This window comes from Rhizobium phaseoli, from assembly GCF_010668805.1.
Taxonomy (GTDB): Bacteria; Pseudomonadota; Alphaproteobacteria; order Rhizobiales; family Rhizobiaceae; genus Rhizobium; species Rhizobium phaseoli_A.
Genome location: NZ_WUFT01000019.1, coordinates 54,294 through 109,511 on the forward strand (window position 1 = coordinate 54,294; position 55,218 = coordinate 109,511).

The 55,218-nt window shown below is 61.6% G+C and carries 58 protein-coding genes; 24 read left to right on the top strand and 34 right to left on the bottom strand.

The features are described from left to right. Window positions 1–653 precede the first annotated feature (653 nt). Complete coding sequence (locus GR197_RS32880) at window positions 654–959, top strand: type II toxin-antitoxin system PemK/MazF family toxin (RefSeq protein ID WP_432444206.1); 306 nt, start codon at window positions 654–656, stop codon at window positions 957–959. A 409-nt stretch (window positions 960–1,368) separates the two neighbouring features. On the opposite strand, the gene GR197_RS25205 is transcribed toward GR197_RS32880, so the two are convergent. The 7 genes from GR197_RS25205 to GR197_RS25230 all read right to left on the bottom strand — a co-directional run bounded on the left by GR197_RS25205 (window position 1,369) and on the right by GR197_RS25230 (window position 8,125). Next, on the bottom strand, window positions 1,369–2,529 hold the full coding sequence (locus GR197_RS25205; RefSeq protein WP_164014505.1) for a hypothetical protein: 1,161 nt from the start codon (window positions 2,527–2,529) through the stop codon (window positions 1,369–1,371). After that, window positions 2,529–2,930 carry a hypothetical protein gene (locus tag GR197_RS25210; protein ID WP_164014507.1) on the bottom strand — a complete coding sequence of 134 codons (402 nt, stop codon included), beginning with the start codon at window positions 2,928–2,930 and terminating at the stop codon, window positions 2,529–2,531. Before GR197_RS25210 ends, GR197_RS25205 begins: the two co-directional genes overlap by 1 nt. Next, a complete protein-coding gene (locus GR197_RS25215) occupies window positions 2,927–3,241 on the bottom strand; it encodes a hypothetical protein (RefSeq protein ID WP_164014508.1) in 315 nt (104 codons plus the stop codon). The genes GR197_RS25210 and GR197_RS25215 overlap by 4 nt, the downstream gene beginning before the upstream one ends. Before the next feature lie 2 nt (window positions 3,242–3,243). Then, on the bottom strand, window positions 3,244–3,420 hold the full coding sequence (locus GR197_RS32105) for a hypothetical protein (protein WP_204330381.1): 177 nt from the start codon (window positions 3,418–3,420) through the stop codon (window positions 3,244–3,246). A 256-nt stretch (window positions 3,421–3,676) separates the two neighbouring features. After that, on the bottom strand, window positions 3,677–6,061 hold the full coding sequence (locus tag GR197_RS25220; RefSeq protein ID WP_164014510.1) for a bifunctional DNA primase/polymerase: 2,385 nt from the start codon (window positions 6,059–6,061) through the stop codon (window positions 3,677–3,679). A gap of 347 nt (window positions 6,062–6,408) precedes the next feature. Beyond that, window positions 6,409–6,618 carry a helix-turn-helix transcriptional regulator gene (locus tag GR197_RS25225; protein WP_164014512.1) on the bottom strand — a complete coding sequence of 70 codons (210 nt, stop codon included), beginning with the start codon at window positions 6,616–6,618 and terminating at the stop codon, window positions 6,409–6,411. A gap of 340 nt (window positions 6,619–6,958) precedes the next feature. Then, the gene (locus GR197_RS25230; RefSeq protein ID WP_164014514.1) at window positions 6,959–8,125 is read right to left on the bottom strand and encodes a tyrosine-type recombinase/integrase; all 1,167 of its coding nucleotides are present in this window, start codon (window positions 8,123–8,125) and stop codon (window positions 6,959–6,961) included. Between the two features lie 537 nt (window positions 8,126–8,662). On the opposite strand from GR197_RS25230, the gene GR197_RS25235 reads away from it, so the two are divergent. Beyond that, window positions 8,663–8,944: a hypothetical protein gene (locus GR197_RS25235; protein ID WP_164014516.1), complete on the top strand. Its 282-nt coding sequence runs from the start codon at window positions 8,663–8,665 to the stop codon at window positions 8,942–8,944. Between the two features lie 23 nt (window positions 8,945–8,967). Here the strand turns inward: GR197_RS25235 and GR197_RS32505 are convergent, their stop codons facing one another. Next, a complete protein-coding gene (locus GR197_RS32505; RefSeq protein WP_348643297.1) occupies window positions 8,968–9,159 on the bottom strand; it encodes a hypothetical protein in 192 nt (63 codons plus the stop codon). Window positions 9,160–9,236: 77 nt separating this feature from the next. On the opposite strand from GR197_RS32505, the gene GR197_RS32790 reads away from it, so the two are divergent. Next, on the top strand, window positions 9,237–9,350 hold the full coding sequence (locus GR197_RS32790; protein WP_348643298.1) for a recombinase family protein: 114 nt from the start codon (window positions 9,237–9,239) through the stop codon (window positions 9,348–9,350). 322 nt (window positions 9,351–9,672) lie between these two features. Here GR197_RS32790 and GR197_RS25245 read toward each other — a convergent pair whose 3' ends face one another. Beyond that, window positions 9,673–11,103 (bottom strand): MFS transporter, encoded by a 1,431-nt coding sequence (locus tag GR197_RS25245; protein ID WP_164014518.1) that lies wholly within the window; start codon window positions 11,101–11,103, stop codon window positions 9,673–9,675. A gap of 134 nt (window positions 11,104–11,237) precedes the next feature. Here GR197_RS25245 and GR197_RS25250 point away from each other — a divergent pair, with 134 nt between their 5' ends. Further along, a complete protein-coding gene (locus GR197_RS25250) occupies window positions 11,238–12,131 on the top strand; it encodes a LysR family transcriptional regulator (RefSeq protein WP_164014520.1) in 894 nt (297 codons plus the stop codon). Window positions 12,132–12,249: 118 nt separating this feature from the next. Continuing rightward, on the top strand, window positions 12,250–12,471 hold the full coding sequence (locus GR197_RS25255; RefSeq protein WP_164014522.1) for an alkylphosphonate utilization protein: 222 nt from the start codon (window positions 12,250–12,252) through the stop codon (window positions 12,469–12,471). On the opposite strand, the gene GR197_RS25260 is transcribed toward GR197_RS25255, so the two are convergent. The 3 genes from GR197_RS25260 to GR197_RS25270 form a co-directional block, all read right to left on the bottom strand. Then, the gene (locus GR197_RS25260; protein WP_164014524.1) at window positions 12,458–13,300 is read right to left on the bottom strand and encodes a transglutaminase-like domain-containing protein; all 843 of its coding nucleotides are present in this window, start codon (window positions 13,298–13,300) and stop codon (window positions 12,458–12,460) included. The genes GR197_RS25255 and GR197_RS25260 overlap by 14 nt on opposite strands. 101 nt (window positions 13,301–13,401) lie before the next feature. Further along, the gene (locus GR197_RS25265) at window positions 13,402–14,274 is read right to left on the bottom strand and encodes a transglutaminase family protein (protein WP_164014525.1); all 873 of its coding nucleotides are present in this window, start codon (window positions 14,272–14,274) and stop codon (window positions 13,402–13,404) included. A 501-nt stretch (window positions 14,275–14,775) separates the two neighbouring features. Continuing rightward, a complete protein-coding gene (locus GR197_RS25270; protein WP_018495827.1) occupies window positions 14,776–14,931 on the bottom strand; it encodes a hypothetical protein in 156 nt (51 codons plus the stop codon). Window positions 14,932–15,017: 86 nt separating this feature from the next. On the opposite strand from GR197_RS25270, the gene GR197_RS32110 reads away from it, so the two are divergent. Beyond that, complete coding sequence (locus GR197_RS32110; RefSeq protein ID WP_204330383.1) at window positions 15,018–15,155, top strand: hypothetical protein; 138 nt, start codon at window positions 15,018–15,020, stop codon at window positions 15,153–15,155. A 563-nt stretch (window positions 15,156–15,718) separates the two neighbouring features. Further along, window positions 15,719–15,973, top strand: a complete 255-nt coding sequence (locus GR197_RS25275; RefSeq protein ID WP_164014527.1) for a GlsB/YeaQ/YmgE family stress response membrane protein — start codon at window positions 15,719–15,721, stop codon at window positions 15,971–15,973. A 74-nt stretch (window positions 15,974–16,047) separates the two neighbouring features. On the opposite strand, the gene GR197_RS25280 is transcribed toward GR197_RS25275, so the two are convergent. Beyond that, complete coding sequence (locus GR197_RS25280) at window positions 16,048–16,329, bottom strand: hypothetical protein (RefSeq protein ID WP_026188395.1); 282 nt, start codon at window positions 16,327–16,329, stop codon at window positions 16,048–16,050. A 219-nt stretch (window positions 16,330–16,548) separates the two neighbouring features. On the opposite strand from GR197_RS25280, the gene GR197_RS25285 reads away from it, so the two are divergent. From GR197_RS25285 to GR197_RS25305, 5 genes are read left to right on the top strand one after another with little or no spacing between them, the layout of a single operon-like run. After that, window positions 16,549–18,441, top strand: coding sequence for a peptidylprolyl isomerase (locus GR197_RS25285; protein ID WP_164014529.1), 1,893 nt, complete (start codon window positions 16,549–16,551; stop codon window positions 18,439–18,441). A gap of 8 nt (window positions 18,442–18,449) precedes the next feature. Continuing rightward, on the top strand, window positions 18,450–19,466 hold the full coding sequence (trpD, locus tag GR197_RS25290; protein ID WP_164014531.1) for an anthranilate phosphoribosyltransferase: 1,017 nt from the start codon (window positions 18,450–18,452) through the stop codon (window positions 19,464–19,466). Between the two features lie 9 nt (window positions 19,467–19,475). After that, window positions 19,476–20,288, top strand: coding sequence for an indole-3-glycerol phosphate synthase TrpC (gene trpC, locus GR197_RS25295; protein WP_164014533.1), 813 nt, complete (start codon window positions 19,476–19,478; stop codon window positions 20,286–20,288). Between the two features lies 1 nt (window position 20,289). Continuing rightward, window positions 20,290–20,787 (top strand): cyclic pyranopterin monophosphate synthase MoaC, encoded by a 498-nt coding sequence (gene moaC, locus GR197_RS25300; RefSeq protein WP_164014535.1) that lies wholly within the window; start codon window positions 20,290–20,292, stop codon window positions 20,785–20,787. Then, on the top strand, window positions 20,784–22,007 hold the full coding sequence (locus GR197_RS25305; RefSeq protein WP_164014537.1) for a molybdopterin molybdotransferase MoeA: 1,224 nt from the start codon (window positions 20,784–20,786) through the stop codon (window positions 22,005–22,007). Before moaC ends, GR197_RS25305 begins: the two co-directional genes overlap by 4 nt. A gap of 10 nt (window positions 22,008–22,017) precedes the next feature. On the opposite strand, the gene GR197_RS25310 is transcribed toward GR197_RS25305, so the two are convergent. The 5 genes from GR197_RS25310 to GR197_RS25330 form a co-directional block, all read right to left on the bottom strand. Continuing rightward, on the bottom strand, window positions 22,018–22,686 hold the full coding sequence (locus tag GR197_RS25310; protein WP_164014540.1) for a class I SAM-dependent methyltransferase: 669 nt from the start codon (window positions 22,684–22,686) through the stop codon (window positions 22,018–22,020). Window positions 22,687–22,834: 148 nt separating this feature from the next. Continuing rightward, complete coding sequence (locus tag GR197_RS25315) at window positions 22,835–24,850, bottom strand: DEAD/DEAH box helicase (RefSeq protein WP_164014544.1); 2,016 nt, start codon at window positions 24,848–24,850, stop codon at window positions 22,835–22,837. A 97-nt stretch (window positions 24,851–24,947) separates the two neighbouring features. Next, window positions 24,948–26,804, bottom strand: coding sequence for a CHASE2 domain-containing protein (locus tag GR197_RS25320; protein WP_164014546.1), 1,857 nt, complete (start codon window positions 26,802–26,804; stop codon window positions 24,948–24,950). A gap of 3 nt (window positions 26,805–26,807) precedes the next feature. Further along, on the bottom strand, window positions 26,808–27,326 hold the full coding sequence (locus GR197_RS25325; protein WP_164014548.1) for a FecR domain-containing protein: 519 nt from the start codon (window positions 27,324–27,326) through the stop codon (window positions 26,808–26,810). Between the two features lie 135 nt (window positions 27,327–27,461). After that, window positions 27,462–28,607: a citrate synthase gene (locus GR197_RS25330; protein WP_204330384.1), complete on the bottom strand. Its 1,146-nt coding sequence runs from the start codon at window positions 28,605–28,607 to the stop codon at window positions 27,462–27,464. Window positions 28,608–28,691: 84 nt separating this feature from the next. Here GR197_RS25330 and GR197_RS25335 point away from each other — a divergent pair, with 84 nt between their 5' ends. Beyond that, a complete protein-coding gene (locus GR197_RS25335; RefSeq protein ID WP_164014552.1) occupies window positions 28,692–29,780 on the top strand; it encodes a citrate synthase/methylcitrate synthase in 1,089 nt (362 codons plus the stop codon). A 71-nt stretch (window positions 29,781–29,851) separates the two neighbouring features. Here the strand turns inward: GR197_RS25335 and GR197_RS25340 are convergent, their stop codons facing one another. From GR197_RS25340 to GR197_RS25355, 4 genes are all read right to left on the bottom strand, one after another. Continuing rightward, complete coding sequence (locus tag GR197_RS25340; protein WP_164014554.1) at window positions 29,852–31,480, bottom strand: CTP synthase; 1,629 nt, start codon at window positions 31,478–31,480, stop codon at window positions 29,852–29,854. A 144-nt stretch (window positions 31,481–31,624) separates the two neighbouring features. Continuing rightward, on the bottom strand, window positions 31,625–32,134 hold the full coding sequence (secG, locus tag GR197_RS25345) for a preprotein translocase subunit SecG (protein WP_164014556.1): 510 nt from the start codon (window positions 32,132–32,134) through the stop codon (window positions 31,625–31,627). A 119-nt stretch (window positions 32,135–32,253) separates the two neighbouring features. Then, window positions 32,254–33,024: a triose-phosphate isomerase gene (tpiA, locus tag GR197_RS25350; protein ID WP_164014558.1), complete on the bottom strand. Its 771-nt coding sequence runs from the start codon at window positions 33,022–33,024 to the stop codon at window positions 32,254–32,256. 136 nt (window positions 33,025–33,160) lie between these two features. Next, on the bottom strand, window positions 33,161–34,060 hold the full coding sequence (locus GR197_RS25355) for an alpha/beta hydrolase (protein WP_164014560.1): 900 nt from the start codon (window positions 34,058–34,060) through the stop codon (window positions 33,161–33,163). Window positions 34,061–34,280: 220 nt separating this feature from the next. Between GR197_RS25355 and parE the strand changes: the two genes are divergently transcribed. From parE to GR197_RS25370, 3 genes are all read left to right on the top strand, one after another. Then, complete coding sequence (gene parE, locus GR197_RS25360) at window positions 34,281–36,395, top strand: DNA topoisomerase IV subunit B (RefSeq protein WP_164014562.1); 2,115 nt, start codon at window positions 34,281–34,283, stop codon at window positions 36,393–36,395. 188 nt (window positions 36,396–36,583) lie between these two features. Further along, window positions 36,584–37,738 carry an esterase-like activity of phytase family protein gene (locus GR197_RS25365; RefSeq protein WP_164014564.1) on the top strand — a complete coding sequence of 385 codons (1,155 nt, stop codon included), beginning with the start codon at window positions 36,584–36,586 and terminating at the stop codon, window positions 37,736–37,738. A gap of 115 nt (window positions 37,739–37,853) precedes the next feature. Next, entirely contained in the window at window positions 37,854–39,071 is a 1,218-nt protein-coding gene (locus tag GR197_RS25370) for an AI-2E family transporter (RefSeq protein ID WP_164014566.1), read from the top strand. A gap of 66 nt (window positions 39,072–39,137) precedes the next feature. Here the strand turns inward: GR197_RS25370 and GR197_RS25375 are convergent, their stop codons facing one another. Further along, the gene (locus tag GR197_RS25375) at window positions 39,138–39,596 is read right to left on the bottom strand and encodes a GNAT family N-acetyltransferase (RefSeq protein ID WP_164014568.1); all 459 of its coding nucleotides are present in this window, start codon (window positions 39,594–39,596) and stop codon (window positions 39,138–39,140) included. 127 nt (window positions 39,597–39,723) lie between these two features. On the opposite strand from GR197_RS25375, the gene GR197_RS25380 reads away from it, so the two are divergent. Beyond that, window positions 39,724–40,134, top strand: a complete 411-nt coding sequence (locus tag GR197_RS25380; RefSeq protein WP_164014570.1) for a hypothetical protein — start codon at window positions 39,724–39,726, stop codon at window positions 40,132–40,134. Window positions 40,135–40,154: 20 nt separating this feature from the next. Here the strand turns inward: GR197_RS25380 and GR197_RS25385 are convergent, their stop codons facing one another. The 5 genes from GR197_RS25385 to GR197_RS25405 form a co-directional block, all read right to left on the bottom strand. Continuing rightward, entirely contained in the window at window positions 40,155–40,451 is a 297-nt protein-coding gene (locus GR197_RS25385) for a type II toxin-antitoxin system RelE/ParE family toxin (RefSeq protein WP_204330389.1), read from the bottom strand. Between the two features lie 94 nt (window positions 40,452–40,545). After that, complete coding sequence (locus GR197_RS25390; RefSeq protein ID WP_164014572.1) at window positions 40,546–40,854, bottom strand: type II toxin-antitoxin system RelB/DinJ family antitoxin; 309 nt, start codon at window positions 40,852–40,854, stop codon at window positions 40,546–40,548. Window positions 40,855–40,974: 120 nt separating this feature from the next. After that, on the bottom strand, window positions 40,975–42,117 hold the full coding sequence (locus tag GR197_RS25395) for a DUF2336 domain-containing protein (protein ID WP_164014573.1): 1,143 nt from the start codon (window positions 42,115–42,117) through the stop codon (window positions 40,975–40,977). A gap of 108 nt (window positions 42,118–42,225) precedes the next feature. Then, window positions 42,226–42,837: a flavin reductase family protein gene (locus GR197_RS25400; RefSeq protein ID WP_164014576.1), complete on the bottom strand. Its 612-nt coding sequence runs from the start codon at window positions 42,835–42,837 to the stop codon at window positions 42,226–42,228. After that, window positions 42,837–43,421 (bottom strand): nitroreductase family protein, encoded by a 585-nt coding sequence (locus GR197_RS25405; RefSeq protein ID WP_164014578.1) that lies wholly within the window; start codon window positions 43,419–43,421, stop codon window positions 42,837–42,839. Before GR197_RS25405 ends, GR197_RS25400 begins: the two co-directional genes overlap by 1 nt. A 113-nt stretch (window positions 43,422–43,534) precedes the next feature. Here GR197_RS25405 and GR197_RS25410 point away from each other — a divergent pair, with 113 nt between their 5' ends. After that, window positions 43,535–44,635: a hypothetical protein gene (locus GR197_RS25410; protein ID WP_164014580.1), complete on the top strand. Its 1,101-nt coding sequence runs from the start codon at window positions 43,535–43,537 to the stop codon at window positions 44,633–44,635. 235 nt (window positions 44,636–44,870) lie between these two features. Here the strand turns inward: GR197_RS25410 and thrS are convergent, their stop codons facing one another. The 4 genes from thrS to GR197_RS25430 form a co-directional block, all read right to left on the bottom strand. Further along, entirely contained in the window at window positions 44,871–46,856 is a 1,986-nt protein-coding gene (gene thrS, locus GR197_RS25415; protein WP_164014582.1) for a threonine--tRNA ligase, read from the bottom strand. Window positions 46,857–46,977: 121 nt separating this feature from the next. After that, complete coding sequence (locus GR197_RS25420) at window positions 46,978–47,505, bottom strand: DUF1697 domain-containing protein (RefSeq protein ID WP_164014584.1); 528 nt, start codon at window positions 47,503–47,505, stop codon at window positions 46,978–46,980. Continuing rightward, complete coding sequence (yidD, locus tag GR197_RS25425) at window positions 47,502–47,915, bottom strand: membrane protein insertion efficiency factor YidD (RefSeq protein ID WP_164014586.1); 414 nt, start codon at window positions 47,913–47,915, stop codon at window positions 47,502–47,504. Before yidD ends, GR197_RS25420 begins: the two co-directional genes overlap by 4 nt. Window positions 47,916–47,920: 5 nt before the next feature. Then, window positions 47,921–48,367: an iron-sulfur cluster assembly scaffold protein gene (locus GR197_RS25430; protein ID WP_164014588.1), complete on the bottom strand. Its 447-nt coding sequence runs from the start codon at window positions 48,365–48,367 to the stop codon at window positions 47,921–47,923. A 311-nt stretch (window positions 48,368–48,678) separates the two neighbouring features. Here GR197_RS25430 and folE point away from each other — a divergent pair, with 311 nt between their 5' ends. The 3 genes from folE (at window position 48,679) to GR197_RS25445 (ending at window position 50,850) form a co-directional block, all read left to right on the top strand. Beyond that, window positions 48,679–49,293 carry a GTP cyclohydrolase I FolE gene (folE, locus tag GR197_RS25435; RefSeq protein WP_164014590.1) on the top strand — a complete coding sequence of 205 codons (615 nt, stop codon included), beginning with the start codon at window positions 48,679–48,681 and terminating at the stop codon, window positions 49,291–49,293. 25 nt (window positions 49,294–49,318) lie between these two features. After that, window positions 49,319–49,771 (top strand): phosphoribosyl-AMP cyclohydrolase, encoded by a 453-nt coding sequence (hisI, locus tag GR197_RS25440; RefSeq protein WP_007629155.1) that lies wholly within the window; start codon window positions 49,319–49,321, stop codon window positions 49,769–49,771. A gap of 116 nt (window positions 49,772–49,887) precedes the next feature. Continuing rightward, complete coding sequence (locus tag GR197_RS25445; protein ID WP_164014592.1) at window positions 49,888–50,850, top strand: patatin-like phospholipase family protein; 963 nt, start codon at window positions 49,888–49,890, stop codon at window positions 50,848–50,850. Window positions 50,851–50,896: 46 nt separating this feature from the next. Here GR197_RS25445 and GR197_RS25450 read toward each other — a convergent pair whose 3' ends face one another. Both GR197_RS25450 and GR197_RS25455 read right to left on the bottom strand, forming a co-directional pair. Then, window positions 50,897–51,331, bottom strand: a complete 435-nt coding sequence (locus GR197_RS25450; protein WP_164014594.1) for a CBS domain-containing protein — start codon at window positions 51,329–51,331, stop codon at window positions 50,897–50,899. 94 nt (window positions 51,332–51,425) lie between these two features. After that, complete coding sequence (locus tag GR197_RS25455) at window positions 51,426–52,217, bottom strand: rhomboid family intramembrane serine protease (RefSeq protein WP_164014596.1); 792 nt, start codon at window positions 52,215–52,217, stop codon at window positions 51,426–51,428. Window positions 52,218–52,479: 262 nt separating this feature from the next. Here GR197_RS25455 and GR197_RS25460 point away from each other — a divergent pair, with 262 nt between their 5' ends. The 3 genes from GR197_RS25460 (at window position 52,480) to pip (ending at window position 55,082) form a co-directional block, all read left to right on the top strand. Further along, the gene (locus tag GR197_RS25460) at window positions 52,480–53,124 is read left to right on the top strand and encodes a PAS domain-containing protein (RefSeq protein WP_204330386.1); all 645 of its coding nucleotides are present in this window, start codon (window positions 52,480–52,482) and stop codon (window positions 53,122–53,124) included. Window positions 53,125–53,248: 124 nt separating this feature from the next. Continuing rightward, window positions 53,249–53,860, top strand: a complete 612-nt coding sequence (locus GR197_RS25465) for a PilZ domain-containing protein (protein WP_007629160.1) — start codon at window positions 53,249–53,251, stop codon at window positions 53,858–53,860. Between the two features lie 247 nt (window positions 53,861–54,107). After that, the gene (gene pip / locus GR197_RS25470) at window positions 54,108–55,082 is read left to right on the top strand and encodes a prolyl aminopeptidase (protein WP_164014600.1); all 975 of its coding nucleotides are present in this window, start codon (window positions 54,108–54,110) and stop codon (window positions 55,080–55,082) included. Window positions 55,083–55,218 lie beyond the last annotated feature (136 nt).

Here is a 55,218-nt window from a genome sequence, read left to right on the forward strand (position 1 = left end):
GTGGCCTCGGTGATCGTCTCCGATTCCAAACACCATTCGCAAAGCGGTTGGGCGGCTAGCTGGTGGTGACGCAGAGTGCGCCAGCGCGCTGATTGGTAGAGCCGGCGATAGATCGTGGCTTCTTCTGAGCGCCTGTCTGCCTTAGCCATGCATCACCGTAAAGCGAACGCGGAAAGCCCACTCAGGATCGCATTTATGGATCCACAACATGTTGTGGTTAGCAATCAATTAAAAGCCAGCACTTGACGGAACCAGCTGTTTCAAACTTACTGTCCCTGATGTTGCGGCGGCGACAGGACCGGAGGTAACGAGACCGGTTCCCTTTTGAAAAATTGGACGCAGAATCAGGGTGATGTGCCGGGAACGGAAACAGGCCTGACGGGATTTCTGCGCGATTTTCAGCCTCCAAAGAAAGTGACATCGGGGCCGGCGATAACAAGCTGTTAATACTATATTTAGCGTTTGCGTGAATTACTAACGCAAATTAACGATTGCGTCTGTTTTGTGAACAGGCGAGCTCTTAAGGTCGGAGTTACAAGGTGGCTATAGCATTCGTACCAACGCCAGGCATGGTTCTCATGTGCAACTTCGGACCTGTACTTGCCGACCTTAAAGAGTCAGTCACCGCGGGGCCGCTTTCGGTCCCCCCCGAAATGACGAAAAATCGATTCGTCGTAATAATGACACCAGGAAAGTCCAGGTATGGAACCTGTGTCGTGGTCCCCTTAAGCACAAAAGAGCCGAAACCTGTCCAAAAGCATCATCACTGTATTTTAGTAGGAAGCTATTCGTTCTTGGGCGGCGAAGAGCACTCGTGGGTTAAGGGAGACATGGTGACCACCGTCAGTTATAGTCGGCTAGACCGCGTACGAGTTGACGGGACATTTGCGTCTCCGTCTCTAACAGACAAGGATTTCGAGATTGTCCGGAGTTGCGTTAAGCACGCACTAATGCTCTGAAACAAAACCCCCGCGCAGTTTCCTGCCGGGGGTGCGGTAGTCTCAAGCCCCGCTAGGGGGAACGACTTGAATATGGGTAATGTACGAGTGTTTGTCAACCGCTTGTTGACCTCTCGGCTACCAGGGACCAAGCGCGGGCCTTGGTATATAGGAAGCCACACCATTCAGATACTGGCGGCAAACGAAAGCGGCCGCTCGACCCCGCAATCGCAGGGGAGCAGCCGCAGGATTACCGCGTCGCGAGAGGAGGCGCGCTGCGGTAATGGGGTATGAGGCAGACCCGGCATCGACAGCGAGTTTAGAACGTCCGCTCGAATTCAGCGCCTCAAATCAGAACGGCCGCACATGGCGGCCGCTGGGAAATTATCCCTTCATTTAAATACGCTGCGAACGAGCGGTTAACCGGACATCAGGCTGCTATTTTTTCCTTGATGGGCACGAATTCCCCGCGTACCGTCTCGTCAGCATCGATCAGAGCATCGATCGCCGCATCTATGAGAGCAGGTCCGCGTTTCTCAGCGTAAGCGGGTGCCAATCCCATTGCGATGCCGATCTCCTTTGCTGAAGTATCGGCGATAGCCATGTCGAGCACAGTCGCGTGCTCTCGAAGGCGTCGGCGGAGATGATCCACATGAGAAATGATCTCGACATGACGAACGAATTCAGGCTCGCGGCCGGCCGAGGACGAGATCTCACCGAGCGGCTTTGGCTGTTTCACACCGCCGATCCATTGTGGCCCAGCAACGAGGCAGTCGTCGCAGCGGGTGGCAGGGACTGGCAATCGATCGAAAGGCACGCTTCCGTCAACTCCCAGACGCCGAAGAACCTCGCGCGCTTCCTCCGCACCGAACCGGCCGCAACGATCTTTCGCGTTGGGCTCCATGCGCGGCAATGGATCATAGCAGCCATGGATCGCAGGTTCTGCCGATATAGGCTTTCCATATGGGCGCGCGGTAAACGGTGAGACAGCCCCGCTGAGTTCCAGGTAGGCCCAGATCGCACTTTCAGACCGCGATTGGTCAGCCCCACCCTTGACTCCGCGAGTGCGTTCAACTGGCTTAAGAGCTGCGCCTTTTCTTGTCTCGCCCCATTGAATGAGCTTGCCGTCACGGAAGAGCAGCGCACCTATCGAGGTGTCCGTGCCGCCGTTTCTGTTCTTTTCGTGGGTTTCGACCGATGGATTGGCCTCGTAAACGTTGACCATCTCATTTGTGAAATACCAGCGCTCGCGGTCGATGACTTTCCAGCCGACGGCAGTGAGTAGCTCTCCTTCAGACGGCCTTGTTTCGATCGCTATCTCCGGATCGTAATTTCCCTCTTCGGGCACATCAATTTCGGAGCCCGGGAAGTTCATATTCTTCCAGTGGCGGAGAGCAAAGGCGCGGGCGTAATCGCCCCGATGTGCGAGACGCTCGAATGCCGGCCAGGCGAGTGACGGGCGCGCCGGCTTGTTGTCGTTGGCCGGAGCTACGATGCGCGCTGTCTTCGGCTTGGCGGTCACTGGGGCGGTCTGCCCCGCTAGCAGTGCGGACAGTTGCGAAAGGTCGCGGTGCTTTTCGGGTGCTGACATCATTTGGTCCACTTCGGCTTGGGGTCGGGGATGTTGTCGATCGCATTTGACATGCTGGTTGGAACGCCGGGCGGCCACTCGGCCAGGATCGAAGCCTTACCTCTGGCAAGTCGAAAAGCGGCAAGCCTTTCTTCCTCGGCCGCCGTCCGAGTGACGCAGAGCGACAGGTCATACTCAGCCAACCGTTTGATCTTATCTCGCTCCGCCTCCAGGTCTTTGACCTTCGTCTGGAGGACCTCGATGATCCTGTGCGCATCGGCCAAGTGCGAACGATAATGATCGCCGCGCATCCGAGGATCACGGGGCGCGGTGCTGTCGGCCAGCAGCGTGCGCATCGCCTCCTTGGTCAACGCGCTTTCGCGGCGGGCGGATTCCTCTGCAGTCTTGACGCGTTTGCTCATGAGTTGATGACTTCCTCAAGTAATGGTGAAAGATGGTAGGCTACGCTGGCGCGATACTTCGGCGGCCACTCTGATGGCATCTCGGCGAGCGCGATGGCCACGCCGTGGCCCTGCCCCGACACCGGATTATGCTTGAGGAAGGCACTGCGGATGGCTTCTCCGGCGTGAAGTTGGATGTAGGCGTCACTAACAAGCTCGATGGCTTCGACTGCGGCATAGAGGCGGGCAAGACCGCGGCGGATTCTGGCGACGTCGTCTGCGGTCGCCGCGATGTCGTGCTTAGCTGCGAATGCTTCTGCTGCTCTGCTCATTATCAATACCCTCCAAGTTCGCTGCGCTCGATCCAGTGCCATTCCCATTGCCGGTGCGTTTCGCACCAAACCAACGCGTATTGTTCGTCGCCGGAAATCTCATCAAGTTGATCGACCTGTGACGGATCGACGAGGTGGACGATCTTCTTTCCATTTTTCGTTTCGATGCATTCGATCATTGTCTCTCCTTCGCGCGCGTGAGTGCGTTATGTTTTCGTGCGGCTAAAACCTCTGCGGCGGTATATCCCCACCTCTATTGTACCCACTCTCATATATATTATTGTTTTTATTATATTTTTTACATGTAAGGGTGGGTGCAAGACTGGGGTAAAGGGTGGGGTAAGACTGGGGGAGAAAAGCGCAGCGTTTTTGAATTTCGGTGATTTTGCCCCCACCCTTTACCCCAGTCCTTTTCCCGGTCTTTACCCCATGCTTTTACCCACCCTCGATCGGGATGATGATCGCGTTTTCGGGCATAGATTCAGCAGCCCAGTAACGCACTTTTGTCTGGCCGCTCTCGCTTGACATCTTTGCAAGATGAACCTCCCTCGCCTGCCGAAGCATGCCGATGATGTCTTCCAAGCGCCTCTTATCGATCGCGCCTCTGAGGTTCTTGACGATATCCCGCATCGTAATTCCGGATGAACCTCGCCTGACAACTTGCTGCCGGACGCGCAGGTATTCGGCTGCGCGGTCATTATCGGCGATATTCTGATCAGCTCCACGAAGGATGACATGAAGCGAATGCTCGGCGACTGCGTTTGCCCATCCCTGGATTTCGGCAGTAATGACCGGCTCTTTGGGGTCGCATCCTACGGCCACGATCAGTGCGAGCCTCGCGGCGTTTTCACCAACCCTGTTCAGAATCGGTCGATATTGTGGATCCACCGTCTTCTTCATCGCGCGGATCCGATCGTCGAATTCCTCGAAAAGATCGTCCACACCAGCCGCCCAAGAGGCAGTCATGATCGGGTGCGGCTTCTCATCCGACTTCGCGTTCAGAGCGAAGAATGGACCGGTGAAGCGACCCGCCGATAGTCCCAAGAGCTCCGAGACGCGTTCGGAAAGAGCCGACGGAATGTTGTCGATGCTGTTGGGCGGGTTGCGAACCTTCACCGGGTCGGCGCTGCCGACATCGATGAGAACAAGCCGGCCGAGCAAACCCTCGGCGATGTTGCCGGACGAAAGCGCACTCCAGAACGTCGATGGGGTTGATACTCCGTGCAGTGTGAAGCAAGGCGCGACGATGCGCGCAATGTTACCAGCCGCCTTCTCCTGGCCGCCCCAGAACCCTTGCGGCGCGCCGGTGAGCTCCATCAACGCGCTGGCGATCTCGGCGCGATGGGTCGCGACATTCCTGCCTGTGTGGTCTGCCAGCCAGCGCCCAAACTCGTCTTGGATGCAAACCGACGTCGGAGATTTGCGCAGCTTGTTCGTCAGTCCGGGCAAACTCCGGATCTGGTCCATGAACAGCCATTCACTGACCTTAGATCCCCAGCTGGTGCTATCGGCCAGAGCAGCGGAGGCGCGGATGGTGACGTCCTTGCCGAATCCTGATTCAGCGAGGCCGACGAGGTAAATGTTTGACCGAAGACCGGTCGGCCCTTTGAAGCGGCGTCCGATCATGCCAGCGGTGAATGCAAGGCTGGCCACCAAGGCAAGGTGCGGCGATGGAAATCGCGCGCAGCCAACGATAAATCTCGCGAACTCCCCGACCGCGCCAGGAGGGTAACAGAGATGCTCTGGCAGGCCTCCCGACGCTGGCGCGTTTGCCTGCGGCTCATCGCTGTCATCTTCTGCGGTGTTGTCATTAGCTGCGACTGGCGCACTACGTCTCGAAAGACTGCCGAGCGTCATTCTGGCTCCGACGTCCCGCTGCTCCCACCCAAGTTCGATCGGATCGCGGCCGAGCCGCTCGCATAGCCAGAAAGCCGCCTCCTTCGCCGTCGGTGCCCCACCGTACTCAATTACCAGCTCGATCGCGGTGCTGGTCTTCTCGGTGCCAAAGTCGCGGATACCGTCTAAGTGGATGGAGAGATCCTCTTCAAGAGACCTGCCCAAATCTGCCGAAGTGACGCGCCATGCGCCTGTGCCCACCTCTTGCCTGGCCGATGAGAACAGATCCTTCACCCACCTATCTGTATCGGCCAGAGCGGATGTGTTGACCTGCTGCCAAAACGTTCCGCCCAGGGATTGTGAAACGCGAGGTTCTGCCTTCTTGCTAGCTGCGGTGCCGATGGAGGCTAGATACGCGTCTGCCTCGACGAGGAAGGCGTCAATAGTCTCACCGTCGATTTCCGGAAGATCGAAGAACGGGACATCGAGAGGCGATGCGCCGATCCATTCGTAGGCTTTTCCGGTATCCGGATGGATGCCGAAGGCTACAAACTGCTGCCCCTGCCCTAAGATTTCGATCTGGCAGTCATGGCCGTTGACGCTGTATTTGCCGGTGATCTTCTTCCGTCGAGCGTCCGATGCCCGGAATATAAAGGTTACCTTGGGCGCGCGGCCGATGCGCTGAAGGGCGCGATCAGCGCCGGGAAGGGCGAGAGCCATCGTCCGCAGGTGTCCAGCCGCATCCGCGTCAGGAACGTCGATATCGATTGCAACCACATCGCCGCAGAGAATGCCCGTGTTCGTATGGTCGGAATAGCGACGGGCTTGGCCCTCGATCTGCTCTGCCTTCGGATGGAAGTTGGACCAGCCCTTAATGCGGGGGCGCTTCCCATCGACCGGGACTGGGATGTAGCCCTTGGCGAGGAGAGATCGGCGAAGGTCTACCAGATCCGGATCAGATGACGTCTGCTGTGATGCGTTCATGGGACTTTCGGTCTCCTGCCATGGCTTCCATTGCTGCGCGAGTAATCTGCAGAGCGGCTTGCCGCGAGAAGGTGACGCACCGCTTCCCCCCAGCGGCGTTCGGCCCGTACGCAAGTCTGGTGCCGCGCGGGCCGGCGACTAGGCGCATGCCAAAGACACGAACATGTTCGGACAGAGAGACGTCGAAAGTGGCTATTGTGGAAAACCCGTCGTCACCACCCGGTGACGCAGGGTCAATTCGAAGAATGCGCAAAATCTCTCCTCTCGCCGGCGCAAGGCCGGTCGGCAAATGGTGGTGGATGAGTGGCTGGCGCTATGTCGGCGTGAGACCGACGAATGTCCAGAAATCAGGCTGCGGCCCGGGCGGCCAGCTTCGCCTGAATCCATGACTGGACCTCAATGCGGGAAAAAGCGATCCGCTTTTCTCCGAGAGCAACGGCAGCCGGGAAGTTGCCTTCGACCCGGAGCCTGTGGATCATGGTTTTCGACATGCTTGTGAGCGTGCACGTGTCCCTGAGAGAAATCAGCGCATAGTTGTCGTTGCTTGCGGTCGGCATGGTGTCTCCTCTAATCGCCGCGGACGGAATCCGGGTGTCAGGTTGTCGATAAGATTGTTGAGAGGGTTCAGTGACCGGCGCGCCATGGCCGGGTTGAAGTTAATCGACGCTCTCAAGAGCGCCACCCTGTCCGGTCGGGCATCCGGCAGCTTGGCTGCATCTGATAGATATGGACTTACCGAAAAGAGCCATATCTCTGCGGGATCCCCCCGCACCAAACGAAATCACCTGTAGATCTCGTTTATGACCTGAAAACTAATGTAAACATTCAAATGTTCCAAGTGTACTCGCCTAAAATAAAATCAAAGAAATTACTTGACGCGTTTGTTTACAAACCAGGCTAAGACCCGAGATATGCTGCCCAATCGGTCATCAGAGTCCTTCGCTTTTCGAGCGCATCAGACCGGCGATAGGCTTGTTCAGTCGCATCACCCTCGATGTGCGCCAAAGCCCCCTCGATAACTTCACGCGCATGGTCCGTGCAGTCGCCAGCCCAATCGCGGAAAGTCGACCGCATCCCGTGCAGGGTGATCGTCTTATCGGCCGACGCGGCCCGCAGCGCCTTGGTCATCATAGTCTCGCTGATTGCCGCGCCTTGCTTATCGCCTTCGAAAACCAGATCGCCGGCGGAGCGGCTGAGCATCTCTTTCAAAATCTCGACGGCCCGATCGGTTAGGGGTACCCTATGCTCGCGGAACTTCTTCATCCGCTCCTTGGGGATCGTCCAGAGTTTGGCTTCCAGATCGAATTCAGGCCAGACCGCGCCTCTGACTTCTCCTGTCCGGTTGCCGTTCAGGATCAGGAATTCGACCATTCTCGCCGACACGCCTTTGGACTTTCGCAGCTTGGCGACGGCTGCCGGCGCGGACTTGTAAGCGAGGGCCTTGTGATGGCCTCGGCTTAGCTTCTCGCGCGCGGGCATCACCTTTTCCAACAAACCCTTCCATCGGGCCGGGTTTCCGGCTGTACGCCATTCGTGGGCGATTCCGTAGTCGATCACCGCTTGGATGCGCGATCGAAGCCTGTTGGCGGTCTCCGGCCGCTCGCTCCAATGAACCATAAGGCAGTCTTTGACATCACCGATGACGATATCCGCGATCGGCATGTCGTGGAGCGGCTTGGCGTAATCGTTCAAGGTCATCTCCCATTGCGCCTTGTGCTTGGCGTTGCGCCAATCGCCTTTGCGCGTGTCGAGCAGTCCGTCCATGCAATCCTTGAACGTCTTCGGCTGCAATGGGCGACGGTCGGCCCGTGGATCTTCACCACGAGCAAGTTGCAGGCGGATCGCGTCGGCTTTCTCACGGGCAAGCGCTAGGCTGACGGGGGCGGTACCCTGGCCATATCCGCCGAGCCCGACTTCGTTTCGCTCATCGCCACGGCGCCAGATGAACACCCAATTCTTGCTGCCGCCCTTCTGCGCCCTTATGTACAGGCCGTCACCGTCGCCGTAGATGCCGGGTTTGGCGATCGTCTTGATCTTCGTCTCGCTAAGCTTGTTCCGAGCCATGAAAAACCCTCCGCCGAACCCACATTTTCACGACGGTTATCATAACGGTCAAGAATTGTCCATTTGGAGCATTCGGAATTCTTGTTTGTTTACAATGGCGTCATATGGTGTGCAGGACCATATTGACCATAAGAACGGCGGAATAGCGGACACCTCTTCCGCCAGCAACCTGTTGAAACGCGTGTGTATTTTTCCCGACCTTCCGAGGCGATATTCCAACTCGCTTGCAATACAGTCAACGAAGATCTGCAATAATGCTGCGACATCCAGACGCGCTGTCGGACTCATCGATAGCGCATAGCTGATAGCGCATAACGGACCGACGGAAGCTTAATGATTTGGGCGGCGCCTTTACAAGAATCGCGGTGCTTGTTGTAGTGCTGAAATGATGCCTCGCTTCATTTGCATATGTCTATTGGTACCCTTCCTCGGCTGCTGCCTCTATAGGTACTATCCGGCTCCTCCGATAAAGCATATGCCCGAATATCCTTGGGGTTGCGCCGACTGTAACAAGGCATCGCGGCCGGAGGAGAAACCATGACCATGCCCGACAGGGTCGCCCTGTGGCTGCCCTTCTGCCTGGTGGGCGGCATGTGTGGCTGGAGTTGGTATTGGTATATCAGGTCCATCATCTTCTACTATAAAAATGGCTTCGATTTCAGCGAAGATTTCGGACCCCAATTTTCGGAATTCCCTGATGATGATCGCTTTACTGCGAAGCCGAAAGAAAAATTCTTGATAGCTTGGCCCGTTTTCGTCGTTGTTAGCACAGCCAATTTGATCCCAATTACTTTAGGTCTGCTGGGGATCCTCAATTGAGGGCGGTAGCCGCGCTGGGCGGATTATTCTGCCTCACAAACTGCCGGATTATCAGTGTCGCGCAACCGCTTATATGACGTGTGCCGCAACTCGCGGTCATGCGTCCACGCCCGATAGTCGGTTTCAGCAACAAGGCGCGGATCGACTAAGACCGCGTTTTGCAATCGGCGGCAGGCTTGCCGATGATCAGCTTTCCATCTTCTCCCGGCGTCCATTCGCGGAACGCGCGTTAAAGCCGGTTCCCACACCCCGAGAAAGACGAGCTCGTTTTCCTTTGCGCGCTGCGAGCAGCATGCTGCCGAATGATTCTGAAGACTACGTGCGCGAGGCCGACACGCTCATTGTCACAAAGCTCAGCCGCCTCGCCCGTTCGACTGTAGATCTCCTCGTCATCGGCGATCTCTAGAGCCTCGCACGTATTGCTACACAGCAATCGCGATGGGGACTGAAGCCACAGCCGCTCATGAAAGCAGCGAATAGATCCAGACGCCAACAGAACCCCAAAAGATAGCCGGCATCACTATCATCCCCAAAACGATGATTTTGGTCACACTAAAAGCTCCGAATTCGACTCATCCTGCAAAGCTATTGCAACGATCGAGGGTTGGTATGGGGCACGAAGTCCGGGACCGATCGGACCTTGGTCTGAGTTCTGCGGCTGAATGCATAATCCCCTGGAGGGAGGGGAGCTTACTCGATAGATCCGCTTAGAGCGCTGCAGTTGCGGTTCATGCCCCTTCGGAATTGGTTCGGCGCCGGTAGGTCCCGGCCGCGATGGTGAGCGCGACGGCGATCAATGCCGCTGCGACGCCGAAGGTGATCTGCATGCCTGAATGCACGGCCTCGGGACGTGCCGCGGCGATCTCCGCCGTCGCCGATCCATGCGCGAACACTGCCCCCATGACGGATGCACCGGTAATCAGCCCGAGATTGCGCGACAGGTTGAGCACGCCGGAGATGACGCCGCGCTGGTCGGTGCGGACATCCGCCATAACGGCCGTGTTGTTGGCTGCCTGGAACAGCTGATAGCCAGGCGTCAGCAGAGCGATGGCGGCGATGTAGCCGGCGATTCCGGGCAGCACGGCGAGAGCGATGGAACCGGCTGCCATGGCGACGAGCCCTGCGGCAACGACCAAGGGTGCATCCAAACGATCGACCAAGCGACCAGCCGGGACACCGCTGAGGATGGAGATGACGGGACCAATCGACATGACGGTTCCAACCAGCGCTTCGTTCAGCCCGAGCGCGCGGGAGAGATAGAACGGCGCGACCACCAGCGTCGCCATCATGACCGTCGAAACGAGCGCGTTCATCGCCAGGCTGGCGGTGAGGACGCGATTGCGAAATACCGCCATCTGGACCAGCGGCGATGCCGCTCTCGCCTCGGCGAAGACGAAGAGAGCGGCGCCAAGACCGGCCGCGAGCAGCAGGGCGAGGTTCAATAGGCCAAAGCTGCCATGCCCGATCGTCATTGCCAGCGCATAGGCCGAAAGCATCAGGGCGAGCAGCAGCGTGCCCACTGTATCGAAGCCGGCTCGATCCTTCTTCTTCTGTCCGCCGATATCGGCCGGCAGATAGCGAAAAGCGAGAACAAAGGTCGCCAAGCCGAGCGGCAGGTTGACGAGAAAGATTGCCGGCCAGCCGAAAGAGGCGATCATGAGCCCGCCGAGCGACGGCCCAAGAGCCGTGCCGATCGCCGACATCGTTCCGAGCAGCCCCATGGCGCTGCCGGTCCGTGTCTTCGGCACCGTATCGCCGACAAAGGCCATGGTGAGCGCCATCATGATCGCCGCGCCGAGACCCTGCAGCGCGCGCGCCGCAATCATCAGCCACAGCGTCGGTGCAAGGCCGCAGAGGACCGAGGCCAGCGTGAAGAGCAGGATGCCGATAAGCAGCAGCCGGCGGCGGCCGGTAATATCGCCGAGCCGCCCGACGCTGACGATCAGCGTGGTGATGGCAAGGAGATAGGCGAGCACGATCCACTGGACATCCTGGAAGGGCGCGTTGAACGCCCGCGCCAGGCTCGGCAGGCCGACATTGGCGATGCTGGTGCCGAGCGATGGCAGCAACATCGAGAGGGAAAGGCTGGCGAGTGCCCAGCGGACGGAATATCTGCGTTCGGCGACGGCCTCGCCTGGCTCTGCAATGATCGGTTTCACAGTGGACTCCATTTTCTCGCTCCGGAAAGGGAACTGCTGGAAAACATAGTCCTCCGGCCGGCATGGCGGAACGCGCAGCATTTGCATTCTATTCTTGCGTTTGGCGCCACATCAAACAGTGCTATACGGGATGCATGTCGCCCCCCGATCTTAATCTGCTCGTCACCCTGGATGTGCTGCTTGCCGAAGGCAGCGTTGCGCGCGCGGCCCAAAGGCTGCGGCTCAGCCCGTCGGCGATGAGCCGGGCGCTGGCGCGATTGCGCGAAACGACGGGCGATCCGCTGTTGGTGCGCGCCGGCCGCGGCCTCGTCCCCACGCCGCGAGCGCTCGAACTGCGCGAACGGGTCGGCCGGATCGTCGAGGAGGCGCAAACGGTCCTGCGCCCTGCCGAGGCGCTCGACCTTCAACGCCTGGTCCGAACATTCACGCTGCGCGCCAGTGAGGGCTTCGCCGAGAGCTTCGGACCCGGTCTTATCGCCCGCCTCGGTGGTGATGCGCCCGGCGTGCGGCTGCGTTTCGTGCAGAAGCCGGATAAGGACAGCGCCCCGTTGCGCGACGGAAGCGTCGACCTGGAAACCGGTGTCGTCGGCGACACGATGGGGCCGGAGGTGCGGGCGCAGGCCCTGTTCCACGACCGTTTCGTCGGCGTCGTGCGCGTGGGGCATCCGCTCTGCCAGGGTGAGGTGACGCCCGCCCGGTATGCTGCCGGCCGCCACATCGCCGTCTCGCGGCGCGGGCTCGACAAAGGCGCGATCGATGAAGCCCTCGATGCGTTCGGGCTGGAACGGAAGATTGCCACCATCGTCGGCGGTTTTTCCACCGCGCTGGCTCTCGCCCGCGCGTCGGATCTGATCGCCAGCGTGCCGGAACGGCACACCGGAGCTTTGCGCCAGGGCATGCACAGTTTTCCCCTGCCGGTTCCGACCCCTGAGATCACCGTTTCACTGCTGTGGCATCCCCGGATGGATGCCGATCCCGCCCATCGCTGGCTGCGCGGCTGCGTTCGGGACGCTTGCGCGGCGGGGTGATCGGTGGGCCGCGTCGAACTGACGGGCGAGTGATCGATCCGTTCGCAATGGTTGACTATCCCTCGTCGACGTGATTTCCCGCCCGAGATCATCAGGCGAATTATCAGACGGGAACATCATGGCCGACATCATCGTAAAGGATAGCAACGGAAGCCAGCTTCACGACGGCGATTCCGTAACGCTGATCAAGGACCTCAAGGTCAAGGGAACTTCCGAGACGCTGAAGCGCGGAACGCTGGTCAAGGGCATTCGCCTGACCGACAATCCCGGCGAGATCGAGTGCAACACCAAGCAGGTCAAGGGTCTGGTGTTGAAAACGGAATTCCTCAAGAAGGTTTAGGATCGGCCTTATCAGCCCCATCCTGCGGCACTTCCTCGGTGATCACCTCGAAGCGGGAGAGCGTTGCCGGGCCAAAGGCCGTCGACATCGCGACGTCGGTTGCGTCGCGGCCGGTCCCCATCAGTATTCTTCCGATGCGCGGCGTATTGTGGCGGGCATCGACCGTATGCCAGTGGCCGCCGAGAAACACCTCGAACCAGGCGCTGAAATCCATCGGGTTGGGATCGATCGGGACGCCGATATCGCCGAGATAGCCGGTGCAGTATCGGGCTGGGATATTCATGCATCGGCAAAGCGCGATGGCGAGGTGGGCAAAGTCGCGGCAGACGCCGGCCTTGTCGGTGAAGCCGCCATGCGCGGTTCGCAGCAGATCGGCCTTCTGGTAGTCGAAGGTGATGTGGTCGTGAACGAAATCGCAGATCGCCTGGACGCGCGCCCAGCCGAGCGGCGTCGACGAGAATGTTGCCCAGGCAAAATCGCCGAGCCTGTCGGTGTCGCAATAACGGCTGCCAAGCAGGAAGACGAGCACATCGTCCGGCAGGTCATTGATCGCATGCTGAATGGCATCGTCGGGAACGACGTCGGGCTGGCCGCTGTCGTAGATCTCGAATTCCGTGGAAATCGTCGTCACGCCAGCCGGGGCGACGATCCGGCTGCAGGCGTTGCCAAAACCATCGGTATATTCCCAGGCCTCGATCGGCCGGTCGAATGTCAGAACCTGCTCAGTGAGAAGATCGGCACGGCGGGAAGGATGAATGTTGAGAGCGAGCAGCATTGGCGTCGGCTGAATGCATTCATAGCCCAGATGAAACCCGGCGCGTATCTTCATTGTGGCTTCCTCGCGTCCCACATAGGTGGCGTGACTATGCAACGTCGATCGCGCTGCCCGGTTCCCGCCTGATGCGCGCTCAAAGCTCGGGATGTCCAATATTACTTCGTGGTGACGTTGACCTGCACCGTCATGCTGTCGAAATCCGTCCCATCCCCATCATAGCTGCCGCTCAACGGGACGGCCTGGCGCGGATCGCGGGCAACGGCGACACGAATGAGATCGCGGTTGCCGACGATCCCATTGGTCGGATCGAACTCCGCCCAGCCGGCGCCCGGAAGATAAATCTGGCACCACGCATGGGTGGAACCGCCGCCGAGCACGGTCGAGCCGTCGCGATCGGGAACATAGACATAGCCCGTGACAAACCGCGCCGCGAGGCCGAGGACGCGCGCCGCCTCCATCATCAGCAGCGCGAAATCCCGGCAGGTGCCGGAGCGAAGCTGCAAAGTCTGCTGCGGCGTCTGCGTTCCGTGCTCCATCCGGCGCGCATAGACGAAGCTTTCCCGAATGGCGTAACAGAGCGTCATCAGCAGATGCCCGGTTTCCGTCGGACGTCCCTGCCGCACGAACTGGCGCGCCCAGCGTCCGACATCATCGTTGGGGTCGGGATAATGGCGCTGCATCGCGGGCATCAGATCGGCAATTTCGTCCTTGTCATAGGAGAATGGATAGGTCAGGGCCTGGTCGTCCACCTTGAGATCCAGGGCGACCTGGGGTGTATGATCGAGGGTGATCCAGGTTTCGAAACGAAGCTCGGACGCCGGCCTCGAAAAATCGATGAGCGCCACGCAATTGCCGAAAACATCGTGGATCCAGCGCACATGACTTTCCCTAGGATATATCGTCAACGACGCTTCGATCAGCCGCTGGTCGAAACTGTCGCGCGGCCGGAACATCAGGCGATGCTCGCCGAAATCGACCGCCCTGACGTAACGATAGGACGTGATGTGGCGGACGGAAAAAATCGTCATCGGCCGCCGTCCGGTAATCTTATCACTTCCTTGCTCCAAGACGGCGACGCCGCTCTTCCTCTACGGAGGCGCCTTCGCCGCTTTCCCGCTCATCCCGATTTCTTGTCATATAAGCACATTCGAAAGATTGCTATTCTACATCAACCGATCGACGGCAGAGCCGTCCAACCTAAGAGGATAAAATGCATATCATCTGGGACGTTCTGACGCTTCTGCTGACAATCGGCTCGCTCTATGGCGGTCGCGAATACCGGATTATTCGCGCCCGTGCCCGCGCCCAGAACTGGGGCAACTTCTGATTGGATTCGATTCGAACGCATCGCTGCCGCAACGGTGGCGGTTACGTCGAATGACGTAAAGCCATACGCATAAGGAAATGCTTCATTAGCCGAGACGGCGTCTATCCGTCCATTCTCCCTGTTATTGCAAGCCCGCCTCACCCCAGGCGGGCTTTTTTCGCCATTGATCTTTCCTCGCCTGCCGCGAATATTGGCGCGTGTGTCACTTCTTGGCGCCTGCCGACAGCACCCGATGTGTCGCATTGTCCATGGCGTGGCTCGCCTCCTGCCCATCCTTCTTCAGCCCGTATGCGGTATTGCCGCAGCCGGAAAGCGTGAGCAGGCAGATGCAGGCGATGGCGATTGCAGCTTTTGACATCGAGTTTCCCCAGTGGAGTGGCGATCAGGGAAAGATGATGCATTTCCTGCCAAAATCAATCCGCCGGCCTTCGGTGCGGATCGCATATGGAACTCTATGGCGCGCCCGACGTTTACAGAAGCCATCCAACCGGGGTCAACGACATGGATTATCAGATTGCATTCGCCGCAACCGTCGCCACAGCGTCCTTCCTCGTTTTCATGCTCGTCGTTCACCGGACATAATCGCCCGGAAGTGTGCAGCGATTCCGGCAGAACCCCATTTTAAGCGCTAAAGCGCGCTGCATGAATTATTTCGATATGACGGGCTTCAGACGTTCCGGCATCCCCCAACAGGCCTCATACATCGCGCCGACAAAATGACCGAGACTAAGGTTGGCACAATGAGTGCGGCTCATCCCTCAGTGCACCTTTAAATACAAGACAAGAAACGTTTCAATTTATACAAGCACTTCAACTCCCAGAGAATGTATTAAATTTTAATTAAATGTCTTGTTTAACTATCTGTTAACAATATCCTTGCGCGCCGTCCACTTCCGCTTATGCTTTGTGCAAAGGGGAGAGGAACGATGTTTAGCAAAAGTCTGATCATGCCGGTGGGATTCGCAATACTCGCCATTGCCGGCCTCTTGTTTCAGATTGCTACTCACGCGTTGCATTCCCCCGTTACCATGCTGCAGCCGTAAGTCACATAAGTTGCTGAACTCGCAGGCAATCTCGTAACTGGGAGTGGAACTTCCCTTCGTTTCGTGCATTCTGTGACTCGTTTTGCCAGGAGGGAGATAATCATGGAAAACGCAGGCGTGGGTTGGATTGCAGCCATCATCATCGGTGGCATCGCCGGATGGCTGGCGGAAAAGGTCATGAGCAGCAACATGGGCTTGCTCATGAACATATTGCTCGGCATCGTCGGCGCCATTGTCGCCAACTGGATCCTGGGTCTGTTGCACATCCAGCCGCTTGCAGGCTGGCTGGGTTATCTGATCACCGGCTTTATCGGTGCCTGCATCCTGATTTTCATCGGGCGCGTCATCCGCCGCTGACGGTCGCACCAGCCTTCAAAACATCGAAAGCCGGGCTATCATTGCGCCCGGCTTTTCATTGTCGTGAATTCTTTCTAGCGGCGGCTCAGCAGGCCGAAAACATAGGCAATGCCTGCCGTCACAGCGAGCGCCATCAGCGGTTCTTCGCGAACCTTGTCGCGCAGCTGTTCCGTCATCAGCGACGCCTCGTCGGTCACCGCCGACTTTGCCCCCTGCCCGAGCGCGACCACGCTTTCCGTCAGCCGGGAGAGATCGTTGCGAAGGGCTGCGACCTGTGCCGACAGATCGTCTGCTGCGATATCGGCCTTTACCCGCGCAGCGGTGGATTCGGCGGAAGCGGTTTTCAATTCAGCCATGGTCTGCTCCTGTTTCATGGGATGCGGCTTCAACGAAATTGCGGCCCGAAAGGTTCCGCCGCAATCGCTCTTTTGTTCGCCGCAGAGCCGCCACGCCGCCGCCGCCGCACCGCGCAGCTTTTCGCGCGACAAACCCTTCATTTCCTGTCGGGTTTGTTCTAAGGAACGTCGAATGTCCGCCCGCGCGCGGGTTAATGATACTGCGAGGTTTGCGTTTCTATGTTCCATATCCTGAGAAGAGCCGCTCAGACCTGGGTCGCCAAGCTGCTGATGCTTCTGCTGGTCGCGTCCTTCGGCATCTGGGGCGTCTCCCGGTCGCTGATTACGGGCAGCAACAGCACCACGGTCGTAACCGTCGGCGATCAGCATGTGGACGTCAACGAATTCCACCTCGCCTACCAGCGCCAGGTGGCGAGCCTCAGCCAGCAGTTCGGCACGCGCCTCACCCCGGAACAGGCGCGCGCCTTCGGCGTCGAGCAGCAGGTGCTTTCCCAGCTCGTCGCCGGCGCCTCGCTCGACCAGCTTGCCGAAGACATGAACCTCGGCCTGTCCGAAGATCGCCTCGCCCAGTTGATCGCCGATGATCCTGCTTTCAAGGCTGTCAACGGCAAGTTCGACCGTGAACTCTTCATCTCGCGCCTGCGCAATGCCAGTATCCGCCAGGATGATTACATTAAGGAGCGCAGCAAGGTCGCCGTCCGCAGCCAGGTCGTCGATGCCATCTCGAACGGCTTCACCGCCCCGAAGACGCTGGTCGACGCCCTGAAGCTCTATGGCGGTGAAAGCCGCAGCGTCGACTACCTGCTGCTCACCAACGCCAATATCGAGCCGATCAAGGCGCCTGCCGACGACGTGCTGGCGGCGTGGTTCGAGGGTGTGAAGCAACGCTACCAGGCGCCTGAGTACCGCAAGCTCGTTTATCTCAAGCTGCAGCCCGCCGATATTGCTGACGCCGCGACGGTCACCGACGACCAGATCCACGAAGCCTTCGACAAGAGCAAGGATACCTACCGCACGCCGGAAAGCCGCACCATCGAACAGCTGACCTTCACCAGCAAGGATTTTGCCGTCGCCGCCGAAACGGCGCTGAAGAGCGGCACCAGCTTCGATCAGCTAGTCTCCGACCAGGGCAAGACGGCAAGCGACGTGCTGCTCGGCGAATTCACCAAGGACAAGGTTCCCGACCAGGCTGTTGCCGATGCGGCCTTCACGGTTTCGCGCGATGGCGGCACGACACCTGTGGTCGAGGGCTCCTTCGGTTCCGTCATCCTGCGCATTACCAACATCAAGCCGGAAACCACCAAGAATTTCGACGAGGTGAAGGAGGACATCCGCAAGCAACTGGCGCTTTCCAATGCCTCTCAGGAAGTGATCAACGTTCATGACCGAATCGAGGATCTGCGCGCCGGCGGCGCCACGCTCGAGGATATTGCCGGCCAGTTGAAGCTGAAGGCCGTGGCCGTCGACGCCGTCGATATGACCGGCGCCGACAAGGACGGCAAAGAGGTCAAGGATATTCCCGCCAAGCAGCAGCTGCTCGGCGAAGCCTTCAAGACCGAGGTCGCCGTCGATGCGCCGCCGCTGCCGATCGGCAATGACGGCTATGTCTGGTTCAACGTCCGCGAAATCACCCCGACCCGCGAGCGCCCGGTCGCCGAGGTGCGCGAAAAGGCGGTCGAGGACTGGACGGCGGAACAGCAGAAAGCCGAACTTGCCAAGAAAGCCGACGAATTGAAGGCCGCAGCCGCCAAGGGCACCGCGCTTGCCGATATCGCAACGCCGCTCGGCATTGCCGTCGAAAGCAAGAGCGGCGTCACCCGCTCCACCGATGATCCGGTGCTTGGCCGCGCCGGCGTCACCGCCGCCTTCTCCGGCCCCATCGATACGGTCGCGAGCGCTGTCGGCGCCGATCCGTCGACGCAGATCCTGATGAAGGTCACCGAGGTCAACAGCGAGCCGACCAGCGACGCGCTGAACAACCGCGATGCCCAGATCACCGCCATGGCCAATGCCGCCGGCGACGATATTCTCGATCAGATGGTCAACCTGTTGCAGACGCAGTACGGCGCGCAGATCAACCAGACGCTCGCCGAACAGGCGACGCTTCGTTAGGAGGTTTTATGACCGATCTGAAGCCGTTCCTGGCCAAGGCCGCAAGCCGCGAGCCGCTGACGCGTGACGAGGCCCGCGCCGCCTTCGACATCCTGATGTCGGGCCAGGCGACGCCCTCGCAGATCGGCGGCTTCCTGATGGCGTTGCGCGTGCGCGGCGAAACCGTCGACGAGATCGTTGGCGCCGTCACCGCGATGCGCTCGAAGATGCTGACCGTCGAAGCTCCGGCCGATGCGATCGACATTGTCGGCACCGGCGGCGATGCCAGCGGTACCTACAATATCTCGACGCTGGCGGCGCTGATCGTCGCCGGCGCCGGTGTCCCTGTCGCAAAACACGGCAATCGGGCGCTGAGCTCGAAATCGGGCGCGGCGGACAATCTGGCCGCCCTCGGCGTCAAGCTCGATGTCGGTCCCGAGATCATCTCCCGCTGCATTGCCGAGGCCGGCGTCGGCTTCATGTTCGCGCAGCTTCATCATTCCGCTATGCGCCATGTCGGCCCCTCCCGAGTCGAACTCGGCACCCGCACCATCTTCAACCTGTTAGGCCCGCTTTCCAGTCCGGCCGGCGTCCGCCGCCAGCTGCTCGGCGTCTTCTCGCCGCAATGGCTGGTGCCGCTTGCCGAAGTCATGCGCGATCTCGGCTCCGAATGCGTTTGGGTGGTCCATGGCGATGGCCTCGACGAGATCACCACGACCGGCATCACCAAGGTGGCCGCGCTTGAAGACGGCAAGATCCGTACCTTCGAGCTGTCGCCCGCCGATTTCGGCGTCAGCCCCAGTGTGCTTGCCGACATCAAGGGCGGCGATGGTGTCGCCAACGCTGCAGCGCTTCGCGAGGTGCTCAGCGGCGCCAAGAACGCCTATCGCGATATTTCGCTCGCCAATGCGGCCGCCTCGCTGGTGATTGCCGGCAAGGTCGAGACGATTCGCGACGGCATGACGCTTGCGGCGCAGTCGCTCGATAGCGGCGCCACCGCGCTCGCCCTCGACAAACTCATCGCCGTTTCCAACGATATCGACTAGGATTGCCCGATGACCGATATCCTGAAGAAGATCGAACTTTACAAGCGTGAGGAGATCGCCGCCGCCAAGGCTGCGGTGTCGCTTACCGACCTGAAGGCGATGCAGGCCGGCCAGTCAACCCCGCGCGGCTTCCATCGCGCGCTGACTGCCAAGCGTGACGCCGGCAATTTCGGTCTGATCGCCGAGATCAAGAAGGCGAGCCCGTCCAAGGGGCTGATCCGTCCGGATTTCGATCCGCCGGCCCTGGCAAAGGCCTACGAAGCCGGTGGCGCGGCCTGCCTTTCCGTGCTGACCGATACGCCGAGCTTTCAGGGTGCGCCGGAATTCCTGACGGCCGCCCGCGCTGCCTGCGCTCTGCCGGCGCTGCGCAAGGATTTCATGTTCGAGACCTATCAGGTGCATGAGGCGCGCGCCTGGGGGGCCGACTGCATCCTGCTGATCATGGCCTCGCTTTCGGATGACGAGGCCGAGCGTCTGCAGGACGAAGCTTTCTCGCTCGGCATGGACGTGTTGGTCGAGGTCCACGGCGCCGAGGAGATGGAGCGGGCGCTAAAACTGTCCTCACCGCTCATCGGCATCAACAACCGCAATCTGCGTACTTTCGAGGTCAGCCTGACGGTCAGCGAGACGCTGGCCGCCATGGTTCCGGCAGACCGGCTCCTCATCGGCGAAAGCGGTATCTTCACCAATGCCGATTGCAAGCGCCTGCAGGCCGTCGATATCAGCACCTTCCTTGTCGGCGAAAGTCTGATGCGGAAGGATGATGTGACAGCCGCTACCCGCGCGTTGCTCTTTGGCGAAGCCGCCATCGCGGCCGAATGATATGAGCGGCGGAAAGCCCGGCCTCACGCATATCGATGCCTCCGGCGAGGCGCATATGGTCGATGTTTCCGACAAGGCCGAGACGGTGCGCATCGCCACGGCCGAGGGCCATGTGAAGATGGCGCCGGAAACGCTGGCGCTGATCCGCGAGGGCAACGCCAAGAAGGGCGATGTCATCGGCACGGCGCGCCTTGCCGGAATCATGGCCGCAAAACGCACCGCCGATCTCATCCCGCTCTGCCATCCGCTGATGCTGACCAAGATCACGGTCGAGATCGACGAAGACACCGCCCTGCCCGGTCTGCGCGTCACGGCAACCGCCAAACTGACCGGCAAGACCGGCGTGGAGATGGAGGCGTTGACCGCCGTCTCGGTCGCCTGCCTCACCATCTACGACATGGCCAAGGCGGCCGACAAGGCAATGGAGATCGGCGGCGTCAGGCTGCTTGAAAAATCCGGCGGCAAGTCGGGCGATTTCCGCCATCCGGAGGCAAGATGAACCTTCTCCCGGTCGCCGAGGCGCAGAACCGTCTCCTGTCCCGCGCCAAGCCCGTCGAGGCCTCTGAAACGCTGCCACTTACTAATGCCGAAGGCCGCGTCCTGGCGGTCGATCTCAAGGCAGGCCTGACCCAACCGCCCTTCAATTCCTCCGCCATGGATGGTTACGCCCTGCGTCGCGACGACGCGCCGGAGCCGGGCGCCGTGTTGAAGCTGATCGGCACCGCCGCCGCCGGCCATGCCTTCGGAGGCGAGGTAGGCAAAGGCGAGACCGTCCGCATCTTCACCGGCGCCCCGGTTCCCAAAGGCGCCGACAGCGTGCTGTTGCAGGAGGATGCGGAAAAGATAGAAGGCGGCATCAGAACCAGTTTCCCCGTGCGGCAGGGCCAGCATGTGCGTCCCCGCGGCCAGGATTTCATCGAAGGCGAAGCCGTGCTGCCGGCCGGCACCGTACTCGATTTCTCGCGGCTGACGGTCGCTGCCGGCATGAACCGGCCCGATGTCGAGGTCCTCAAACGCCCGCTGATCGCCATCCTCGCAACCGGCGACGAACTGCTGCCACCCGGCAGCACGCCCGGCCCTTCGCAGATCATCGCATCCAATACGTTCGGCATCGCAGCCCTTGCCCGCAAAGCCGGCGCCGAGGTGCTCGATCTCGGCATCGTACCGGACGATAAGGCGAGGATCACCGCGGCGATCGACACGGCGCGGGACGCCAAGGCCGATGTCATCGTCACGCTCGGCGGCGCTTCGGTCGGCGACCATGATCTGGTGCAGGCAACGCTGATCGAGGCCGGCATGCAGCTGGATTTCTGGCGCATCGCCATGCGCCCCGGCAAACCGCTGATGGTCGGCAGCTTCGGCGAGACCCATGTGCTCGGCCTGCCCGGCAATCCGGTCTCGAGCTTGGTCTGTTCCCTGCTCTTCCTGGAACCGCTGATCCGCAAACTTGCATCCCTGCCGCCGGTGCGGCGCGAGGCAATGATGGAGGCAGCCGTCACGTTGCGCGCCAATGATCACCGGCAGGACTATATCAGGGCGAGACTCTCGAAATCCGCTGCCGGGAACTGGCTCGCCGAACCTTTCGGCAAACAGGATTCATCGATGATGAAGGTGTTTGCGAAAGCCGATTGCCTCATCATCCGCCCGCCACATGCGCCGGAACTGCCGACCGGAGCGCCCTGCCCGGTCATGCTGTTGCGGCCGGATCTTCGGGCATAGTCGCAGCCCTTCAGCCCTCTCCGGCAAACGAAAACACGCCCGCCTGCACCGTTCCGCCGCTGGACCCCGCCCCAAATTCCGCAACCGCATGCGTCGCGATTCGCTTCAGTTGTGCTTGCGGCAGGTAAGCGCGCTCGGGATCGCCGATCAGCACCTCGATGCCTGCGGTCTGGCAACGCCGCAGGAAAGCCATCGCCCGCAAAGCAAGCGCGGGGTCGTAAAAAAGATCACCGACAACAAGGAGATCAGTCTCCTCCGGCGGCGGTGCCTCGATGATATCGGTGGCGACGGCAACGATGTCCACGCCGTTGATCACCGCGTTGAGACCGATTGCAGCAATGGCATTGGCATCGACATCGACCGCCGTCACCGCGGCAGCTCCGGCCTTCGCCGCCGCGATGGCGACGAGCCCGGAGCCGGCGCCGAGATCGAGGACGCGGCGGCCGGCGACTGTTTCCGGACTGTCGAGCAGATGGCGGGCAAGCACGGCGCCGCCGGCCCAGGGATAGGCCCAGTAAGGCGGAGGATCGGTTTCTCCGCGGCCGGCAAGCCGCCAGAGCCCGCTCGCAGGGCCTGCCGTATGGAGCAGGATTTCGGGAATGGCCGGAACGGGTGAGATCGGCAGATTGGTCTGGATGAAGGTGGCCGGATCGGGACGCGGAGTGCCGGAGCGTTTCATCGTCGTCCTGCTCCCGGCCCGCTATAAATCTAACGCTTCAATAATTCTTGATGGCGAGATGCGGCATGCCGCCGTCGAGCAATTCCGCTTGTCGGCTAGCCGTCAGATAAAGCCCTCCGCCTGAACCGGCGAAGGGCCTGCGGCGCAATCAGCCGGGCTTCTTCTTCGAAAACTTGCCCTTCGGCCCGGCGCCGCCCTTGCCTTCATATTTCGGGCGTTCGGATTTGGCGCCTTCGGATTTCCCGCCTTCGAATTTCGGCTTGTCGTATTTTGGCTTGTCGAATTTCGGCCCATCAAATTTGGGCTTATCGGATCTCGGGCCATCGAAGCCGGGCTTGCCCGGTTTCTTGCTCCAGGGCTTGGTATCCTGTCTTTGCTGGCCGCTATTGTCGGCTGCAGCATATCCGCCGCCCGGAGCCTTGCCGAACTTGTTGTTCGGACGTTCGTCGCGGAACGTGTCGCCCGGCCGTTCGTCACGCGACGACTTGCCGGCATAAGGCTTCGGCGACGGCGCCCGGCTGAAATCCGGCGTGCCGGAAAGCTTGGTCACACGGATGCCGCGTTCGAGCGCCTTGTTCGGTCCGATCGCTGCCAGGAAGCTTTCGGCACTCGCTGCTGCGATCTCCACAAAGGTTTCCTCAGGCTGCATCTTGATCGCACCGATCTCGCGCTTCGTGACATTGCCGTTGCGGCAGAGCATCGGAATCAGCCAGCGCGGCTCGGCATTCTGCTTGCGTCCGACCGAAACGGAGAACCAGACGCTGGCGCCGAAATCCTCGCGCGGTCCCCTCTGTGCCGGCTCGAACGGCTCGGCATTGTCGCGGCGCTTGCGGCTGCCCCCGTCCTGCACGGTAACCTCGAGGAGGTCTTCCGGCGCCGAATGATTGGTGCGGTAGAGGCGCAAGAAAGCGGCGGCGAGCTTTTCGGCGCCGTGGCTGGCGAGCAGCTGCTGTACCAGCCCCTGTTCTTCTTCCTGCGGCGCTTCGCTGAAGATCGGATCAGCCAGCAGCCGCTCGTCGTCGCGCTCGCTGACCTCCTCGGCCGACGGCGGTCGCGCCCAGGCAGCCGAAATTCCGGCATTCTCGAGCAGGCGCTCCGCCTTGCGCCGTGCATTCAGCGGCACGATCATGGCGCTGATGCCCTTGCGTCCGGCACGGCCGGTGCGGCCGCTGCGGTGCAGCAGCGTATCCGGATTGGTCGGCAGATCGGCATGGATGACAAGGTCGAGGCCCGGCAGGTCGATGCCGCGAGCGGCGACGTCGGTCGCGATGCAGACGCGGGCGCGCCCGTCGCGCATCGCCTGCAGCGCATGGGTGCGTTCGTTCTGCGTCAGCTCGCCGGAAAGCGCTACGACCGAAAAATTGCGGTTGTTGAAGCGCGCGGTCAGATGATTGACGGCGGCGCGCGTCGAGCAGAAGACGATGGCGTTGGTCGCCTCGTAATAACGCAGCACGTTGATGATCGCATTCTCGCGGTCGCTGGGGGCCACCATGAGCGCGCGATATTCGATGTCGATATGCTGCTTTGCCTCAGCCGCGGTGCTGATGCGTACGGCGTTGCGCTGGTAGCTCTTGGCAAGCTTGGCGATCGCCGCCGGCACCGTTGCCGAAAACATCAGCGTCCGACGTTCATCCGGCGCCGCATCGAGAATGAATTCCAGGTCTTCGCGGAAGCCGAGATCCAGCATCTCATCGGCCTCGTCGAGCACGGCGGCCTTCAGTTCCGACATGTCGAGCGCCCGGCGGCGAATATGGTCGCAGAGGCGGCCCGGCGTGCCGACGACGATATGGGCGCCGCGTTCGAGCGAGCGGCGCTCGCTGCGGATATCCATGCCGCCGACGCAGCTGACGATCACCGCGCCGGTCATCTCAAACAGCCATTCGAGCTCACGCTTTACCTGCAGAGCAAGCTCACGTGTCGGAGCGATGACGAGGGCGAGCGGGGCGCCGGCATTGCCGAAACGCTCACTATCCTCAAGCAGGGTCGGTGCCAGCGCCAGGCCGAAGGCGACGGTCTTGCCGGAACCGGTCTGGGCCGAGACCAGCGCGTCGGAAGCGGCAAGCGCCGGATCGAGCATCGCCTTCTGCACAGGGGTGAGTTCGGCGTAACCGCGCTTCTGCAACGCCTTGGCGATCGCCGGAACGACGCCGTTGAATTCTGTCATGAGTTCGATCTTTCGGAGCTGTCAGGCGCGAAATGCGCCATGGCCGGAGCCAGCCGGCGAGTATTTGCGCCGTTCCTAGCCGCTCCCGCCGCGATTGTCAAAGCGTGCGGCTGCGCCACAGCCAGGCGTCGATATGGCTTGCCCGGCCGCGCAGTGTCGTTTCCAACGGACCTTCCATGCGGCCCGCCTGCTGCAAGACGCTTTCGGGGCCGGCCGCGCGGACGATTTCGGCGCTCAGCGCCAGCTCGACGCCATGGCGGGCGGCGACCTCCATCAGGCGGCTGCCGACATTGATGGTGTCGCCTGCCGCGGTGATCTGTTGCCGGTCGCCGGTCCCAAGGCGCGAGGCGACGATCGGGCCGCAATGGGCGCCGACCTTGAAGCCGATCTTCTTCTCAGCAAAGCCCGCATGCGCTTGAAGCCAGGCTCGTGTGCGCTCGCACAGGCTGACGGCGCAGGCAGCAGCGCGGGTGGCATCGTCATCGGCAGGCTCAGGCAGGCCGAACAGGATCATCGCCCCGTCGCCCATGAAGCTGGTGATGGCGCCGCCATGGGCGCGCGCCTCCTCGTCGATCACTTCGAAGAAGCCGCTCAGCACCTCACTGACCTTGACCGGCCCGAGGTTTTCGCTAAGGCCGGTAAAACCCGAGAGATCGATGAAGATCACGGCGGCGTTCTGACGCACCGGGGCGGCGAGGAAATTTGGATCGCGCGCCAGCCATTCGCCAAGACCGGGCGCCTCGATACGTTGCAGCAGCGCGCTTTGCTCGGCAAAATGGCGGGCGCGGCCGCGGTCGAGCCAGAGTTCGGCTGCGCCGAAGATCAGCGCCGGCGGCAGCGCTGCGGCGATCGGCAGCGCCGCGCTCAGCCAGTAACCATGCGCAAAGGCCGACAGATTGAGCAGCGCCCATACGATCAGCATCAACACGATGATGATATAGCCCACAGCACTCCGCCGCCAGGCAATCAGCGAAACGAGCACGATCGGCAGGCCGACGGCGATGCCGGCATCGATCAGCCTTATCCGGTGGTCGCGCACCATGCCATCGCCGCTGACGAGATGAGTGATCGCCGTCGACATCACCTCGACGCCGGGCATGACCGGATCGAACGGCGTCGGGAAGACGTCGCCGCCGCCGGTGACCGTCGAGCCGATGACGACGATGTGGCCGGCAACCGCATCGGCCGAAAGCGTGCCATCCAGCCCATCGCCCGCGCTGAAGGTGGCGATGCTGCCGTGCCCGCCATAGAAGGTCACCGGCAGCCGCTGACCGATATCGGTGGGGATACGCAGCTTTCCGAGCATGATGGCATCGGGTTCGATGCTGGGGTCGACGCCGAGCGCCACCGAAGCGGCGCGTAGCGGAAAGGCCGGATCCAATCGATCCGCGGCGCGTGAGATCAGCGGAATGTAACGCGGCGTGCCGGTCTGGTCGGTTGCGACATTGACGATGCCGACGGCGGCGGCCTCGGCAAAGCGGGGAAGCGGCAATAGAAGCTGACCCGCCTCGGGGATGGCGGCGAGCGGATCGTTGGCCGCATCGGTGACCTGCTGGCTGCTTTTGGTGAAGGTGGCCGCGGCCGCAATCACGCTCGGGCCCTTTGCAAGGGCGGCAGCCAGCGCCGCATCGCCCTCCTCCGGCCCGGGATCGACCAGCAGAATGTCGAGCGCCAGGGCCTTCGGTTTCAAGGCGTTGATCGCGCCGACAAGGCGCGCAAGTGTGGCCCGATCAAGGGGGTAACCGTGGGCCGCCGCGGTGCGGTCGTCGATGGCGACGATCGAGACGCCGGGAGGCGGTGTCCTCGCCCCGACAATGACGCTGCGGATATCGGTGAGCGAGGCCTCCATCCGGTCGAGAAGACCGCTTCCGGCAGTGAGGTTGGCATAGCCGAGCGCAGCTCCCCAAAGACCGGCGAGCACCAGCGCGATCACGGTCTGCAGGCGATGGTTCATCGATTATTGGCCGAGGCGGGCAAGGAGGGCGGCGGCGCGCGGCGCCGGCCAGCGACGCACGACGAGGGGTTCCGGGCCGCTGGTGACATCGACGCCCTCGCCCGGCGCTAGCACCACCTGCTCGCCGGCCGGCCGATGGACGGCGACGCTGCCTCGGACGACCAGTACCGAGGTTTTGCCGCCTGCGACGTCGACGGCCCATTGCGTGCCGCGCACCGCAGCGATCGCCTGCGGCGTCACCACCTGAAAACCGCCCGTATGCTGGCTGCTGTCGACATCGACAAGGATGGCCTTGCGCCGCAGCGATGCCGAATCGGGGCTGCCGTCGCGGTTGCGGTCGGCAAGCCGGAAGGACGCGCCGGCCTCCGCCGTGATCTTTACCCCGCCGGGACAGGTGAACACCTGGCGGGCGCCGGAATCGCGCGCGATCGTGCAGCCGGCAGACTGCGCAAAGGCCGCCTCATGTGGAATGAGGCCGACAGCGAGTGCGGCGGCAAGCATGCTGCGAAGTGTCATATTCATGGAAAGCCCCCATGACCGTGCGGACAGCTTTTTCGAAAGCGCCCGCCAACCGTCTTCTTCCATGTCGGGCATGATAGCCGAATTCGGATATTTCCCTAGGTAAAAAAGCAAACCGCCACAATCGCAAGCCGATTTTTAACGGCTGGTATCGGTTTCCGGCGCTGGTCCGGCATAACGCGCCCGCGGCCGGATCAATTCGCCGCTGTCGATCTGCTCCATCGCATGCGCAAGCCAACCGGCGGAACGGGCAAGTGAGAACATGATGATCGGCGCCTCCTTCGGAAGATCGAAGGCGGCGGCCATCGCGGCAAGCGCGAAATCGAGATTGACCTTCTCGCCGACCATCGCTTCGCCGGCATCACGGAGGCCTGCAAATTCCAGCGGCAGGGGAAAATGCGAGAGCAGCGCAATAGCCCTGATATCGCCGTCGGGATAGAGCGGATGGCCAAAGGCCGACAGGCGATGGCCCTGGGCAAGCGTGCGGCGAACCGCCTGCTCCGCCCCAAGCGCCAAAGCCGTCTCGATCAAGGTGCCGACGCCCTGCCAGGCGGCACCATGCAGTGGCCCGGTCAGCGTCGCCAGGCCGGAAAGCACGGCGGCCGAAAGCGCAGCACCCGCCGATGCAGTGACCCGCGCCGCAAAGGTCGAGGCGTTGAGTTCGTGATCGGCAAGCAGCACCAGCGCCCGGCGCAGGCAATCGGCAGCATCCGGCCGCTGCCAGCTTTCCGCAAGCCGCAGATGCAGCGGCCGATCCGATGGCCCCGGCGCAAGCGCATCGGCGACGGTGGAGAGGACACCCTGCGCCTCGCGGCGAAGTGCCGTCGGCGATCGGCCGAGCGACGGCAAATCCGATGTTACCCGCCCTGCCAGCGCCAGGAACGCAGCCTGAAGCGATGGAGCGGCATACCCGGTGCCGGCTGCGGAGAACACCGCTGCCGCACCGTTCCAAAGCAGTGCCGCCGCCTGCTCCAGGGTCGCTGCTTCGGCGAAATCGGTCGCATCCCGTCCGCGATAGAAAAGCCGCCCATTGATGATGGTGGAGATTGCCGACGAGAGAACCGGATCGCCCCACTTTATCGCCTCGGCGGCAACGGTTTCGGTCTTGCGGCGGCCGGCATGACGCTCGGCAAGCCGCTGCACGTCGGTCGCCTGGTAGAGGCTGCGGCGTGGGTCGGCGGGATCGGCCTTGGCGCGTATGCGACCGCGGCTGACATTGGCATAGAGCGTCTGTGGCTTGGTCTTCAGCGCCCGTAGCGCCTCCTCGGCGGTCAGCCACGACATCGGAGCCTCATATTGATCAATTACGTCAAGATTGACGTCAATGAGAGTAGGTCGGATCATCCCGGCCGTAAAGGAGAAAACAAGATGAAAAACGGCTTGGAAGATGTCATTGCCGCCGAAACGCAGCTTTCGGATGTCGACGGCGAAGCGGGGCGGCTGATCATCCGCGGCATATCGCTGGATCAACTGGTCGCCGACGGCACCTATGAAGGTGTCGCGGCGCTATTGCTCGACGGGCTGATGGAACGAAGCTTCGGCGAAACCGAATTGCGCGGCTGGCTGGCGAAAGCCCGAACTGGAGTGTTCGATCATATCAAGGCTGCCGATGCCGCCCTGCTCGCCCTGCCTCCAGTCGACGCGATGCGGGCGCTGATCGCCCGGCTGCCCGACGGTGAGGACTTCGATACCGCGCTCAGCCTTCTGGCAGCGCCCGCAGTCTTCCTGCCGGCGGTTCTACGCCTGCAGCGCGGCGAAAAACCGATCGCGCCCAACGCCTCGCTGCCGCAGGCGGCCGATATCCTGCGCATGCTGACCGGCAAATTGCCGACCAGGGAGCAGACGGCGGCGCTCGACGCCTACCTCGTGACGATATCGGACCATGGCCTCAATGCCTCGACCTTCGCCTCGCGCGTCATCGCCTCGACACAAGCCGGCCTCACCTCTTCGGTCCTGGCCGCGCTGAGCGCGCTGAAGGGACCGCTGCATGGCGGCGCGCCCGGTCCGGTGCTCGACATGCTGGATGCGATCGGAACGGCGGCGAATGCCGGGCCATGGCTTGGCGAAGCGCTTGATCGCGGCGAACGGCTGATGGGCTTCGGCCACCGCATCTACCGCGTCCGCGATCCGCGCGCCGATGCGCTGAAGGGCGCCCTGAAGCCGCTGATATCAACCGGGCAGGTCGACAGCGCCCGTGGCGCGCTGGCGGAAGCCGTGGAAGCTGCCGCCTTGGCGATCCTGAAGCTGCGCAAGCCCAATCGGCCGCTTGATGTCAATGTCGAATTTTATACCGCGCTGCTGCTGGAAACGCTCGGCTTCCCGCGCCAGGCCTTCACCGGCGTCTTCGCGATCGGCCGCACCGTCGGATGGCTGGCGCATGCCCGCGAACAGGCGCTCGATGGCCGGCTGATTCGCCCGCGATCGGTCTATATCGGCCCGCTGCCGGCCGCCGCCTGAAGACTGACTCGGCAATAGAGCAACGATCCGATCCAGATCGCGCATAACCGCGCGATCTGGTACCGCACTCGTCAGACGAGGCGGCTCTGTTCCGTCGCCGCTTCGATGAAGCTGGCAAACAGCGGATGCGGGTCGAGCGGCCGGCTCTTCAGTTCGGGGTGATACTGCACGCCGATGAACCAGGGGTGATCGGGATATTCGATCGTCTCCGGCAGTACGCCATCCGGCGACATGCCGGAGAAGACGAGGCCGCAGCTCTCGAGCCTGTCCTTGTAGTCGACATTGACCTCGTAGCGGTGGCGATGACGCTCGGAAATATCGGTCGAACCGTAGATATCCGCGATCTTCGTGCCCTTCTTCAGCGCCGCCTTGTAAGCGCCGAGACGCATCGTGCCGCCGAGATCGCCGGCTGCCGTGCGTTTCTGCAACTCGTTGCCCTTGACCCATTCCGTCATCAGGCCGACCACCGGCTCCTTGGACGGGCCGAATTCGGTCGAGGAGGCGCCGGATACGTCTGCCAGATTGCGCGCCGCTTCGATGACGGCCATCTGCATGCCGAAGCAGATGCCGAAATACGGCACCTTGCGTTCGCGGGCGAAACGCGCCGCATGGATCTTGCCTTCCGAACCGCGTTCGCCGAATCCGCCCGGCACGAGGATGCCGTGCACCTTTTCGAGATAGGGTGCCGGATCTTCCTTTTCGAAGACCTCGGACTCGATCCATTCGAGCTTGACCTTGACGCGATTGGCGATGCCGCCGTGATGCAGCGCCTCGATCAGCGATTTATAGGCATCCTTGAGGCCGGTATATTTGCCGACGATGGCAATCGTCACCTCGCCCTCGGGCGTGCGGATGCGGTTGCAGACTTCTTCCCACGGGTCGAGACGCGGCTTCGGCGCCGGCTCGATGCCGAAGGCAGCCAGCACTTCGTCATCAAGGCCTTCCTTGTGGTAGGCGATCGGCACATCGTAGATATTGGCAACGTCGAGCGCCTGGATGACGGCGGACGGGCGCACGTTGCAGAACAGCGAGAGTTTGCGGCGCTCGGCTTCCGGAATTTCGCGGTCGGCGCGCACCAGCAGAATATCGGGATGGATGCCGAGCGCCTGCAGTTCCTTGACCGAATGCTGGGTCGGCTTGGTCTTGAGTTCGCCGGCCGCCGGAATGTAGGGCATCAGCGTCAGGTGGACGTAGACAGCGGTGCCGCGCGGCAGGTCGTTGCCGAGCTGGCGGATCGCCTCCATGAACGGCATCGCCTCGATGTCGCCGACCGTGCCGCCGATCTCGCAGATGACGAAATCGTAGTCGTCATTGCCCTCGATAACGAAATCCTTGATCTCGTTGGTGACGTGCGGGATGACCTGCACCGTCGCGCCGAGATAGTCGCCGCGCCGTTCCTTGTCGATGATGTTCTTGTAGATGCGGCCGGTGGTGATGTTGTCGGTCTTGGTTGCCGAACGGCCCGTGAAGCGTTCGTAGTGGCCGAGATCGAGATCGGTTTCCGCGCCGTCGTCGGTGACGAAGACCTCGCCGTGCTGGGTCGGGCTCATGGTGCCCGGGTCCACGTTCAGATAGGGGTCGAGCTTGCGAAGCCGGACCCGATATCCACGGGCCTGCAGCAACGCTCCGAGAGCCGCGGCCGCAATTCCTTTTCCGAGAGAGGAAACCACGCCGCCAGTGATGAATACGTATCGCGCCATGGGATTCACCGGATACCTTTTCAAAAACGATTCCACCAGCCCCAAAAATTCTTTTCCGGAATTTTCGGAGCGTGGCGAAGGAATCTGAACAAAAGAAAACCGGCAGACCCGAGGGCCTGCCGGCGGTTTATGTCGAAGACCGGTTTACTGTCCCGTCGGGACGCCGGCGGGCTGAACCGGTGCCTGCTCGGCCGGAGTTGCAGGAGCGGTTGCGGCCGGAGCAGTGGGTGCCGGAGCCGTCGTGGAAGGTACGGTAGCGGCCGGGGCCTGCGCTGCCGGCGCTGGTGCGGCCGGCGTTGCCGCTCCGCTGCTCGGAACGCCGTTGCCGGCCGGCTGACCTGCCGGCGCCTTCGCACCGCCGCCGAGCGAATCGAGAATGCCGTTGCCCTGCCCGCCGGTTGCCGGAATGCGGTCGAGAATGTCGCTCGGACGGCCTTGGTAACGCGTCAGTATGCCGAGGCCGAGCGAGGTCAGGAAGAACAGCGTCGCCAGGATCGCGGTGGTGCGCGTCAGCGCATTGGCCGTGCCGCGGGCCGACATGAAGCCAGAACCGCCGCCGATGCCGAGGCCGCCGCCTTCCGAGCGCTGGATGAGCACGACGCCGACAAGCGCGAGCACGATCATGAGATGAATGACAATCAATACGGTCTGCATGGGTCCAGTCCTGCCCGCCTGGAGACGGACAAAGTTAAGAATTCTGGCGGCTCTTTACATGAGGCTTTCGTCTATTCCAAGCCCTTCGGCCCGGAATAAACTTGGGAATTCACAATGCCTCAGGCGAGCAGCGCCTCATAAGCCCGGTAGATGGCGAGGAAGTCGGCGGCTTTCAAGCTCGCCCCGCCGATCAGCGCGCCGTCGACATTGGCGATGCCCATCAGCTCGCCGGCATTGGCCGGCTTGACCGAGCCGCCGTAGAGAAGGCGCATCTTGCGGCCTTCATCGCCGAAGCGGGCCACGAGCTCGGCACGCATGAAGGCATGCGCCTTTTCGACATCGCCTGATGTCGGCGTCACACCGGTGCCGATCGCCCAGATCGGCTCGTAGGCGATGACCGTGCTCTCGGCGATGGCGCCGTCCGGAACCGAGGCGGAAAGCTGACGCTTGATGACGTCGAGCGCCTGGCCTGTCCGGCGTTCATCCGCCGTCTCGCCGATGCAGATGATCGCCGTCAGCCCGGCGGCGAAGGCAGCCTCCGCCTTGGCGCGGACCAGATGATCCGTTTCAGCATGATCGGTGCGCCGCTCGGAGTGGCCGACGATGACATAAGTGCCGAAACAATCGGCAATCATCTCGGCCGAGATGTCGCCGGTATGCGCGCCTGACGGGTTCTGATGGCAGTCCTGCGCGCCGATCGCCAGCGGGCTGTCGGTGCAGAGCGCCGTCGCCACGTAGAGCAGTGTCGTCGGCGGGCAGATCAGCGCTTCGACCTTGTCGGCGAGCGGCGAGGCAACACCCTCGGCGATCGTCTTGATCTGATCCAGGGAGGCACGCATGCCATTCATTTTCCAGTTTCCCGCCACGAGCGGGCGCACGTCAGGTGTCATGCCAGCCTTCCAAATTCTGCATATGCCTTGGGCAATATCAAAAGCGCGCGGCAAAGAAAAGCATCATGCCCTTGACGTAAGGGGAATCTCGGCGATCCCGCCTATATTTCTGCCGAAAAACGCCAGGCAGCCCGCTTCAACCGGCGAGAATCCAGTTCAAGACCCGGCGCCAGTCGATCATCCGGATCGGCGTCCCGTGATTTCCGGTCTCAAACAGCGTGAAGCGCGTCGGATATTTTGCCTTGTGCAGGCTTTCGAACAGCGCCTGCTGGTCGCTGGCGGCATAGACCGGGTCGCGGCTGCCGTGAGCGAACCAGAGCGGCAGTTTCGTCTTGTAGAAGGCGCTCCTGGTGAAATCGGGATCGGCGACGCCGCTCATGACAAGCATGCCCTTCAGCCGCTTGACGCTGTCACTGTTACGCGCAATGCCCCAGCAGACCTGGCTGCCCATCGAGGCGCAGGAAAGGATGATCGGCCGGCCCGGCGATTGGGCGCTGGCATAACGGATGAGGCCGGCGATTGCCGCAACGCCATTGCTGTCGAAACTCCTGACCGTCGGCGAATAATAAACGCCGCCATTGCCGGCGACGAGGTTCTTCAGCCGGTTGAAATTGCCGCCGAAGCTGTAATCGTTGGCCCCCAGCCGTCGATCGCCGTCGCGGCCATGGATGAAAATTACCGTGAAGGCGGCATTTTCGGCCGGTCCCACCCTGGTGACATCGAGCTTGATGCCGTCGAAAGACAGCGTCTCGTCGGCTTGAGATTTGCGGATGCCGAGCGCCACATATTTCTGCTGCACCCGCTTTTGCGGGATCTGGTCGCGGCCGTTGATATCGCGCATTTCGTCATAGTCGATGACCTCGAAGGCACCGTCATCACCTGTCTGCAAGATGGCCTGTTTCGAGAACAGATCGTCCTTGAAAGGCGGCAGCGCATCGCCCGCCCACGCCGGGCCGACAGCAGACAGGATGGCCGCGGACAAGAAAAACGCCGCAATTGCGGTGATAATGGTGCAATGACTTGTGGACATTCGCATTCGGATGGTTCCTGAAGCCTGCCGCCGCTTGCCATTCCGCGCCCGGCAACGCAAATCATTTGGAAGAATCCCGCCAAATCAGGCGGTGTCGCGTATAGAGGTGCTTTCTGGCAAAATCTGCCTGATTCGCAAACGTGACATGAAATGCGGTGATTTTGGGTCGGCGGAGGATGCAAGCCCCAAGCCAGACCCAAGACAGGATGAAGATCTGAACGGATCCATGGACGATAACAACGACCTCTTTTCCGGAATGCCCCTCTCTGAAAAACGCGAGGAGGCGCAGAAGCCTGCCGCTCCGGCCGAGCGGCCGCCGGTCACGGCTGCCCCCGCCCCCGCCCCACCTGCTGCCGTAGCATCCGCTGCTGCCGGTGCTTCTGCGCGCCCGGCACCCACCGCGTCGAACTCGGACGAATACGGCGCCTCGTCGATCCGCGTCCTCGAAGGCCTTGAGCCGGTGCGCATGCGCCCGGGCATGTATATCGGCGGCACCGATGAAAAGGCCCTGCACCACCTCTTTGCCGAAGTCATCGACAACGCCATGGACGAGGCGGTCGCCGGACACGCCAATTTCATCGAGGTCTACCTCGACCTCGAGGGTTATCTCACTGTCTCCGACAATGGCCGTGGCATCCCGGTCGAGAACCATCCGCAGGTGCCGGGCAAGTCGACGCTCGAAGTCATCATGACCAAGCTGCATGCCGGCGGCAAATTCGACGGCAAGGCCTACGAGACCTCGGGCGGCCTGCACGGCGTCGGCGTCTCGGTCGTCAACGCGCTCTCCGACGACCTCGAAGTGGAAGTCGCGCGCAACCGCAAGCTCTACCGCCAGCGTTTCTCCCGCGGCCTGCCGCAGGGCGGCCTCGAAGAGTTGGGCGACGTCCACAATCGCCGCGGCACGCGCGTGCGTTTCCATCCCGACCCCCAGATCTTTGGGGATCACATGAAGTTCGATGCCGCCCGCGTCTTCCGCATGGCGCGCTCGAAGGCCTACCTGTTCGGCGGCGTCGAGATCCGCTGGAGCTGCGAGGCGGGCGTTTTGCCCGAAGGGTCCGAGGTCCCTGACAGGGCCGTCTTCCACTTCCCCGGCGGCCTGAAGGACTATCTCCAGGCGACGATGGGCAAGGAATTCACCGTCACCCGCGAGATCTTTGCCGGCAAGACCGAGAAGACCAGCGGCCACGGCTCGATGGAATGGGCGATCACCTGGTATGGCGGCGATCCGCAGGTTCATTCCTATTGCAACACCATCCCGACACCCGAAGGCGGCACGCACGAGGCGGGCCTGCGCATCGCGCTGACCAAGGGCCTGAAGGCCTATGCCGAGCTGACGCAGAACAAGCGCGCCGCGCAGATCACCACCGATGACGTGATGATCTCAGCCGTCGGCATGCTGTCGATCTTCATTCGCGAGCCGGAATTCGTCGGCCAGACCAAGGACAAGCTCGCGACCGTCGAGGCCCAGCGCATCGTCGAAAACGCACTGCGCGATCCCTTCGACCATTACCTAGCCGACAATCCGAACGAGTCGGCCAAGCTGCTCGATTGGGTGATCGAGCGCGCCGAGGAGCGGCTGCGCCGCCGCAAGGAAAAGGAAGTCAACCGCAAGACCGCGGTGCGCAAGCTGCGCCTGCCCGGCAAGCTCGCCGACTGCTCGCAGAATACCGCCGAAGGCGCCGAACTCTTCATCGTCGAGGGTGACTCGGCAGGCGGTTCGGCCAAGCAGGCGCGCAACCGCGCCAACCAGGCAATTCTGCCGCTGCGCGGCAAGATCCTCAACGTCGCCAGCGCCGGCCGCGAAAAACTCGGCGCCAATCAGCAGCTCGCCGATCTCATCCAGGCGCTCGGCTGCGGTACCCGCTCGAAATACCGCGACGAAGACCTGCGCTACGAGCGCATCATCGTCATGACCGATGCCGACGTCGACGGCGCCCACATCGCCTCGCTGCTGATCACCTTTTTCTATCAGGAAATGCCGGAGCTGGTGCGCGGCGGCCACCTCTTCCTCGCCGTGCCGCCGCTTTACAAGATCACCCAGGGGTCGAAATCCGCCTATGCCCGCGACGACAATCATCGCGCCGAGCTGATGCAGACGGAATTCAAGGGCAAGGCCAAGGTCGAGATCAGCCGATTCAAAGGTCTCGGCGAAATGATGCCCGCCCAGCTCAAGGAAACCACCATGGATCCGTCCAAGCGCACCCTGCTCAAGGTGCTGATCGACGAGGTGGATTTCGAGGGCACCCGCAGCGCCGTCGACGATCTGATGGGCACCAAGCCGGAAGCCCGCTTCCGATTCATTCAGGATCGCGCCGCCTTCGCCGAAAACCTCGATATTTAAAACATATAAGAGCGGGATAGACGTGGGTTCGGCGCGGCCTGCATTTTAGCATCCGCGATTTCACGGAACTGACGAAGAACCGTAACAAGGCCTTCAAACAACCGGCGCATGAAGCGATCGGTGCGCCTTCCCTCGGGGGAACAGTTGCGCCGGCTCGAACCGTTTCAACCCCCTGCCGGATCTTTGCCATGACCAAGCGTTTTCTCGCGGCTGCCGCTTTCATTCTTCTTTCCAGCACCGTCATCGCCAGCGCCACTGATATCCGCGCCACCGAGATCGGCGCCACCTTCGAGACCGCCTGCCCCTTCGGCGATTGCGCCGCCGGCATTTCGCTCTCCTATCTCGGTGAATTCGTCATCCCCACAGGTTACATGGAAAACGGCGTCGAATTCGGCGGCATTTCCGGCCTCGACTTCGATGCCGCCACCGGCCACTATCTCGCCATCAGCGACGACCGCTCCGAACGGGCTCCGGCCCGCTTTTATGAACTCGACGTCGATGTCGGCGCATCCGGCCTCAAAGGTGTTTCGGTCGTCAAGCAGGTCACGCTGAAGGACAAGAACGGCGAGCCCTTCGCCGCTAGGACCGTCGACCCGGAATCGATCCGTCTCGGCAAGGACGGCATCTATTGGGGCAGCGAAGGCGACGGCAAGGCGCTGCTGCCCCCCTTCGTCCGCGTGACAGCACCGGATGGCTCGTTCGTGCGCGAATTCAAGCTGCCGCAGGGCTTTGCTCCCACAGCCGACAAGTCGGCTGGCATCCGCGACAATCTTGCCTTCGAGGATCTCGCCGTCGCGCCCTCCGGCGACGTCTTCGTCGGTGTCGAAGCCGCGCTCTATCAGGATGGCCCCAACCCCTCGCTGACGTCGGGCAGCCTGTCGCGTATCATCCGCTACGACGGCGCGAGCGGCGAGCCGAAGGCCGAGTATGTCTACCCGGTCTCACCGATCCCGCAGGCCACCACCAAGACCGACGGCGGCAATGATAACGGCATGTCTGAAATGCTTGCGCTCGACGACCATCGCCTGCTCGCCGTCGAGCGCAGTTATGCCCAGGGCTACGGCAACACCATCAAGATCATGATGATGCATCTGGCCGACGCCACGGATGTTTCCGCCATCGCTTCGCTCGCCAAAACCGACCAGCGCGTCGTCCCCGTCCGCAAGAGCCAGGTCCTTGATTTGAGAGCGATCGGGCTCGTCCCCGACAATATCGAGGCCATGTCGCTGGGCAAGGCCAAAGACGGCACCGACGTTCTCATTCTCGGTTCAGACAACAATTTCTCGACCGGCCAGAAGACGCAATTCTACGCCTTCAAGATTTTACGCCGTCCGCAGCAGTAAGACGCTCGGTCTGGCGGCCGATTGGCGACGCTTTGTATACGCTTTCACGGTGCGGACCTTGAAACCGCCGGGTTGATGGCCCATAACCAGAGTACAAGAAAAAGAAGAGGCGCGCGTGGGTGTGTTCGACCGTCAGAAAAGCAATCATGAACCGCGATGGCTCGGGTCGTCGGCGCAGACACGCACGCCGCTGATTCCCTCCATATCGGCTGCGCGCTGGCTGCTTGTTCTGATCGTCGCGGCCGGTGTCTACTTCTTCTACGGCTTCCTCGTACCGGTGCTGGCGTCGCTGGTCATCGGCTTCGCCAGCTGGCCGCTCTACCGCAAGCTTCTTGCCCGCGTCGGCGGCAATACGACGATCGCCGCCACCATCGCCATCATCATGATCATCACTTTCCTGGTCATCCCGATCGGCCTCGCCGTCACCTATACGACGGGTGAAGTGCGCACCTGGGTTGCCTGGGCAATCCACGCCAACCGCACCGGCGCCCCGACACCGGCCTGGATCGTCGCGCTGCCATGGGCAGGCACCTATCTCGATGAAGTCTGGACCAAATATATCGGCAGCCCCGGCGCTCTGGGCGAGGTCATCCAGGCGGTCAGCGGCGCCAATATCGGCAATATCTACCGGGCCGTGCTTGCGGCCGGCGGTGGCGCGTTCCATCTCCTGCTGACGCTGCTGTTCATGCTGATCGCGCTGTTCTTCGTCTATCGCGACGGCTTCTCCTTCTCCAAGCAGATCGACATGCTCGGCGAACGCATCCTGCCGAACCGCTGGGAGCGCATTTCCCGCGTCGTGCCGGCGACGATCAGCTCGACCGTCATGGGCATGACGCTGATTGCGATCGGCGAAGGTATCGTGCTCGGCCTTGCCTACTGGATTGCCGGCGTACCGTCGCCGGTGACACTCGGCGTGCTGACGGGCGTCATGGCGCTAATCCCGGGCGGTGCACCACTCTCCTTCACGCTGGTGTCGATCTATCTGCTGGCAAGCGGCTCGCATGTCGCCGGCATCGGGCTTTTCGTCTGGGGAACGGTCGAGCTCTTCATCGTCGACAAGACGCTGCGGCCGAAACTTGTCGGCGGCCCGATCAAGCTGCCCTTCCTGCCGACCTTCTTCGGCCTCGTCGGCGGCGTCAAGACAATGGGCTTCCTCGGCCTCTTCATCGGCCCGGTGCTGATGGCCCTGATCGTCGCCATCTGGCGCGAATGGATCCACGAGGCCCGCAACGCCGACAAGAGCGGGACGGGACCGCAGGTCCTCATCGACGAACAGGCCCCGCCGGCAATCCCCGGATCGCCGAAAGCGATCCCCCGTATTGCCGAAGGCTGAAAAAGTCTTGTTGCCGAAGGCTGAACAGGTCCTATCGCCGAAGGCTGAAAAAGCCTTCGTGGACCGTCACCCCAGCCGCTTTTCCATAAACAGGCTGAGCGGGTCCGGCAGATAGCTGCCGAAAGGTTCGATGTCCCGATATCCGTATTTGCGGTAGAGAGCGATCGCCTCGGGCTGGTAGATGCCGGTTTCGAGCCGGATCGCCGATAGCCGCTTTTTCCCAGCGATCGCTTCGAGCGCATTCATCAGGCCGCTGGCGATCCGCAGCCCTCTCGCCTCGGGATCGACGAACATGCGCTTGATCTCCGCCGTGCCGTCGCCGGCCTCGACCAGCGCGCAACAGCCAACGATCGCATCGCCGTTGCGCGCGACCAGAAAGCTCACCGAAGGTTTCTCCAACACCGAGAGATCGACTAGATGGTTGCTCTCCGGAGGATAGAGCGACTGCGCATAGGCATCGGACAGATCGAGAAGGCGGATGACGCCGTCCTGACGCGGCGGTTCCAGGGCGATGGTGACGGACATGCTGCCTCTTTTTGCCGGGCAGGCACAATTTTTTCCGAGATGACCAAGAGTTAATGCTCCTGCCTTCATTCGGTTGGAATTGCGCCCTCTAAGACGATGCCATGCTCAATAGCCAAGGAGGCAAAATATGCAAGCGGTGCTGATCGCGATGACCATTCTCGGTTGCGACGATTCCATCAGCCAGTGCAGCTATGTCGCGACGGTCGACAAACGCTGGGAGACGGTTGCCGCCTGCGATGCCGAAGCCGAACGCCGGCTGAAAACCTATGCCAATGTCAGCTATCCCTCGGTGATCGCAGTGTGCGAAGCGCCAAAAGCACTCGCCGCCGCCGAACCACCGAAGCCGGCGCCCGTACCGCCAGCCGTACCCGAAGCTGCCGAACAGAGCCCCCAGGGACTGCTTGGCTTTGCCGACGACATTGCCGGACAGGTCCGCGACCATCTGCCCTCCGGCAGGAGCGTCAAGGACACGCTGTCCAAGCCCGTGCACTTCGTCTCCGCCAGCTATTCCTGGGTGGTGACGAGGCTGGCCGATTAGGCTGCCCCGTGGTGGCAAACTCATTCAGTGGAAATGTCGTCAGGCCAAATTTGGGCGCCGTGGAGGACGCGAAGAATCCTGATTCGGTCTTCGTGCACGACGTATGCGGCGATGTACGGCGTGCTTGGGATTACCAATTCCCGAGTGCCTGCGATCCTTCCCGGTTTTCCGCTTTCCGGAAATTCGACAAGGCGGCGAACGGCAAAAACGATTTTCTGGTCGACATGAACTGCCGCCCTTGGATTCTCGATCTCAATGTATGTGAAAATATTATCTCGGTCGGATATGGCACACCTACAGCGCCGCGCGTCTTTCAGACGCGCAAAGGACGCTGTAGCACTTTGAATTGCTGCATAATTTTGTCCTTAAATCGATTCCGATTTAACGAATTATGCAGTGCCCAGACAAGCTTCACGATTTAGCCGCCTGGCTCTTCCGTATTGCGGCCGCGCGCCTCTTCTCGAAGCCAGCCTCGACATCGGCATCATCAACATCCGCTCGCGTGTCATTGAGAGCTTCAAGGACCTTCCCGCGAAACCATGCGTCATAAGCGTCGCTGTTGCTGATGAGCTCGAGGGGCAGAGCCCCCTCATTTGCCGTGCGGGTCAATAAAATGCGGACGACATCCGACACTGTCAGGCCCATGTCTTCCAGAACAGCCGTAGCACGATCCTTGACCGCAGCATCTATGCGAGTTTGTACGAGCGCGTTTGATGCCATGTCAGGCCTCCTTGGATATGCTTCAATGTAATGCAATTGAATGACATATTCCAGCCAGGATCAATTTTATCCAGAGCAGGATGCCGAACCGTATGAGCGGTTGTTGAATGGCGTCCCGTTCTATGCGGCTGCCAGCGCCGCATAGACGCGGGCCGATTGCCGCTGTTCGGCAACTCCAAGCTTTTCCACCATGTCGAGCAGCTCGCCGACCGCGCCGTGCGCGTCGTGATGGCGGAATTTTTCGAGAAGTCGGCCGCAGACATTGCCGAGCACGCTGCCCGGGGCTTTTCTCGCAGCCTCGCGCCATAAAAGCGTCGCCTCGACGAAAATAACGCTGATGTCCCTGGACAGGCCGGCGGACTCATAGAGCGCGCGCACGGCATGCATGCGCCCGGTCGCCAGGATCGAGCGCACTCGGCGCTCGCCGCAACCCGTCAGCTCGACGATCGCGCCTGCGAAGAAATCCACCTTGCCGGCGCAGAGCGCGTGCATCAGGAAGGACGGCGTCAGCCGGCCGTTGAGGCGCAGATGCTCGACGAGATCGGGTATCTCGCGCGGCGCGATATCGCCGGCGATTGAAACGATGGCAGCCTCGGTCGCCTCGCGGCTGATGCGCTGGAGCCGCTGCAGGCCGATCGCCGCCTGTGCGAGCGGCAACCCGACCAGCGCATTGCTGACATGCTGGGTGAGCAACTGCCGGGCATCGGCGGGAAGGTCGCTGCGGTCGAAAAGCAGGTTGCGGATGTCGCAGCAATCACCAAGTCGTTCGGCGATGCGTTTCAGCGATTGGCTGGAAATCGCCGCGCCGTCGTTCTCGAGCAGGCAGAGCAGCTCTTCCTCGTCGCCGACCTCCGCAAGCGCTGCGCAAACCGGGCGCGTCACATGCGCCCGCACCGCGATCAGCATGCGGGTGGCGCCGCTGCCGCGCGCGGCAAGATCGACGAGATCGGCATCGCTCAACAGCGGCGAACAGGTCACCGCGTGGCAGGCGACCTCGGGCTGGTCTTCGGCAAGCAAAAGGATCAGGCTGCGCGGCGCATCGGGCGACCAGGCGATCGCCTCGGCAAGTGCCAGCCGCACGCGTGGCGAAGGATCGTCGAGCAGAAAGGTCATCGCCATCTCGGCTGCCGCCCGCTCCTCCACCGTCATCTCGGACTGAAGATAGGCTCGCCCGAGCGCGTTTGCGGCCCGGGCTCGGTCACCGGTCTTGGCCGTTTCGATCCAACGAAGAAAAGCTTCTACGATCACGCGACGCCCCAGCACTTGAACGCGATTCCCTCGCGTTTCATTCAATGCTGCGACCGTAGCGACAAAAGGTTTAAGATTGGTTCACCATATTTCTTAAGTCTTTGTGCGCCTTGCCGGTTCGGCTCATCCCTGCTGTGGCTTCGGCCGGAACATTTCGAAGACCTCGCTGGCTTCGCTGTAGTCCATATAGCCCAGACGCGCGACGGGGCGGGCGAGCGACATGTCGAGGCGGCCATCCCTGACGATCGCCTCGTCGATGCGGATGCCGACCACCTCACCGAAGATGACGACGTTTTCGGACGGTTCGCCCGACAGCGTCTTCGGTTCGATGATCTCGGTAACCTTGCATTCGAGCACCGCGAAAGCCTCGCCGACATAGGGCGCGTCGATCAGTTCGGCCGGCTTCGGCGTCAGGCCGGCGAAATCGAATTCGCTGTCGCCGTAGGGCAGCGCCGCCGAGGAAAGGTTCATCTTCTCGGTGAGATTTCGGCTGACGAAATTGCAGGTGAAGACACCGGTCTCGGCCGCATTTCGCTGGCTGTCCTTGCGCCCGCTGGAGGAAAACATCACCAGCTTCGGCCGGTCGGAAACCGCATTGAAGAAGGAATAGGGGGCGAGATTGATCGAGCCGTCCCTGCCCTTGCTGCCGATCCAGCCGATCGGCCGTGGTGACACGATCGCCTTGAACGGATCATGCGCCAGCCCATGCCGGTTGCTGTCGGTGGTGTAAAACATCAGTCCTCTCCGCCGACCCAGGTCACGGTATCGGCAAGTTCCGGCCGCGGCCGCTCGATCGCCGGAAATGTCGTCGAGCCGATATGGATGAAGCCCGCGACCTTTTCATCCGCGCCGACGCCGAGCAGCGGATAGGCGCGCTCGTCATAGGCGAACCATTCCGTCAGCCAGTTGGCGACATAACCGCTGGCATTGGCAGCGAGGATGAGGTTGAAGCAGAGCGCGCCGGCCGACATCACCTGCTCCCATTCCGGGATCTTGATGTGCGGCCCCGCCTTGCTGACGACCGCGACGACCACGGGCGCGCGGGTGAAACGGGCGCGCTCGACCTGGATCATCTCTTCGGAAAGCTCGGGTTTCACCGCGAGTGCCAGCTTTAGAAGCTCCTCGCCGAGACGGGCGCGCTCGTCTCCGCGATAGACGATAAAGCGCCATGGCGCGATCTTGCCGTGATCGGGAACACGCGAGGCAAGACGTAGGATTTCCTCGATCTCGGCCTTCTCGGGGCCTGGTTCGCACATCTGGAAAGCGGGGATGGAGCGGCGCACGGCGAGGTAGTCGATCAGCTTGATATCGGATTTCATGCGGGAGAAACTCTCATTTTTATGCTGCTGCAAAGGGCGGGTCTTGAATTTGCCATCGCGTTGGTCTTGAAGTGGCCTTTGCGATTTCAGAAGTCAATCGGTTCACGAAACAGATGTTTGGCATTTCGCCTCTTGCACGCATCGGCCTTGCCATCGCCCTGACGATCCTGACGCCGCTGGGCGCCGGCGCTCAGGATGCCTTCAAGGAATTCAAGCAGCTTGAATCGACGCCGAAAATGCCGAAGCTCGATGCCTTCATCGCGCCCAGCACGGCGCCTGAAGGGGTCAAGCTGCGCGACGTTGCGATGGAAGCCAAGCTGACGGCGGACGGCACGCCGGTCGAGGAAGGCCTCTCCTGGTACGTCTTCAGCCCGATCGCCGGCACCGACGGCAAGCTGCCGCTGATCGCCAGCGCCAAGGGCGGACCTGCGGCCTTCCAGCTCGCTCCCGGCGATTATTTCGTCAACGTCTCCTTCGGCCGCGCCGGCGTCACCAAGAAACTGACCGTGCCCGCTGACGGCGAGGTCGACAAGCAGGTGATGGTGCTCGATGCCGGCGGCCTGCTGCTCAATGCCGTCTCCGGCACCGATGCCCGCATCCGTCCCGACCAGTTGAGCTTCTCGATCTATTCCTCGGAAGTGCGCGACGACGGCGAGCGCGGCCTCGTCATGGCCGATGTCTCGCCGAATACCGTCGTCCGCCTGAATGCCGGCACCTATCACATCGTTTCCGAGTATGGCAGCGTCAACGCCGTCATCCGCGCCGACATCCAGGTCGAAGCCGGCAAGCTGACCGAAGCGACGATCCAGCATCGCGCCGCGCAGGTCACCTTCAAGCTGGTCTCTGATGCCGGCGGCGAGGCGATCGCCGATACCGCATGGTCGATCCTGACGGCGGCCGGCGACAGCGTCGGCGAAAGCGTCAGCGCCTTCCCGACCATGGTCCTTGCCGAAGGCGGATATTCCGCCGTCGCCCGCAACAAGGACAAGATCTACCAGCGCGATTTCACCGTCGTCGCCGGCAGGAATACCGATGTCGAGGTCCTGATGAAGGACCAGCAGCCGCAGCCGCCGGTGAACGACGCGGCTCGCACGGTGCAGCAAGTGCCGATCGGCACGCCGCCGCCACCAGGCGTCCAGCCGGCCCCTGTGGCGCCACTCCCGTCCTACGAACAGCTTGCGCCGCAAGGCGGCGACGACTCCAGTCTCGATTGATTATACGCGAGCGGTTTGGGTTCAGCCGAGATGTTTGCTTCGGCGGGGCCACGGACAAGACTGGCTCGTGATGCCGATCAAAAGCGTTCAGGGCGCGTGTCCCATCATTGGGATGGAGAATTTTTTGAAGCGCATTGCAGCGTGGTTATTGGCTGCATGATCGTGGCGGCAACATCGCAGCCCTTGATCAACTTCCGACAGCGCCGAAGCCCGGCGCTGTCGGATAGAGGCGTTTTCAAGCCGCCTTGGCTTTCTTTGCTTCGGCCTTGCGACGGATGTCGGGCGGCGTCGCTTCCAAGGCGAGGCTCTCGACGGCGGCATCGAGCCCCATCGAAACCTGATCCTGGCTGCCGAGGCGGCGGATGTTGACCGTGCGCTCCTCGGATTCCTTCCTGCCGCAGACGATGATGACAGGCACCTTGGTGACCGAGTGTTCGCGGACCTTGTAGTTGATCTTCTCGTTGCGGAAATCGGTCTCGACGTTGAGACCGGCTTCGCGCAGCGCCTCGGCCACTTCAAGCCCATAGGCGTCGGCTTCCGAGGTGATCGTCGCGACCACCACCTGAACCGGTGATACCCAGAGCGGCATGTGGCCGGCGAAGTTCTCGATCAGGATGCCGAGGAAGCGCTCCATCGAGCCGCAGATGGCGCGGTGGATCATCACCGGCTGCGTCTTTTCGGAGTTGCTGTCGATATAGAAGGCGCCGAAACGTTCCGGCAGATTGAAGTCGACCTGCGTCGTGCCGCATTGCCATTCGCGGCCGATCGCATCCTTCAGCGTATATTCGAACTTCGGGCCGTAGAAGGCGCCCTCGCCCGGCAGGATGCCGGTCTTGATGTTGTTCGACTGCTGCTGGATCGTCTCCAACACGTTCATCATCACGCTTTCGGCGCGGTCCCAGAGATCGTCGGAACCGACGCGCTTGTCCGGCCGGGTCGAGAGCTTGATGGTGACCTCGTCGAAGCCGAAATCCTTGTAGACCGAGAGGATCAGATCGTTGATCTTCAGGCATTCGGCAGCCATCTGCTCATCGGTGCAGAAGATATGCGCATCGTCCTGCGTGAAACCGCGCACGCGCATCAGCCCGTGCAGCGCGCCCGACGGTTCGTAGCGATGGACATTGCCGAATTCGGCAAGCCGGATCGGCAGTTCGCGGTAGGATTTCAGCCCGTGTTTGAAGATCTGGATATGGCCGGGGCAGTTCATCGGCTTCAGTGCGAAGACGCGGTCGTCGTCGGTGTCGTCGCCGGCAACCGTCACCTTGAACATGTTGTCGCGATACCAGCCCCAGTGTCCGGATGTCTCCCACAGCGACTTGTCGAGCACCTGCGGCGCGTTGACTTCCTGATAGTCACCGGCCAGCCGGCGGCGCATATAGGCAACCAGCGTCTGGAAGACGCGCCAGCCCTTGCCATGCCAGAAGACGACGCCCGGGCCTTCCTCCTGGAAGTGGAAGAGATCCATCTCGCGGCCGAGTCGGCGGTGATCGCGCTTCTCGGCTTCGGCAAGCATATGCAGATAATTGTCGAGTTCCGACTGTTCGGCGAAGGCCGTGCCGTAGATGCGGCTCAGCATCGGATTGTTGCTGTCGCCGCGCCAGTAGGCGCCGGCGACTTTCAAGAGCTTGAAGGCGCTGCCGATCTGGCCGGTCGAGGCCATATGCGGGCCGCGGCAGAGATCGAACCAGTCGCCCTGGTAATAGATCTTCAGATCCTGCCCTGCCGGGATCGCGTCGACGAGTTCGACCTTGTACTGCTCGCCCTTGTCGGCGAACACCTGTTTGGCCTTCTCGCGCGACCAGACCTGCTTGGTGAAGGCGGCGTTGCGGGCGATGATCTCCTTCATCTTCTTTTCGATCTTCGGCAGATCATCGAGCGTGAAAGGCTCGTTCTTGGCGAAGTCATAGTAGAAGCCGTTTTCGATGACCGGGCCGATCGTCACCTGGGTGCCGGGCCAGAGCTCCTGCACCGCTTCGGCCATGACATGCGCCGCGTCGTGGCGGATGAGTTCCAGGGCTCGGTCGTCGTTGCGGGTGATGATCTCGATCCTGCCCGTCGTCACGGGATCGGAAAGGTCGCGCACGGTGCCGTCGATCGCAATGGCGACCGCCTTCTTGGCAAGCGACTTGGAAATGGATTCGGCGACATCCCGGCCGGTTGCGCCAGCATCGTAGCTGCGCACGGAACCATCGGGAAATGTCAGGGAAATAGCTTGGGACATCGAAATTCTCCTTGTCCAGTCCCGCCAACGAATGCGGGTGGTTGCAGCGGCAGCGCCTCCGTCTTTGGATGCGCTCCCGCCTGATAATCAGATTTCTCTCGTGAGTAAAGAAGAAGCCGGCCTACATGACCATCTGGGCAAGGCCGCACACCGTGTTCCAGTTGCGCATCGTCCCGACGCCCATCCGCTTGGTCGTCAGCGCCGAAAGCAGCTTGGACTGGCTCGGTTTGCCGGCAAAATCGATCCAGAGATCGCCGCCGACGACAGCCATGCGCTGTCCCTCCGTCATCAGCGGTTTCAGCGCCTCCACCTTCTTCGGATCGACCGGCAGCCGCATCACCCGGACGATGACCTGGTCGGCGTCGCCATCCTTGAAGGGATTGGTGCTGCAAAGCGCCATCCAGCTGCAGTCGTTGCGCACGACGATATCGACGTGTTTGCCGAACTTTTCTTCAAAGCCCTCTTCCAAGGCCACTTCGAGTTCGTGGGGCCGCATATCGTCGGCCTCGAAAACCAGATTGCCGGTGGAAACCAGCGTGCGCGGTTCTCGATAACCGAGCTCTTCGGCCAGTGCGCGCAAATCCTGCATGATGACGCGGCGATCGGGGGTCAGGACAATGCTGTGCAGAAGGGCGATGAAGGTACTCATGGCGCCCACCCTTTCTTGCGTCCGAGGGAGAGATACCGCCACGGCGTCCACCAACGGAACTGATCGCCGAGCACTTCCGGCACCTGGTCGAGGCCGCTGGTGCCGCCCGGGCCGCAGCGGCCGACCCGAAACAGCGTCATCCAGCCGCCGGCCCACAGGCCATGGCGGGCGATCGACTCATAACCATATTCCGAGCAAGTGGGGATATGGCGGCAGGAATTGCCGATAAAGCCGGAAAGCGTCAGCTGGTAGAGGCGGATGAACCCCATGCCGAGCAGGCGGTCCGGAGTCTTGCGGAACGGACCGCTATAGTTGCGGGAAGTGGGTGCGGCCTTGTCGCGCGGTTTTCCAGGTCCGGCGGCACCGCCGTCATCCTCATCACCTGCCTGCAGGGCGCAGAACTCGCACATCTCCGTTACGCCTCGACAATCTCAGCCCGTTTCGCCTCGATCTGCCCGATTGCATCGACGACCGCATCGAAGGTCAGCATCGTCGAGGCATGGCGGGCCTTGTAGTCCCGCACCGGCAGCAGATAGCGCATGTCTTCGAACCGTCCCTCAGGCCCTGCGCCATCCGCCTTCAACATGGCAAGCATGTCCTGCCGTGCCTGGCGCAATTCGCCCGATGTGGCGCCGACGACATGGCGGGCCATGATCGAGGACGAGGCCTGACCGAGCGCGCAGGCCTTCACGTCATGGGCAAAACCGGTCACCATATCGCCGTTCATCTTTAACCAGATCCGCACCTTCGAGCCGCAAAGCTTCGAATAGGCCTGGGCGCTCGCATCGGCCTCCGCCAATGTGCCGGTCAACGGAATATTGCCGGCGAATTCGAGGATCTTGCTGTTGTAGATGTCGTCCATGTTGGATTTCCGCTCCAAAATCGCTGCGGATCGGCCTCAATAAGGGCTGTTATTGTTATTGAAACAAAAAACACACCGTGTCATCTGAGGATACTTACATACGATGGCCGTCTTCCTATATGTATGTCGTTCGAAGGCCATGAAAATGCAATGGCCTCGTGTAAGTTTGATTGGGAAACCGTGCCGGACGGGTGTTGAATGCGCCAAGAAAGCCCCGGAGCCTGCCAAAGGTGCATGAATTCCCGCATGGGATTGACCAGTGGCGATTCCGACAGATGGGTCCGCGGTTGCGGACCAGGAGACCATTGTTCATGGACGCCATCGTAAAAAACTTTCCGCAGACGAACCGCGACTCCGATCGCCCCTCCCAGCAGGAGGCGGAGGAAGCTGTCCGCGTCCTGCTGCGCTGGGCCGGTGACAACCCGACCCGCGAAGGCCTGCTCGAGACGCCGGCCCGTGTCGTCAAGTCGTACCGCGAGCTTTTTTCCGGCTACGACATGGCGCCGGAAGACGTGCTCGGCCGCACCTTCGAAGAGGTCGCCGGTTACGACGACATGGTCCTCGTCAAGGACATTCCGTTCTTCTCGCATTGTGAACACCACATGGTGCCGATCATCGGCAAGGCCCACGTCGCCTACATGCCGGACGGGCGTGTACTCGGCCTGTCGAAGATCGCCCGCGTCGTCGAGATCTATGGCCGCCGCCTGCAGACGCAGGAAACGATGACCGCGCAGATCGCCCGGGCCATCGACGATACGCTTAATCCGCGCGGTGTCGCGGTATTGATCGAGGCCGAACATATGTGCATGGCGATGCGCGGCGTTCAGAAGCAGGGCTCGACCACGTTGACGACGACGTTTACGGGTACGTTCAAGACCGAGCCGGCCGATCAGGCCCGTTTCATGACCATGGTGCGGAGCCGCTGATACCGGCTCCCGCAGGAGGGCCGCGATGAGTCACATGATCTTCAATCAACCATCCGAGGACAAGTCGGCATTGGAAGACGCCGGCGATTTCACGCCGCGTTTCGATGACCGCGGCCTGATCACCGCGATCGTCACCGACGCCGGCGACGGCGAGTTGCTGATGGTGGCGCACATGAACGCCCAGGCGCTGGCGCTGACCATTCAGACCGGTACGGCCCATTATTTCAGCCGTTCGCGAGGCAAGATCTGGAAGAAGGGTGAAACCTCGGGCAATCTCCAGACCGTGAAGGAAATTCGCACCGATTGCGATCAGGACGCCATCTGGCTGAAAGTCGAGGTCGCCGGCCACGACGCCACCTGTCACACTGGCCGCCGCTCCTGCTTCTATCGGACGATCACCCTTCAAGACGGAAAGCCGATGCTCGATATCGTCGACGACGAGCGTCATTTCGATCCGCAGGACGTTTACGGGAAATAAGCCGAACGTCCCGGCATTTGCTCCTTATTGCGCCAGAAATTGCTTCTATATACCATTTGGAAACTGATCGGGCACACTATCGGAACCCAACGTGTTCTGCTGGGAGGGAGAGCGCCATGCTGAGCTGGAATTTGCATCGTCAAAGCTCTGAAGGCGAAGGTTCCGGTACCGCTATATCCACCACGATCGAGGTGATCCCGCCTCCAGCCCCCGTCAAAAAAATCAAGATCGCGCTGGCGCTGGGCGGTGGTGCTGCCCGCGGCTGGGCCCATATCGGCGTGCTGCGCGCCCTCGACGAGGCAAAAATCGAGATCGGCATGATCGCCGGCACCTCGATCGGCGCGCTGGTCGGCGGCTGCTATCTCGCCGGCAAACTCGATGAACTCGAAAGTTTCGCCCGCTCGCTGACCATGCGCCGGATCGCAAGTCTCCTCGATCTCACCATCGGCGGCAGCGGCCTGTTCGGCGGCATGCGGCTGACCAAGCGGATGCAGGAACATCTGGAAGGCCTGAACGTCGAGGATCTCGACCGGCCGTTCGTCGCAGTCGCAGCCGAGGTCAATACCGGTCACGAGGTCTGGATCGCCAATGGCTCGCTGATTACGGCGCTGCGCGCCTCCTATGCCCTGCCCGGCATTTTCGAGCCGGTGCGCAGCAATCACCGCACGCTGGTCGACGGCGCGCTGGTCAATCCCGTGCCCGTCTCCGTCTGCCGCGCCTACGAGCAGCCGTTGGTCGTCGCCGTCAATCTCAATTACGATCTCTATGGCCGCTCGGCCGTCGTCCGGCACAATGCCAGCCTCTCGCCGCAGGAAGTGCAGAAGCAGGAAGAGGCGCCCTATGCCCGTCTCGGCATGACCGGCGTCATGGTGCAGGCCTTCAACATCATCCAGGATAGGATCGCCCGCGCCCGCCTTGCCGGCGACCCGCCGGATATTTCGCTGCAGCCGCGTTTGAGCTACATCGGCCTTTCGGAATTCCACCGGGCCGGCGAAGCGATCGAACGCGGCTACGAGGAAGCCAGGGCAAGGCTCCCCGAAATCAAACGCATGCAGGAAGTCTACGCCACCTCCCCGTGATGGGATATCGTCCGAAAGCCCGTAGCGCTTGAGGCCGCCAAAAACCTCAGCCGGCGATATAGGCCTTGATCTCCTCGGCCTCGCGCTCGACTTCGGCGATGCGCGATTTCACCACGTCACCGATCGAGATGATGCCGGCAAGCTTGCCGTTGCTTTCAACCGGCACATGCCGGAAGCGGCGGCTGGTCATCAGCTCCATCAGCTCGTTGACGGTCGTCTCCTCATGGCAGCGGTAAACCTTCGCGGTCATGACCTGAGCCAGCGACTGGTCGAGCCCGTCTTTGCCGTGTTTGGCGATCGCGTGCACGAGGTCACGCTCGGTGAACATGCCGGAAATCCGGTTCTCCATGCCGACGACGACGATGGCGCCGATCTTCTTCTTGCTGAGGATGGCGGCCGCCTCGGCGACGGTGGTGTTCGGCCCGGCGGTGACGACGTCCCTGCCTTTCAGGTCGAGGATTGCTTTGACTGAACTGGTCATTCGAACCTCCTATGTCCGTGATCGACTTGTCACAGGCATCCGCGGCGGTTTCTCCCCCCATCGCGGATAATAGGTCGATGGTGCACCGCCCGGCTCAGGATTGCAACAGATCCTTCTCCGTTCCCGCAGCTTCCATCACCGGTGGGCGCGGCGCCCGGTCGAACAGCGAAAACAACAAGAAGCCGAAGACGAAGCCGCCGATATGCGCGTCCCAGGCAATCGCCTGATCGCTATCGCCGACGAGCGGGATGCCGACGGCAATCAGGGCGTTGCCGACCAGCCAGAGCAGCATGAAGATGACGACGGTGCGGCTCCGCAGCGCTTCGACGATGGAAAGCCGGGGATTGAGATGCGCAGGCAGCATCGGCCGACGTTCGGCCGGAAAGGCGAATCGGCAGGCGGCGCCCATCAGCCCGGAAATGACGCCCGACGCGCCGATCAGCAGCGTCACATCTCCCCAGTTCAGGACCGCATGAAGGGCCGCCGATGCGATGGCCGAGAAAAGCCAGAAGAGCACGAAACGCAGCGTCCCGATGCGGCGCACGACCGGCGCGCCGAAGGCCATCAGCCAGAAGGCGTTAAAGACGATATGCTGGACGCTGCCGTGCAGCAGTGAATAGGTGACGGGCGTCCAGAACAGCTCCGGCCCTTGCTGCGACAGTGGGATCACATAGCGGGCGGGAACGAAGCCGAAGGTGAAGAATAGCCAGCTCAGCGCATCGTCTGAAAGCACGACCTCCTGCACCGCATAGATGATAACAAGCAGACAAAGGCTGAAGAACAGCGCCGGCGGAAGGTTGAAGACCGGTACCCGCGGCGGCTTTGCCGGCGGCTGGACCTCGGGAGGTTCGGGCGCCTTATGCGGCTCGGCCGTCTGCTCATTCATTTCGATATCGCCTCGTTGAGGCCACAGCCATACAGGACCACCTGGCAAAAAAAAAGCCGTCCGAAGTGCCGGACGGCATACCGGGAGTTCAAGGAAAGACCTCGGCCCGGGCAGGTTGTGCTGAACTTCGAAAGTCGAAGCGATGACCGGACAGTGTCACGGCGGGCATAGCACCTCAACCGAAACCGTTTCTTAACCTTAACGGACGCGGTTTGGCATGAAATCCGCAAGGTAGAGCCTGTAGGGCAATGATTGCCCGAAAATGATCCGGAATGGGACAGGTTGGTGTAAAATGCGTGTACAAACGACCATCGAGATTTTTGACTACTGGAACCGTATCCGCGGCGCTGCCGATGCGCCGCTGAAACAGCAGGTCGAACCCTCCGCCGTACCCCATCTGCTCCAAAGCCTCTTCATCCTCGAGACGCGCGAGGGAGGTGACATCGGCTTCCGGCTCGCCGGCACCCGCATCTGCGATCTGTTTGGGCGGGATCTGCGTGGTGAACGTTTCGCCTCGCTCTGGGCAAACGGCCAGCATGCCGACATCGAACGCACGGCGATGGGGGTGATGGACCATACCATGCCGGCTTTGTTCAATGCGACCGGCTACAGCACCGTCGGTCATCAGGCCTCTTTCGAGATCATCGTGATGCCGCTGCGCTCGCCGGGCGGCGCCTGCGATCGGCTGCTCGGCGGGATCGCACCCACGGCGGCCGCGAGTTGGCTGGAGATCGTGCCGCTCGAATTCCTGGCGCTCGACCGCAGCCGACTGCTGCCCGGAAAATTCAGCACGGCAACACCAGCCGAACAACGCCCCATCAACGAAATCGTTACCGGCAAAAGCCTCGGTTTCGGACAGGTCATGCGCCGCATGGTGTCGCAGCTGCTGAGTGCGGAGGCGCACTGACCGTATTGTTTCGGGACATAGCGCATACTCGTTTTCCGCTATGTCCGAATGAGGCCAAACAACCTTCTGTTAAGGGATTGCGGGTAAAGATCAGTCTCTGCGATTTTGATGAAGAAGCCATTTGATGCACTCGTTCCAGCCAGCTCAGACGCAAAGACCTGCGCCGCGCCCTGAACAGGGCGTTTTTCAGCGTGTGCCCATCAATATGCAGGGCCGGCTGATGCTTGCGAATTACGAGGAGTTCGAATGCATGGTGATCGACATGTCGCCTGGCGATATGTACGTCACCTGCCTCGGCCGGCCACGCACCAACGAACGTGTCGTCGCCTATATCGACCATCTCGGCCGCGTCGAAGGTTATGTTCAGACGCTCGATGGCCGCGGCTTCACCATGTCGATCAATGCCACCGAGCGCAAGCGCGAGAAGCTCGCCGCCCAGCTCACCTGGCTTGCCAACAAGCACGAACTCGGTCTGCCGGAAGATCGTCGCCATGACCGCCTGACGCCACGCGACACGAATACCGAGCTGACGCTCGAGGACGGCACCCGTTATACCTGCCGCATCATGGACCTTTCGCTGTCGGGCGCTGCCGTCGACGTCGAGATGCGCCCGTCGATTGGAACAGCGGTGCGGCTCGGCAATATGCGCGGTCGCGTCGTCCGCCATTTCGTCGAAGGTGTGGCGATCGAATTCCTGTCGATCCAGTCCCGCGACACGCTGCGTGAATTCCTTTAACAGGCCGCGACGCTGCCGCGGCTCTTCGCGGCGGGTTCAATGTCCTGACGGACTTGCCGCCGAAGGTGATTGGCAGGTCCGGGCCGCACCCGGTCAGGTCGTGCTGAAAGGCCTGGGCTTCACCACAACAGATCTGCAAGCGGCGACCAATCCGGCTTTGGACAGCAAGCAGAACATCCTGTCGCAAGTGGTTCCAACCTATCAACAGTAAATATTATGAGTGGAACGACCTGCGACAGGCAGTACGATGGCAGCTCTCTATCCGGAAATCGAACCCTATGATCATGGCCTGCTCGACACGGGCGACGGCAATCTGATCTATTGGGAAGCCTGCGGAAGTCCGGCGGGCCGGCCGGCGCTGGTGCTGCATGGCGGGCCGGGCTCCGGCTGTTCGACGGCTGCGCGGCGCCATTTCGATCCCGATGCCTACCGAATCATTCTGTTCGATCAGCGCAATTGCGGCCGCAGTCTGCCGAGCGCTGCCGATCCCGAAACCGATCTTTCCCACAACACCACCTGGCATCTCGTCGCCGATATCGAGCGGCTGCGGCTCTTCTTCGGCGTCGACACCTGGCTCGTTTTCGGCAATTCCTGGGGATCGACGCTGGCGCTTGCCTATGCCGAAACCCATCCGCAGCGCGTCGCGGGGATCGTTCTGTCGGGCGTGACCACCACAAGGCGTTCGGAAGTCGACTGGCTCTATCGTGGCATGGCGCCGCTCTTTCCGGACGAATGGCATCGTTTCCGCCAGGCGGTCCCCGCAGGCAGCCGCCAACAAGATGGCGACATGGTGGCCGCCTATCACCGCCTCCTCAACGATTCCAATCCGGAGACGCGGCTGAAGGCGGCACGCGACTGGCATGATTGGGAAGCGGCGTCGATCCTGCTTGCCGATCCTGAAGGTCTGCCGCGCCGCTGGGCCGATCCGGCCTATGTGCTGACCCGGGCTCGCATCATCACCCACTATTTCACCAACGGCGCATGGCTGGAAGACGGCCAACTTCTGAGGAATGCCGCGCGGCTCGCCGGCATCCCCGGTATCCTGCTGCAAGGTAGGTTCGACATCGAGGCGCCGCTTGTCACCGCCTGGGAACTGGCCCGCGCCTGGCCGCAAAGCGAGCTCCAAATCCTTCCGCATGCGGCCCATTCCACCGCAAATCCCGCAATGAGCGCGGCGATCGTCGCCGCTACGGATCGATTTCGAGATTTCCCGCAAAAATAATTTTATCGCCGGAATCTGAAAACCGAGCAATGGCCTGCCTTGAACGGGCCGAATCGGCCGATTCCGGCTGCCTTGCCAGCCTGCCGCGCAGCGCCGAACCGCAGCCGGCATTTATCCGGCTCAACGAAAATCCTTA

Bases quoted from the DNA above. Each gene is read 5' to 3' on its own strand.
- GR197_RS32880 (WP_432444206.1), top strand. From the start codon at position 654: ATGACGAAAAATCGATTCGTCGTAATAATGACACCAGGAAAGTCCAGG.
- GR197_RS25205 (WP_164014505.1), bottom strand. From the start codon at position 2,529: ATGTCAGCACCCGAAAAGCACCGCGACCTTTCGCAACTGTCCGCACTG.
- GR197_RS25210 (WP_164014507.1), bottom strand. From the start codon at position 2,930: ATGAGCAAACGCGTCAAGACTGCAGAGGAATCCGCCCGCCGCGAAAGC.
- GR197_RS25215 (WP_164014508.1), bottom strand. From the start codon at position 3,241: ATGAGCAGAGCAGCAGAAGCATTCGCAGCTAAGCACGACATCGCGGCG.
- GR197_RS32105 (WP_204330381.1), bottom strand. From the start codon at position 3,420: ATGATCGAATGCATCGAAACGAAAAATGGAAAGAAGATCGTCCACCTC.
- GR197_RS25220 (WP_164014510.1), bottom strand. From the start codon at position 6,061: ATGAACGCATCACAGCAGACGTCATCTGATCCGGATCTGGTAGACCTT.
- GR197_RS25225 (WP_164014512.1), bottom strand. From the start codon at position 6,618: ATGCCGACCGCAAGCAACGACAACTATGCGCTGATTTCTCTCAGGGAC.
- GR197_RS25230 (WP_164014514.1), bottom strand. From the start codon at position 8,125: ATGGCTCGGAACAAGCTTAGCGAGACGAAGATCAAGACGATCGCCAAA.
- GR197_RS25235 (WP_164014516.1), top strand. From the start codon at position 8,663: ATGACCATGCCCGACAGGGTCGCCCTGTGGCTGCCCTTCTGCCTGGTG.
- GR197_RS32505 (WP_348643297.1), bottom strand. From the start codon at position 9,159: ATGGACGCCGGGAGAAGATGGAAAGCTGATCATCGGCAAGCCTGCCGC.
- GR197_RS32790 (WP_348643298.1), top strand. From the start codon at position 9,237: ATGCTGCCGAATGATTCTGAAGACTACGTGCGCGAGGCCGACACGCTC.
- GR197_RS25250 (WP_164014520.1), top strand. From the start codon at position 11,238: ATGTCGCCCCCCGATCTTAATCTGCTCGTCACCCTGGATGTGCTGCTT.
- GR197_RS25255 (WP_164014522.1), top strand. From the start codon at position 12,250: ATGGCCGACATCATCGTAAAGGATAGCAACGGAAGCCAGCTTCACGAC.
- GR197_RS25260 (WP_164014524.1), bottom strand. From the start codon at position 13,300: ATGAAGATACGCGCCGGGTTTCATCTGGGCTATGAATGCATTCAGCCG.
- GR197_RS25265 (WP_164014525.1), bottom strand. From the start codon at position 14,274: ATGACGATTTTTTCCGTCCGCCACATCACGTCCTATCGTTACGTCAGG.
- GR197_RS25270 (WP_018495827.1), bottom strand. From the start codon at position 14,931: ATGTCAAAAGCTGCAATCGCCATCGCCTGCATCTGCCTGCTCACGCTT.
- GR197_RS32110 (WP_204330383.1), top strand. From the start codon at position 15,018: ATGGAACTCTATGGCGCGCCCGACGTTTACAGAAGCCATCCAACCGGG.
- GR197_RS25275 (WP_164014527.1), top strand. From the start codon at position 15,719: ATGGAAAACGCAGGCGTGGGTTGGATTGCAGCCATCATCATCGGTGGC.
- GR197_RS25280 (WP_026188395.1), bottom strand. From the start codon at position 16,329: ATGGCTGAATTGAAAACCGCTTCCGCCGAATCCACCGCTGCGCGGGTA.
- GR197_RS25285 (WP_164014529.1), top strand. From the start codon at position 16,549: ATGTTCCATATCCTGAGAAGAGCCGCTCAGACCTGGGTCGCCAAGCTG.
- trpD (WP_164014531.1), top strand. From the start codon at position 18,450: ATGACCGATCTGAAGCCGTTCCTGGCCAAGGCCGCAAGCCGCGAGCCG.
- trpC (WP_164014533.1), top strand. From the start codon at position 19,476: ATGACCGATATCCTGAAGAAGATCGAACTTTACAAGCGTGAGGAGATC.
- moaC (WP_164014535.1), top strand. From the start codon at position 20,290: ATGAGCGGCGGAAAGCCCGGCCTCACGCATATCGATGCCTCCGGCGAG.
- GR197_RS25305 (WP_164014537.1), top strand. From the start codon at position 20,784: ATGAACCTTCTCCCGGTCGCCGAGGCGCAGAACCGTCTCCTGTCCCGC.
- GR197_RS25310 (WP_164014540.1), bottom strand. From the start codon at position 22,686: ATGAAACGCTCCGGCACTCCGCGTCCCGATCCGGCCACCTTCATCCAG.
- GR197_RS25315 (WP_164014544.1), bottom strand. From the start codon at position 24,850: ATGACAGAATTCAACGGCGTCGTTCCGGCGATCGCCAAGGCGTTGCAG.
- GR197_RS25320 (WP_164014546.1), bottom strand. From the start codon at position 26,804: ATGAACCATCGCCTGCAGACCGTGATCGCGCTGGTGCTCGCCGGTCTT.
- GR197_RS25325 (WP_164014548.1), bottom strand. From the start codon at position 27,326: ATGAATATGACACTTCGCAGCATGCTTGCCGCCGCACTCGCTGTCGGC.
- GR197_RS25330 (WP_204330384.1), bottom strand. From the start codon at position 28,607: ATGTCGTGGCTGACCGCCGAGGAGGCGCTACGGGCGCTGAAGACCAAG.
- GR197_RS25335 (WP_164014552.1), top strand. From the start codon at position 28,692: ATGAAAAACGGCTTGGAAGATGTCATTGCCGCCGAAACGCAGCTTTCG.
- GR197_RS25340 (WP_164014554.1), bottom strand. From the start codon at position 31,480: ATGGCGCGATACGTATTCATCACTGGCGGCGTGGTTTCCTCTCTCGGA.
- secG (WP_164014556.1), bottom strand. From the start codon at position 32,134: ATGCAGACCGTATTGATTGTCATTCATCTCATGATCGTGCTCGCGCTT.
- tpiA (WP_164014558.1), bottom strand. From the start codon at position 33,024: ATGACACCTGACGTGCGCCCGCTCGTGGCGGGAAACTGGAAAATGAAT.
- GR197_RS25355 (WP_164014560.1), bottom strand. From the start codon at position 34,060: ATGCGAATGTCCACAAGTCATTGCACCATTATCACCGCAATTGCGGCG.
- parE (WP_164014562.1), top strand. From the start codon at position 34,281: ATGGACGATAACAACGACCTCTTTTCCGGAATGCCCCTCTCTGAAAAA.
- GR197_RS25365 (WP_164014564.1), top strand. From the start codon at position 36,584: ATGACCAAGCGTTTTCTCGCGGCTGCCGCTTTCATTCTTCTTTCCAGC.
- GR197_RS25375 (WP_164014568.1), bottom strand. From the start codon at position 39,596: ATGTCCGTCACCATCGCCCTGGAACCGCCGCGTCAGGACGGCGTCATC.
- GR197_RS25380 (WP_164014570.1), top strand. From the start codon at position 39,724: ATGCAAGCGGTGCTGATCGCGATGACCATTCTCGGTTGCGACGATTCC.
- GR197_RS25390 (WP_164014572.1), bottom strand. From the start codon at position 40,854: ATGGCATCAAACGCGCTCGTACAAACTCGCATAGATGCTGCGGTCAAG.
- GR197_RS25400 (WP_164014576.1), bottom strand. From the start codon at position 42,837: ATGTTTTACACCACCGACAGCAACCGGCATGGGCTGGCGCATGATCCG.
- GR197_RS25405 (WP_164014578.1), bottom strand. From the start codon at position 43,421: ATGAAATCCGATATCAAGCTGATCGACTACCTCGCCGTGCGCCGCTCC.
- GR197_RS25410 (WP_164014580.1), top strand. From the start codon at position 43,535: ATGTTTGGCATTTCGCCTCTTGCACGCATCGGCCTTGCCATCGCCCTG.
- thrS (WP_164014582.1), bottom strand. From the start codon at position 46,856: ATGTCCCAAGCTATTTCCCTGACATTTCCCGATGGTTCCGTGCGCAGC.
- GR197_RS25420 (WP_164014584.1), bottom strand. From the start codon at position 47,505: ATGAGTACCTTCATCGCCCTTCTGCACAGCATTGTCCTGACCCCCGAT.
- yidD (WP_164014586.1), bottom strand. From the start codon at position 47,915: ATGTGCGAGTTCTGCGCCCTGCAGGCAGGTGATGAGGATGACGGCGGT.
- GR197_RS25430 (WP_164014588.1), bottom strand. From the start codon at position 48,367: ATGGACGACATCTACAACAGCAAGATCCTCGAATTCGCCGGCAATATT.
- folE (WP_164014590.1), top strand. From the start codon at position 48,679: ATGGACGCCATCGTAAAAAACTTTCCGCAGACGAACCGCGACTCCGAT.
- hisI (WP_007629155.1), top strand. From the start codon at position 49,319: ATGAGTCACATGATCTTCAATCAACCATCCGAGGACAAGTCGGCATTG.
- GR197_RS25445 (WP_164014592.1), top strand. From the start codon at position 49,888: ATGCTGAGCTGGAATTTGCATCGTCAAAGCTCTGAAGGCGAAGGTTCC.
- GR197_RS25450 (WP_164014594.1), bottom strand. From the start codon at position 51,331: ATGACCAGTTCAGTCAAAGCAATCCTCGACCTGAAAGGCAGGGACGTC.
- GR197_RS25455 (WP_164014596.1), bottom strand. From the start codon at position 52,217: ATGAATGAGCAGACGGCCGAGCCGCATAAGGCGCCCGAACCTCCCGAG.
- GR197_RS25460 (WP_204330386.1), top strand. From the start codon at position 52,480: ATGATCCGGAATGGGACAGGTTGGTGTAAAATGCGTGTACAAACGACC.
- GR197_RS25465 (WP_007629160.1), top strand. From the start codon at position 53,249: ATGCACTCGTTCCAGCCAGCTCAGACGCAAAGACCTGCGCCGCGCCCT.
- pip (WP_164014600.1), top strand. From the start codon at position 54,108: ATGGCAGCTCTCTATCCGGAAATCGAACCCTATGATCATGGCCTGCTC.